The organism is Prosthecodimorpha staleyi, assembly GCF_018729455.1.
Classification (GTDB): Bacteria; Pseudomonadota; Alphaproteobacteria; order Rhizobiales; family Ancalomicrobiaceae; genus Prosthecodimorpha; species Prosthecodimorpha staleyi.
Genome location: NZ_JAHHZF010000004.1, coordinates 167,716 through 223,697, shown reverse-complemented (window position 1 = coordinate 223,697; position 55,982 = coordinate 167,716). Strand labels below are relative to the sequence as shown.

General features: G+C 69.8%; 56 protein-coding genes (2 of these 56 only partly in view). 21 read left to right on the top strand and 35 right to left on the bottom strand.

What is annotated here, in order from left to right:
* From KL771_RS09425 to KL771_RS09410, 4 genes are all read right to left on the bottom strand, one after another.
* Positions 1-821: the 5' portion of an ABC transporter substrate-binding protein gene (locus KL771_RS09425; RefSeq protein ID WP_261968284.1), read on the bottom strand. The gene continues 298 nt to the left of window position 1, outside the view; the window shows 821 of its 1,119 coding nt (coding positions 1-821); the start codon lies at positions 819-821; its stop codon lies beyond the left edge, outside the window.
* Between the two features lie 66 nt (positions 822-887).
* Positions 888-1,394, bottom strand: a complete 507-nt coding sequence (locus KL771_RS09420; RefSeq protein ID WP_261968283.1) for an L-2-amino-thiazoline-4-carboxylic acid hydrolase — start codon at positions 1,392-1,394, stop codon at positions 888-890.
* A gap of 61 nt (positions 1,395-1,455) precedes the next feature.
* The gene (locus tag KL771_RS09415; RefSeq protein WP_261968282.1) at positions 1,456-2,757 is read right to left on the bottom strand and encodes an NAD(P)/FAD-dependent oxidoreductase; all 1,302 of its coding nucleotides are present in this window, start codon (positions 2,755-2,757) and stop codon (positions 1,456-1,458) included.
* Between the two features lie 56 nt (positions 2,758-2,813).
* Positions 2,814-3,536: an aspartate/glutamate racemase family protein gene (locus KL771_RS09410; RefSeq protein WP_390866572.1), complete on the bottom strand. Its 723-nt coding sequence runs from the start codon at positions 3,534-3,536 to the stop codon at positions 2,814-2,816.
* Between the two features lie 173 nt (positions 3,537-3,709).
* Here KL771_RS09410 and KL771_RS09405 point away from each other — a divergent pair, with 173 nt between their 5' ends.
* Positions 3,710-4,168 carry an Lrp/AsnC family transcriptional regulator gene (locus KL771_RS09405; RefSeq protein ID WP_261968538.1) on the top strand — a complete coding sequence of 153 codons (459 nt, stop codon included), beginning with the start codon at positions 3,710-3,712 and terminating at the stop codon, positions 4,166-4,168.
* A gap of 48 nt (positions 4,169-4,216) precedes the next feature.
* Here KL771_RS09405 and KL771_RS09400 read toward each other — a convergent pair whose 3' ends face one another.
* From KL771_RS09400 to KL771_RS09370, 8 genes are all read right to left on the bottom strand, one after another.
* The gene (locus tag KL771_RS09400; protein WP_261968537.1) at positions 4,217-4,903 is read right to left on the bottom strand and encodes a response regulator; all 687 of its coding nucleotides are present in this window, start codon (positions 4,901-4,903) and stop codon (positions 4,217-4,219) included.
* Positions 4,903-7,611, bottom strand: coding sequence for a sensor histidine kinase (locus KL771_RS09395; protein ID WP_261968281.1), 2,709 nt, complete (start codon positions 7,609-7,611; stop codon positions 4,903-4,905). Before KL771_RS09395 ends, KL771_RS09400 begins: the two co-directional genes overlap by 1 nt.
* A gap of 14 nt (positions 7,612-7,625) precedes the next feature.
* Positions 7,626-8,192, bottom strand: coding sequence for a potassium-transporting ATPase subunit KdpC (gene kdpC, locus KL771_RS09390; RefSeq protein ID WP_261968536.1), 567 nt, complete (start codon positions 8,190-8,192; stop codon positions 7,626-7,628).
* Between the two features lie 89 nt (positions 8,193-8,281).
* On the bottom strand, positions 8,282-10,333 hold the full coding sequence (gene kdpB / locus KL771_RS09385) for a potassium-transporting ATPase subunit KdpB (protein WP_261968280.1): 2,052 nt from the start codon (positions 10,331-10,333) through the stop codon (positions 8,282-8,284).
* A gap of 10 nt (positions 10,334-10,343) precedes the next feature.
* Complete coding sequence (kdpA, locus tag KL771_RS09380; RefSeq protein WP_261968279.1) at positions 10,344-12,053, bottom strand: potassium-transporting ATPase subunit KdpA; 1,710 nt, start codon at positions 12,051-12,053, stop codon at positions 10,344-10,346.
* A gap of 64 nt (positions 12,054-12,117) precedes the next feature.
* Positions 12,118-12,204, bottom strand: a complete 87-nt coding sequence (gene kdpF, locus KL771_RS28360) for a K(+)-transporting ATPase subunit F (protein WP_390866580.1) — start codon at positions 12,202-12,204, stop codon at positions 12,118-12,120.
* A 293-nt stretch (positions 12,205-12,497) separates the two neighbouring features.
* Positions 12,498-12,950: an acyl-CoA thioesterase gene (locus KL771_RS09375; protein WP_261968278.1), complete on the bottom strand. Its 453-nt coding sequence runs from the start codon at positions 12,948-12,950 to the stop codon at positions 12,498-12,500.
* Positions 12,947-14,098: an iron-containing alcohol dehydrogenase gene (locus KL771_RS09370; RefSeq protein ID WP_261968277.1), complete on the bottom strand. Its 1,152-nt coding sequence runs from the start codon at positions 14,096-14,098 to the stop codon at positions 12,947-12,949. Before KL771_RS09370 ends, KL771_RS09375 begins: the two co-directional genes overlap by 4 nt.
* A gap of 384 nt (positions 14,099-14,482) precedes the next feature.
* Here KL771_RS09370 and KL771_RS09365 point away from each other — a divergent pair, with 384 nt between their 5' ends.
* From KL771_RS09365 to KL771_RS09310, 12 genes are all read left to right on the top strand, one after another.
* Positions 14,483-14,839, top strand: a complete 357-nt coding sequence (locus tag KL771_RS09365) for a hypothetical protein (protein WP_261968276.1) — start codon at positions 14,483-14,485, stop codon at positions 14,837-14,839.
* Between the two features lie 49 nt (positions 14,840-14,888).
* Positions 14,889-15,512, top strand: coding sequence for an RNA polymerase sigma factor (locus tag KL771_RS09360; RefSeq protein WP_261968275.1), 624 nt, complete (start codon positions 14,889-14,891; stop codon positions 15,510-15,512).
* A 137-nt stretch (positions 15,513-15,649) separates the two neighbouring features.
* A complete protein-coding gene (locus KL771_RS09355) occupies positions 15,650-16,483 on the top strand; it encodes a flagellin (protein WP_261968274.1) in 834 nt (277 codons plus the stop codon).
* A gap of 129 nt (positions 16,484-16,612) precedes the next feature.
* On the top strand, positions 16,613-18,313 hold the full coding sequence (fliD, locus tag KL771_RS09350; RefSeq protein WP_261968273.1) for a flagellar filament capping protein FliD: 1,701 nt from the start codon (positions 16,613-16,615) through the stop codon (positions 18,311-18,313).
* 37 nt (positions 18,314-18,350) lie between these two features.
* Positions 18,351-18,734 (top strand): flagellar export chaperone FliS, encoded by a 384-nt coding sequence (locus KL771_RS09345; RefSeq protein ID WP_261968272.1) that lies wholly within the window; start codon positions 18,351-18,353, stop codon positions 18,732-18,734.
* 161 nt (positions 18,735-18,895) lie between these two features.
* The gene (locus tag KL771_RS09340) at positions 18,896-19,141 is read left to right on the top strand and encodes a hypothetical protein (protein WP_261968271.1); all 246 of its coding nucleotides are present in this window, start codon (positions 18,896-18,898) and stop codon (positions 19,139-19,141) included.
* A gap of 308 nt (positions 19,142-19,449) precedes the next feature.
* Positions 19,450-19,755, top strand: a complete 306-nt coding sequence (locus tag KL771_RS09335) for a flagellar hook capping FlgD N-terminal domain-containing protein (RefSeq protein WP_261968270.1) — start codon at positions 19,450-19,452, stop codon at positions 19,753-19,755.
* Between the two features lie 11 nt (positions 19,756-19,766).
* Positions 19,767-21,038, top strand: coding sequence for a flagellar hook protein FlgE (gene flgE, locus KL771_RS09330; RefSeq protein WP_261968269.1), 1,272 nt, complete (start codon positions 19,767-19,769; stop codon positions 21,036-21,038).
* A gap of 2 nt (positions 21,039-21,040) precedes the next feature.
* Positions 21,041-21,328 carry a hypothetical protein gene (locus KL771_RS09325; RefSeq protein WP_261968268.1) on the top strand — a complete coding sequence of 96 codons (288 nt, stop codon included), beginning with the start codon at positions 21,041-21,043 and terminating at the stop codon, positions 21,326-21,328.
* A gap of 29 nt (positions 21,329-21,357) precedes the next feature.
* Positions 21,358-21,822 (top strand): hypothetical protein, encoded by a 465-nt coding sequence (locus KL771_RS09320; RefSeq protein WP_261968267.1) that lies wholly within the window; start codon positions 21,358-21,360, stop codon positions 21,820-21,822.
* 80 nt (positions 21,823-21,902) lie between these two features.
* Entirely contained in the window at positions 21,903-23,636 is a 1,734-nt protein-coding gene (gene flgK, locus KL771_RS09315) for a flagellar hook-associated protein FlgK (RefSeq protein WP_261968266.1), read from the top strand.
* A gap of 12 nt (positions 23,637-23,648) precedes the next feature.
* On the top strand, positions 23,649-24,563 hold the full coding sequence (locus KL771_RS09310) for a flagellin (protein WP_261968265.1): 915 nt from the start codon (positions 23,649-23,651) through the stop codon (positions 24,561-24,563).
* A 60-nt stretch (positions 24,564-24,623) separates the two neighbouring features.
* Here the strand turns inward: KL771_RS09310 and KL771_RS09305 are convergent, their stop codons facing one another.
* Positions 24,624-24,821, bottom strand: coding sequence for a hypothetical protein (locus tag KL771_RS09305; protein WP_261968264.1), 198 nt, complete (start codon positions 24,819-24,821; stop codon positions 24,624-24,626).
* A 478-nt stretch (positions 24,822-25,299) separates the two neighbouring features.
* Between KL771_RS09305 and htpG the strand changes: the two genes are divergently transcribed.
* Entirely contained in the window at positions 25,300-27,231 is a 1,932-nt protein-coding gene (gene htpG / locus KL771_RS09300; RefSeq protein WP_261968263.1) for a molecular chaperone HtpG, read from the top strand.
* Positions 27,232-27,342: 111 nt separating this feature from the next.
* Here htpG and KL771_RS09295 read toward each other — a convergent pair whose 3' ends face one another.
* On the bottom strand, positions 27,343-28,251 hold the full coding sequence (locus KL771_RS09295) for a methylated-DNA--[protein]-cysteine S-methyltransferase (protein ID WP_261968262.1): 909 nt from the start codon (positions 28,249-28,251) through the stop codon (positions 27,343-27,345).
* A 99-nt stretch (positions 28,252-28,350) separates the two neighbouring features.
* The gene (locus KL771_RS09290; RefSeq protein ID WP_261968261.1) at positions 28,351-28,878 is read right to left on the bottom strand and encodes a DUF2244 domain-containing protein; all 528 of its coding nucleotides are present in this window, start codon (positions 28,876-28,878) and stop codon (positions 28,351-28,353) included.
* A gap of 22 nt (positions 28,879-28,900) precedes the next feature.
* Here KL771_RS09290 and nth point away from each other — a divergent pair, with 22 nt between their 5' ends.
* Positions 28,901-29,794 carry an endonuclease III gene (nth, locus tag KL771_RS09285; protein ID WP_390866571.1) on the top strand — a complete coding sequence of 298 codons (894 nt, stop codon included), beginning with the start codon at positions 28,901-28,903 and terminating at the stop codon, positions 29,792-29,794.
* Positions 29,795-29,816: 22 nt separating this feature from the next.
* On the opposite strand, the gene KL771_RS09280 is transcribed toward nth, so the two are convergent.
* Positions 29,817-30,533 carry a sulfate transporter family protein gene (locus KL771_RS09280; protein ID WP_261968259.1) on the bottom strand — a complete coding sequence of 239 codons (717 nt, stop codon included), beginning with the start codon at positions 30,531-30,533 and terminating at the stop codon, positions 29,817-29,819.
* Positions 30,534-30,837: 304 nt separating this feature from the next.
* Here KL771_RS09280 and KL771_RS09275 point away from each other — a divergent pair, with 304 nt between their 5' ends.
* Positions 30,838-31,842, top strand: coding sequence for an adenosine kinase (locus KL771_RS09275; protein WP_261968258.1), 1,005 nt, complete (start codon positions 30,838-30,840; stop codon positions 31,840-31,842).
* 7 nt (positions 31,843-31,849) lie between these two features.
* Here the strand turns inward: KL771_RS09275 and KL771_RS09270 are convergent, their stop codons facing one another.
* From KL771_RS09270 to KL771_RS09180, 19 genes are all read right to left on the bottom strand, one after another.
* The gene (locus KL771_RS09270) at positions 31,850-32,665 is read right to left on the bottom strand and encodes a carbohydrate ABC transporter permease (RefSeq protein ID WP_261968257.1); all 816 of its coding nucleotides are present in this window, start codon (positions 32,663-32,665) and stop codon (positions 31,850-31,852) included.
* A gap of 17 nt (positions 32,666-32,682) precedes the next feature.
* Positions 32,683-33,576 carry a carbohydrate ABC transporter permease gene (locus KL771_RS09265; RefSeq protein WP_261968256.1) on the bottom strand — a complete coding sequence of 298 codons (894 nt, stop codon included), beginning with the start codon at positions 33,574-33,576 and terminating at the stop codon, positions 32,683-32,685.
* A 178-nt stretch (positions 33,577-33,754) separates the two neighbouring features.
* Positions 33,755-35,041, bottom strand: a complete 1,287-nt coding sequence (locus tag KL771_RS09260; protein WP_390866570.1) for an ABC transporter substrate-binding protein — start codon at positions 35,039-35,041, stop codon at positions 33,755-33,757.
* A gap of 12 nt (positions 35,042-35,053) precedes the next feature.
* On the bottom strand, positions 35,054-36,127 hold the full coding sequence (locus tag KL771_RS09255) for an ABC transporter ATP-binding protein (protein ID WP_261968534.1): 1,074 nt from the start codon (positions 36,125-36,127) through the stop codon (positions 35,054-35,056).
* A 340-nt stretch (positions 36,128-36,467) separates the two neighbouring features.
* Positions 36,468-36,797, bottom strand: coding sequence for a hypothetical protein (locus KL771_RS09250; RefSeq protein ID WP_261968255.1), 330 nt, complete (start codon positions 36,795-36,797; stop codon positions 36,468-36,470).
* A 173-nt stretch (positions 36,798-36,970) separates the two neighbouring features.
* Entirely contained in the window at positions 36,971-37,468 is a 498-nt protein-coding gene (locus KL771_RS09245; RefSeq protein ID WP_261968254.1) for a hypothetical protein, read from the bottom strand.
* Between the two features lie 245 nt (positions 37,469-37,713).
* Positions 37,714-39,408, bottom strand: coding sequence for a caspase family protein (locus tag KL771_RS09240; RefSeq protein WP_261968253.1), 1,695 nt, complete (start codon positions 39,406-39,408; stop codon positions 37,714-37,716).
* A gap of 72 nt (positions 39,409-39,480) precedes the next feature.
* Positions 39,481-40,413 (bottom strand): OmpA family protein, encoded by a 933-nt coding sequence (locus KL771_RS09235; protein ID WP_261968252.1) that lies wholly within the window; start codon positions 40,411-40,413, stop codon positions 39,481-39,483.
* Positions 40,414-40,846: 433 nt separating this feature from the next.
* Entirely contained in the window at positions 40,847-41,608 is a 762-nt protein-coding gene (locus KL771_RS09230) for an SDR family NAD(P)-dependent oxidoreductase (protein ID WP_261968251.1), read from the bottom strand.
* Complete coding sequence (locus KL771_RS09225; protein WP_261968250.1) at positions 41,605-42,408, bottom strand: FadR/GntR family transcriptional regulator; 804 nt, start codon at positions 42,406-42,408, stop codon at positions 41,605-41,607. The genes KL771_RS09230 and KL771_RS09225 overlap by 4 nt, the downstream gene beginning before the upstream one ends.
* A 38-nt stretch (positions 42,409-42,446) precedes the next feature.
* On the bottom strand, positions 42,447-43,079 hold the full coding sequence (locus KL771_RS09220; RefSeq protein WP_261968249.1) for a 2-dehydro-3-deoxy-6-phosphogalactonate aldolase: 633 nt from the start codon (positions 43,077-43,079) through the stop codon (positions 42,447-42,449).
* Positions 43,076-44,008 (bottom strand): 2-dehydro-3-deoxygalactonokinase, encoded by a 933-nt coding sequence (locus KL771_RS09215; RefSeq protein WP_261968248.1) that lies wholly within the window; start codon positions 44,006-44,008, stop codon positions 43,076-43,078. The genes KL771_RS09220 and KL771_RS09215 overlap by 4 nt, the downstream gene beginning before the upstream one ends.
* 54 nt (positions 44,009-44,062) lie before the next feature.
* Positions 44,063-44,995, bottom strand: a complete 933-nt coding sequence (locus tag KL771_RS09210; protein ID WP_261968247.1) for a ribokinase — start codon at positions 44,993-44,995, stop codon at positions 44,063-44,065.
* Between the two features lie 103 nt (positions 44,996-45,098).
* The gene (locus KL771_RS09205) at positions 45,099-45,947 is read right to left on the bottom strand and encodes a PulJ/GspJ family protein (protein ID WP_261968246.1); all 849 of its coding nucleotides are present in this window, start codon (positions 45,945-45,947) and stop codon (positions 45,099-45,101) included.
* On the bottom strand, positions 45,913-46,485 hold the full coding sequence (locus KL771_RS09200) for a type II secretion system protein (RefSeq protein ID WP_261968245.1): 573 nt from the start codon (positions 46,483-46,485) through the stop codon (positions 45,913-45,915). Before KL771_RS09200 ends, KL771_RS09205 begins: the two co-directional genes overlap by 35 nt.
* Complete coding sequence (locus KL771_RS09195; RefSeq protein WP_261968244.1) at positions 46,475-46,972, bottom strand: GspH/FimT family pseudopilin; 498 nt, start codon at positions 46,970-46,972, stop codon at positions 46,475-46,477. The genes KL771_RS09200 and KL771_RS09195 overlap by 11 nt, the downstream gene beginning before the upstream one ends.
* Positions 46,941-47,456 carry a type II secretion system major pseudopilin GspG gene (gspG, locus tag KL771_RS09190; RefSeq protein ID WP_261968243.1) on the bottom strand — a complete coding sequence of 172 codons (516 nt, stop codon included), beginning with the start codon at positions 47,454-47,456 and terminating at the stop codon, positions 46,941-46,943. The genes KL771_RS09195 and gspG overlap by 32 nt, the downstream gene beginning before the upstream one ends.
* Before the next feature lie 3 nt (positions 47,457-47,459).
* Positions 47,460-48,656, bottom strand: coding sequence for a type II secretion system F family protein (locus KL771_RS09185; RefSeq protein WP_261968242.1), 1,197 nt, complete (start codon positions 48,654-48,656; stop codon positions 47,460-47,462).
* 17 nt (positions 48,657-48,673) lie between these two features.
* A complete protein-coding gene (locus KL771_RS09180; RefSeq protein ID WP_261968241.1) occupies positions 48,674-50,344 on the bottom strand; it encodes a GspE/PulE family protein in 1,671 nt (556 codons plus the stop codon).
* 362 nt (positions 50,345-50,706) lie between these two features.
* Here KL771_RS09180 and gspD point away from each other — a divergent pair, with 362 nt between their 5' ends.
* From gspD to gspM, 5 genes are all read left to right on the top strand, one after another.
* Positions 50,707-53,031, top strand: coding sequence for a type II secretion system secretin GspD (gspD, locus tag KL771_RS09175; RefSeq protein ID WP_261968240.1), 2,325 nt, complete (start codon positions 50,707-50,709; stop codon positions 53,029-53,031).
* A gap of 32 nt (positions 53,032-53,063) precedes the next feature.
* Positions 53,064-53,684: a prepilin peptidase gene (locus tag KL771_RS09170; RefSeq protein WP_261968239.1), complete on the top strand. Its 621-nt coding sequence runs from the start codon at positions 53,064-53,066 to the stop codon at positions 53,682-53,684.
* A complete protein-coding gene (locus tag KL771_RS09165; protein WP_261968238.1) occupies positions 53,681-54,598 on the top strand; it encodes a type II secretion system minor pseudopilin in 918 nt (305 codons plus the stop codon). Before KL771_RS09170 ends, KL771_RS09165 begins: the two co-directional genes overlap by 4 nt.
* Positions 54,599-54,692: 94 nt before the next feature.
* A complete protein-coding gene (locus KL771_RS09160) occupies positions 54,693-55,748 on the top strand; it encodes a PilN domain-containing protein (protein ID WP_261968237.1) in 1,056 nt (351 codons plus the stop codon).
* A protein-coding gene (gene gspM / locus KL771_RS09155; protein ID WP_261968236.1) for a type II secretion system protein GspM crosses the window boundary here: on the top strand, positions 55,745-55,982 show its 5' end (the start). The gene runs 338 nt beyond the window's last position; the window shows 238 of its 576 coding nt (coding positions 1-238); its start codon is at positions 55,745-55,747; its stop codon lies off the right edge, out of view. Before KL771_RS09160 ends, gspM begins: the two co-directional genes overlap by 4 nt.

Below are 55,982 nucleotides of genomic sequence, written 5' to 3'. Positions count from 1 at the left end.
AAGTTGGTGGTCAGCGACAGGCCTTCGGCATCGGCGCCAGCGAGTTCGATCACCTTCTGGTTATGGGCGGCCGAGGTCGAAAAGACCGGGATCGCGATGCCGAGCTGCTTCATCTGCTTGAGGAAGTTAGCGGCGTCCTCGTAGAAGAAGCCGGTATAGATGGCGTCCGGCTTCTCGCGCTGGATCTTGGTCAGCAGCGATCGGAAGTCGGGCAGGCCGCGGTTGAAGTACTCGGTCAGAACCACCTTGCCGCCCTTGGCGGCAATCTCATCGGCGAAATACTTGGTGACGCTCTGGCCCCAATCGGTCTGCTCGGCGATCACCGCGACCTTCTTGTAGCCTTTGGCGACCATCCAGTCGGCGTTGTAGGGACCTTCGCCGGCCTGGGTGGTGATGTTGCGGAACTGCCATTCCGAAATCTTGGTATAGTCGGGGTGGGACGCGGTCTGGGAGAGCTGCGGCATGCCGGCCTCCTTGTAGACCTGCGCGGCGGCCATCGAGACGCCGGAGGTGAAGTCGCCGAGCACACCGACGATCTTCTCGTCGTCGACGAACTTGCGCGCGATGGTCACGCCTTCCTTGGCGTCCGAGCGGCTGTCCTCGAATACGATTTCGACCTTGGCGGGGATGCGGCCGGAGGCGTTGAAGCGGGCAAGCGCGATCTCGGCGGCGGTCTTGAAGTCCTGCCCGTACTGCGCGGTGTTGCCGGTCAGCGGCAGCTGATAGCCGAGCTTCACGGTTTCGGCGGCGGCGGCCGGGAACGCGAAGGCGGTGGGCGCGGCGAGGGCCAGGGCGACGAGGTGTCTGCGGGTCAGCGTCATGGGCTCCAGTCTCCGTTCAGGCCCGGGGGGCCGATGGGGTGTCTCGTGGCGGATCGACGGGTCCGGTCAGGCGGCCGTGCCGGGTTCGACGACGAGCTTGCAGCAGCCTTCCTGGCCGGGCTTCCAGGTTTCTCCTTTGAAGACGAAACCGGCGGCCTTGAACAGCCCGCCGTCGATGGCGCCGCCGGCCTTGCACAGAAGTTCCAATTCCTCGCCGGACCGTCCCATGGCGACCCAGGCTTCCTTCAGCGGGCAGCGGTGGAACTGGATCTCCAGTCGCTCGTCGTCGCAACGCAGGACTTCCGGCTGGAAGATCACCTCGCCGGCCGGAATGCCGCCGAGAAAGCGGTCCTTGAGGCCGGTCAGGTCTGCGGGACCCAGGTCGGCGAATTTCGCCCCCATCGTCACGCCCATCCGGCGCGTCGCCTCCGAGACGATCTCCACGGCCCGGTCGGTGCCGAAGGTCTCGCGCAACACGTCGAACATGTTGGCATAGGCGGCTGCCCGCATGGCGAAGGCGCCCTGCAACCACTCGATCGGCACCATGCGGCCGCTCGGACCCGTCTCTGACATGCTTGGCTCCTGTGCTCGGTCTCGTTCGACCTGATCGTGGTGAGGGGGAAGATGCGGCCCGTCACGCCGGTTCGCGCGCATCCTTCAAGCGGTACCATGCCAGCATGGCCGGGGCGACGATCCGGGCAACCGCATGGAACGGGTAGGGGCGCACCGGCGTGATCGGAACGGGCAGTTCGGCCTGCGGCACGCCGCCGAGCGCATCGGCGAAGACGCGTCCGAGCGCCGTCGACAGCGCGACGCCGCGGCCGTTGCAGGCGACCCAGGTCCACAAGCCTTCGGCCGGATTGTGAAAGCGCGGCATGCGGTCGTCGGTCATGCCGATGCGGCCGTTCCAGACGAACTCGAAGCGCGGCACGCCCATCTGCGGGAACATCCGGGCGAAGCGGTCGCCGACGAGGCGGCGCAGCCGGTCGGCGCCGTTCAGCGGCACGATCAGGGCGCCGCCGGTGACGAGCCGACCGCGCGCGTCCCAGCGGAAGAAGCGGAGATCGCCGTGGGTGTCGGACAGGGCCTGCCGGCCGGGCAGCACGCTGGCGCGCACCGCCTCGGCCTGCGGCTCGGTCGCCATCTGCCAGGACAGCACCGGGACCAGCGAGCGCGCGAGCGCCGGGGCGAGGGCGGGGCGGAAGGCGTCCGTATAGCCATTCGAGGCGACGAGGACCTGATCGGCGACGACCCGTCCGGCGCCGGTCGACACGACCCAGCCGGCCGGCGTCCGCTCCAGGCTGTCGACCGGGCTCGCCTCGTGGATGACCACTCCGGCCGCCTCGGCGGCGGCGGCGAGGCCGCGGGCGAAGGCGAGCGGGTTGATGTGCCCACCCGAGCTGTTCAGCATGCCGCCATGCCAGGCGCGCGAGCCGACCAGGCGGGCGGTTTCGTCGGCATCGAGCAGGCGGACCGGCGCGCCGCGACGGCCCCAGGCCTCGACCCGGGCGGCCGAAAGGCGCACCCGGCCGGGCGAATGGGCCGGCTGGAACCAGCCGTTCTGCACGGCCTCGCAATCGATGCCCTTGCGGCGGACCAGATCGAACAGGCCGGCGGCGCTGTCGGAGACGAGCTGGGCGAAGCGCTCCCCGGTCTCGCCGAAGAGCCGCGCCATGGCGTCCGGTTCGGCGCCGGTCATGGTCGGGATGACCTGCCCGTTGTTGCGCCCCGAGGCGCCCCAGCCGACCACTGCGGCCTCGAGCACCACCACCTTGCGGCCGCGTTCGGCCAGCGCCAGGGCCGCCGAGAGCCCGGTGAAGCCGGCGCCTACGATCGCCACATCGGCCCGGACCTCGCCGGTGAGCGGCGCGGCGGGGACGCGCGGCGGCGTCACCGAGGCCCAGAGGGAGGGCGGCAGGGGCGGCGGCAGGCTCATGGATCGAGGGCTCCTGGGATGGGGCTCCGGCCAGCGGACGGCGACATGCCGCCGGCTCAGGCGGCGACGGCATCCACTTGCAGCGAACCGTCGGAAAAGTCGACTGCTGCGCGGGCATGCAATTTTGTCGAATCGAATACAGGCAGATTCGAATCCGTTTGGTGGATCAACAGCCCGATTTCGGTGCAACCGAGGATGACGGCGTCGGCGCCCCGGGCGGCAGCGGCTTCGATCACTTCGACATAGCGCCGGCGCGAGGTCTCCTTCACGACCCCACAGCAGAGCTCGTCGAAAATGATGTCGTGGACGGATCCGCGATCGTCGGCGTCCGGAACGAGCGCCTCCAGGCCGAAGCGTGCGCGCAGCCGGTCGCGGTAGAAGGTCTGTTCCATCGTGTAGCGGGTGGCGAGCAGCAGCGGCCGCCTGATGCCGGCTGCGACGAGGTCCTGGCCGACCACGTCGACGATGTGGATCAGCGGCACCGGGATCGACCGGGCGACGCCGTCGGCGACGAGGTGCATGGTGTTGGTGCAGATCAGGATGCATCCGGCGCCGGCGCGGACCAGGCCGGAGGCCGCCTCGGCGAGCGCGGCCTCGGCCAGATCCCAGCGGCCGGCCTTCTGCAGGGCGACGATCGCCTCGAAGTCGACCGAACGCAGCAGCAGGTCGGCGGACGCCAGACCGCCGCGGCGGGTGCGGACCAACTCGTTGATTTCCCGATAGTAGGTGGCCGTGCTTTCCCAGCTCATGCCGCCGATCAGGCCGATGATTCGAGACACTGGAATTCTCCGTCGTGGAACCGTGTCGCTACGCTACGGCGCGGACCCGGCCGGCGTCCCTGCGCCGGCTGCACAAAGTCGCGGCAAAGGCGAGAGCAGTTTGCGTGAAAGCAGCAGCTTGCGAAATCGATTTGCGCGAGTTTAGTGAAGCTGTGCAAATGGAGAGCGCGATGCTGGATATTCGCGACCGTCGAATCCTGGAGGAGCTGCAGGAGGACGCCACCGTCGCGGTGGCCGATCTCGCCGACACGGTCGGCCTGTCGGTCTCCGCCTGCTGGCGCCGCATCAAGGCGCTGGAGGATGCCGGCTTCATCACGCGGCGGGTGGCGCTGATCGACCGGCGCAAGAGCAACGTGCCGATGACGGTTTTCGTCGTCATCCGCACGTCGCGCCATTCGATGGAATGGCTGGATTCGTTCCGCAAGGTGATCGCCGACATCCCGGAAATCGTCGAGGCCTACCGGCTGACCGGCGACATCGACTACCTCCTGCGGCTGGTGGTGCCGAGCGTCGACGTCTACGACGCCGTCTACAAGAAGATGATCAGTCGGCTCGATTTCACCGACATCACCTCGTCGATATCGATGGAAGAACTGAAGTTCACGACGTCGATTCCGTTGAAATACACATGATGCGGGCTTCCGCTCGGCAGCCCGTGCTCGGCCCCGCGGGGCCGGCCGTCAATCGTCGAAGCGGTAGCCGATGCCGGGCTCGGTCGCGATCAGCGTCGGCCGGGCGGGATCGGGTTCGAGCTTCTGGCGCAATTGGCCGACGAGGACGCGCAGATACTGCGTGTCGTTCTCGTGCGCAGGCCCCCAGACGGCGGTGAGAAGCTGCCGGTGGGTCAGGACGCGGCCGGCATGGCGGGCCAGAATGTGCAGCAGGTCGTATTCCTTCGGCGTCAGGTGCAGGGCCTCGCCGGCCCGGGTCACGCGGTGGGCCCGCGTGTCGACGACCAGATCGCCGACCGAGATAACCTCGCTCTGGCCGTCCTGGCGGGCGGCGTGGCGCAGCGCGGTGCGCAGCCGCGCGAGCAGTTCGGAAATGCCGAACGGCTTGGAGACGTAGTCGTCGGCGCCGAGATCGAGCGCCGTGACCTTCTCGACCTCGCGGTCGCGTGCCGAAAGCACCACGATCGGGACCTGCGAGAAGGCGCGGACCTGACGAATCACGTCCTTGCCGTCGCAATCGGGCAGGCCGAGATCGAGCACCACCGCGTCCGGCGCCGCCATGGCGACGGCCTTGATGGCGCTCCGGCCGTCGAGGGCCTGGACGACCTCGAAGCCGGAGGCCTCGAGCGCCGGCTTCAGGAAGCGCTGGATCTGAGGTTCGTCGTCGACGACGAGGATGCGTGGGTCGGACCTCATCATGGGATGCCTTCAGGCGGCCCGCCGGCTTCGGGACATGGTGCGGACAGGGGCCAGGTGATCAGGATGCGGGTGCCGCGCGCGCCGGCGATCGGGCTTTCGGCGCGGATGGTGCCGCCCATCGCCTCGACGATCCCCTTGGCGATGGCGAGACCCAGTCCGGTCCCGGCGGCGCGGCCATCGCCGGCGGCGACCCGGTGGAACTTGGCGAAGACGCGGTCGAGCTGGTCCGGCGGAATGCCCGGCCCCCGGTCCTCGACGACCAGACGGATGCGGCCGTCGGCGACTTCGAGCCAGACCGTCGCCTCCGCATTCGGGCCGGCATACTTGTCGGCATTCTCCAGGATGTTGAAGAGCACCTGATCGACCAGAATCGGATTGCCGCGCACCGTCGCCGAGGGCGGCCAGGGCCGGGTCTTGACCGTCAGGCCGGGCAGCAGCAGCGCCGCGCGAGCGATCAGACCGGGCAGGACCTCGACGAGATCGACCTCGTCGGGCGTGATCTCCAGACCGCCGGCCTCCAGCTTGGTCATGTCGAGCAGGTTGGAGACGAAACGGGAGAGGCGCCGGGTCTCCTCCTCGATGGTCAGCAGCAGATCGCCGCGCGCCGTCTCGTCCATCCTGGGTCCGAGCGTCCGAACCGCGGTGATCGAGCCCAGGATGGCGGCCAGCGGCGTCTTGAGATCGTGGCTCAGCGAGGTCAGCAGGGCCGAGCGCAACCTTTCGCCTTCCGCCGATGCCGCGGCCCGGTTCATCTCGTCGACCAGCCGGATGCGTTCGATCGCGATCGCCGCCTGGTCGATCAGGGCATCGACCAGCCGCTCGTTCTCCCCGGTCAACGCCCGGGCCGGATTGGCCGGCTCGAAGCCGATCGTTCCCGTCGTCCCGCGTGCGGTCCGCATCGGGCGGAACTGCAGCCGGGCATTGGGCAGCGTGCCGGTGCGCCAGCCGGCAGGCTCTTCGTGGTTCAGCGCCCAATAGGCCGCGGTCCATTCCGCCGGCCCCATCTCGTCGTCGGGCGGGGCGGCACCGCTCAGGACCAGGTCGGAGCCCTCGGCGAGAAAGATCAGGCATCGGCCGCCGACCGAGGCGGCGATCTGCGAGGCGACCGCCCAGAGCAGGTCGTCCAGTTTCGCGGTACCCGAAAGCTTGCGGGCGAACTCGTATTGCGAGCGGATCGCGGCCGCCCGCAAACGGATCAGTTCGGACTGATCGCGCAGGCGTCCAGCCATGCCGCCGATGGCGATCGCCACCAGAAGAAATACCACCAGCGCCAGAAGTTCGTGCGGCTTGGCGACCGTGAAGGTGTAGACCGGCTCGATGAAGAAGAAATTGTAGGCCGCGAAGGACAGCGCCGAGGCGAGAACCGCGCTTGCCGTACCGAAGCGCAGCGCACACAGCACCACGGCGGCGAGGAAGATCATCGACAGATTGGGCAGCTCGACATAACGCACCAGTCCGGAGCCGATGGCGAGCGCCGCCGCCACCGCCAGGACCGCCGCCCCGGCGCCCGACAGCGAGAGCGCCGGCAGCCGGAGCCGCGGCATCCCGGCCGGCGCCGGGCGTACGGCATCGTCCTCGCCGACGACATGGACCGACAGGGCGCCCGCCCGCTCCAGCACGGCCTCGGTCAGGGATCGGCCGCGCAGCCGGGCCCAGCGCCCGCTCCGGGACCGCCCCAGGAAGATCTGCGTCGCATTCTCCGCCCGCGCGATGCGCAGGATCCCGGTGACGATATCGCGGCCCGAGGGGCGCAGGACCGTCGCGCCCAGCCGTTCGGCCAATCGAAGGGCCTCTTCGATCCGTTCGGTGGCTGCCGTGTCGGGGGTCAGGTCGGGGCGTTCGACATGGACGGCGAGCCAGTCGGCGTTGAGCCCGCTGGCGAAGCGGCTGGCTGCCCGGATCGCCGTCACGGAGCGGGCATCGCCGCCGACGCAGACGAGGATGCGCTCGGCGGTCGGCCAGGGCCCCTCGATCGCGTTCTGGCGCAGATAGTCGACCATCTGGTCGTCGACCCGCGCCGCCGTCCGGCGCAAGGCCAGTTCGCGCAGAGCCGTCAGGTTGCCGGGCTTGAAATAGTGGTCGATTGCGCGGCGGGCGTTGTCGGCCAGATAGACCTTGCCGTCCTTCAGCCGCTGGATCAGCTCGGACGGCGTGATGTCGACCAGCACGACCTCGTCGGCCCGGTCGAGCACCGTGTCGGGCACGGTCTCGCGCACCGTCACGCCGGTGATGCGCGAGACCACGTCGGACAGGCTCTCCAGATGCTGGATGTTGAGCGCGGTCCAGACGTCGATGCCGGCGCGCAGGAGTTCGTCGATATCCTGGTAGCGTTTCGGGTGGCGGCTGCCGGGGGCGTTGCTGTGGGCGAGTTCGTCGACGACCAGCACGGCCGGCCGGCGGGCCAGGGCGGCGTCGATGTCGAATTCCTGCAGCCGGTGGCCGCGATGGAAGAACGGCCGGCGCGGCAGGATCTCGAGCCCCACCGTCAGCGCCTCGGTGTCGGCCCGGCCATGGGTCTCGGCGAGACCGACCACGACGTCGGTGCCGGCCTGCCCTGCCTGCCGCGCGGCCGACAGCATCGCATAGGTCTTGCCGACGCCGGGCGCGGCGCCGAGCCAGACCTTCAGCCGGCCGCGGCGCTCGCTGTCGGCGAGCGCCAGCAGTGCGTCCGGGGACGGCCGCCGATCCGGATTGGTCTCGCCCATGCGCGCCGCCTCCGTCAGGAAAGCCGGTCGAGCGCGCGGTTGAGCATCAGGACATTGACCCTGCGCTCGCCGAACAGACCCAGCTCCCGGCCCTCGATCATCGTGTCGACCAATGTTCTCAGCCGCGCGGGGTCCAGCTTGCGCGCCGCTGCGACCCGGTCGACCTGGGCATAGGCGAAGTCCGGGCTGACATGCGGGTCGAGGCCGCTCGCCGACGCGGTCACGGCGTCGGCCGGTACCGGTGTCGCCGCCCCGGCGGTCTTGAGCGCGCCGACATCGCCGCGGACGCGGTCGATCAGCTTCGCCGAGGTCGGGCCGAGATTGGAGCCCGACGAGGCGGCGGCGTCGTAGCCGTCCGTCCCGGCGGCCGAGGGGCGGCCGTGGAAGTAGCGTTCGGAGGCGAAGGCCTGGCCGATCAGGCGCGAGCCGATCACGGTCCCGTCCCGCCGCTCCAGGCTGCCATTGGCCCGGTCGGGCGCGACCATCTGGGCGAGGCCTGTGACGGCGAGCGGGTAGGCGAGCCCGGTCAGTGCGGTGAACAGCAGCGTCAGCACGATGGCCGGACGGATCTGAGCCGCCAGGGACGATGGTCCGGGCGCCGCCGCGACGGCGGCGGGGGTGCGGGTGGCGAGGATTTGACTGAGACGTTTGTTGCGCATGAGCGGGTTCCTCACGACAGGGCCAGGGCGGTGACGGCGAGATCGACGGCCTTGATCCCGACGAAGGGCAGAACGAGGCCGCCGAGGCCGTAGATGACGAGGTTGCGCCGGAGCAGCGCCGCGGCACCGACCGCTCGGTAGGGCACGCCCTTCAGGGCGAGCGGGATCAGTGCGACGATGATCAGCGCGTTGAAGATGATCGCCGACAGGATCGCGCTTTCCGGCGTGGCCAGGCCCATCACGTTGAGGGCGCCGAGTTCGGGATAGGTGGCCACGAACAGGGCCGGGATGATGGCGAAATACTTGGCCACGTCGTTGGCGATCGAGAAGGTGGTGAGCGAACCGCGGGTCATCAGCAGCTGCTTGCCGATCTCGACGATCTCGATGAGCTTGGTCGGATTGCTGTCCAGATCGACCATGTTGCCGGCCTCGCGGGCGGCCTGCGTGCCGGTCTGCATGGCGACGCCGACATCGGCCTGGGCGAGCGCCGGCGCGTCGTTGGTGCCGTCGCCGCACATCGCGATCAGCCGACCCCGTTCCTGTTCGGCGCGGATATAGGCGAGCTTGTCCTGCGGGGTGGCCTCGGCGATGAAGTCGTCGACGCCGGCCTCCGAGGCGATCGCCGCCGCGGTGACCGGATTGTCGCCCGTCACCATGACGGTGCGGATGCCCATCGCACGCAGGGCCGCGAAGCGCTCCTTGATGTCCGGCTTGATCACGTCCTTCAGGTGGATGACGCCGATCAGGCGGCCGTTCTCCGTCACGCCGAGCGGCGTGCCGCCCGACCGCGCGATGCGCTCGACGGCCTGGCGGAACTGCGGCGGCGTGCGTTCGAGCGGCAGGTCGATGGCGCGCAGGATCGCGTCGACCGCGCCCTTGCGGATCAGCCGCCCGTCCAGGTCTACGCCCGAGATGCGGGTCTGCGCCGTGAAGGCCACGAAGCTGCCGCGCGTCTCGTCCGGTTCCTTCAGGCCGTGGTCGGCCTTGGCCAACGCCACGATCGAGCGGCCTTCCGGGGTTTCGTCGGCGAGCGAGGCCAGGAAGGCGGCCTCGGCGACTGACCGCACGGTCGCGCCCGACACCGCGACGAACTCGGTCGCCATGCGGTTGCCGTAGGTGATGGTGCCGGTCTTGTCGAGCAGCAGCGTGCCGACATCGCCGGCCGCCTCCACGGCCCGGCCCGAGGTCGCCACCACGTTGAACCGGATCAGCCGGTCCATGCCGGCGATGCCGATCGCCGAGAGCAGGCCGCCGATCGTGGTCGGGATCAGCGTCACCAGGAGCGCGGCGAGCACGGTCACCGACAGGATCGTGCCCGAATAGGCGGCGAGGCCCCACAGGCTGACGACCGCGATCAGGAACACGAGCGTCAGTCCCGACAGCAGGATCGACAGGGCCAGTTCGTTCGGGGTCTTCTGGCGGCTGGCGCCTTCGACGAGCGCGATCATGCGGTCGAGGAAGGTCGAGCCGGGCGCGGCGGTGACGCGGACCTTGATCCAGTCGCTGAGCACCGTGGTGCCGCCGGTGACGGCCGAGCGGTCGCCGCCGGCCTCGCGGATGACGGGGGCGCTTTCGCCCGTGATCGCGCTTTCGTTGACCGAGGCGACGCCCTCGACGATCTCGCCGTCGGCCGGGATCACGTCGCCGGCCTCGACCAGCACGATGTCGCCGACGTCGAGGTCGTCGGAGCCGACGCCCTCGTAGACCCGGTCGGGGGTGTCGGGGAAGAGCAGCCGCTTGGCGACCGTCTCGCGGCGCATGGCGCGCAGCGAATCCGCCTGCGCCTTGCCGCGCCCCTCCGCGACCGCCTCGGCGAAATTCGCGAACAGCACCGTGAACCAGAGCCAGAGCGCGATCTGTGCCGTGAACAGGAGATGGCCCGATCCCGTCGCGGCTTCGCGGGCCGCCACGAGGGTGACCAGAAGCGCGACGACGGCAGTGACGAACATCACCGGATTGCGCGCGAGCTTGCGCGGATCGAGCTTCAGGACCGCTTCGAGGCTCGCCTGAGCGAGGATCTTGCCGTCGAACAGGCCGGGTTCGGCCGTGACTTGCTTGGACATGGGAACACCGTCAGAAGGTCTTGCCGGCGAGCATCAGGAAATGCTCGACAATCGGACCGAGGGCGAGAGCGGGGAAGAACTGGAGGCCGCCGAGGATCAGGATCACGCCGACCAGCAGGCCGACGAAAAGCGGGCCGTCGGTCGGGAAGGTGCCGGCGGTGGCGGGGGCCCGGGTCTTGGCGACGAGCGATCCGGCCATGGCCAGGACCGGGATCACGTAGGCGAAGCGGCCGGCCAGCATGGCGATGCCGAGCGTGGTGTTGAACCAGGCCGTGTTGGCGTTGAGCCCGGCGAAGGCCGAGCCGTTGTTGCCGGCCGCCGACGAATAGGCGTAGAGGATCTCGGTCAGGCCGTGCGGGCCGGCATTGGCGAGGCTCGCCAGGGCGTCCGGCAGCAGCGCGGCCGTCGCGGAGAAGCCCAGGATGGCGAGCGGCAGGATCAGCACCGCCAGCATGGCGAGCTTGATCTCGCGCGCCTCGATGCGCTTGCCGAGATATTCCGGCGTGCGCCCGACCATCAGGCCGGCGACGAAGACCGCCAGGACGGCGAAGACCAGCATGCCGTAGAGCCCGGAACCGACGCCGCCCGGCAGCACCTCGCCGAGCTCGATCAGGAACAGCGGGACCAGCCCGCCGACCGGCGTCAGCGAGGCATGCATCGCGTTGACGGCGCCGCAGGAGAGCCCGGTCGTGGCCGCCACGAACAGGGCCGTCAGCGCCTGGCCGAAGCGGACCTCCTTGCCCTCCATGTTGCCCTGGAGCGGGTCGACACCGAGCGCGGTCAGGAGCGGATTGCCGGCGCTTTCGGCCGCATAGACGATGGCGACGCCGGCGACGAGCAGGATCGCCATGGCGGCGATCAGGGCCCGGGCCTGGCGCGGGGCGGCGATCATCCGCCCGAACATCACCACGGTCGCCGCCGAGACCAGCAGCATCGCGGCGATCGACAGGACATTGGCGAGCGCGGACGGGCTTTCGAAGGGATGGGCGGAGTTGGCGTTGAGGAAGCCGCCGCCATTGGTGCCGAGCTGCTTGATCGCCTCTTGGCCGGCGATCGGGCCGAGCGCGATGGTCTGTTTGGCACCTTCGAGCGTGGTCGCCTCGACGCTCCCCGTCAGGGTCTGCGGAATGCCGGTCAGCACGAAGGCGAGCGCGAGCAGGATCGACAGCGGCAGCAGCACGTAGAGCACCGTCCGGGTCAGATCGACCCAGAAATTGCCCAGCGTCTGCGCGCCTGAGCGGGCGAAGGCGCGGGTGACGGCCGCCGCCAGGGCGATGCCGGCGGCGGCGGAGACGAAGTTCTGCACCGTCAGGCCGGCCATCTGGACGAGGTGGCCCATGGTGCTCTCGCCGCCATAGGCCTGCCAGTTGGTGTTGGTGACGAAGCTGACCGCGGTGTTGAAGGCGAGATCCGGCGGCACCGCCGGGAAGCCCTGCGGGTTCAGCGGCAGCACGGCCTGCAGCCGCATCAGCGCGTAGAGCGCGGCAAATCCGGCTGCGCTGAAGGCCAGCATGGCGAGCGCATAGCCGAGCCATCGCTGCTCGCGCGCCGGATCGATGCCGGCGAGCCGGTAGAAGGCGGCTTCGACGGGCGCCAGCAGCGCGGACAGCGGATGGCGCTCGCCGGCGAGCACGCGGGCCATGTAGAGCCCGAGCGGCACTGCCGCCGCGCCGACGAGAATGAGTGTGACTGCGATCTGCAGCCAGCCATTGGCGGACATGGGGGGACTCCTCGGCCGCCCGCGATCGCTGTCGATCGCGCCAGCCGGCAAGGCGGTTCGGCGATCAGAACCGTTCGGGATGGATGAGGGCGAAGACCAGATAGCCGCCGAGCAGGACGGCGACCGCGAGGGCGAGGACGGGCTCTGTCATGGCCGCGCCTCACAGCCTGTCGCAGGCATGCGCATAGGCCGCCAGCAGCGCGAAGCTGCCGAGACCGATGGCGAGAAAGACGAGATCGAGCATGGTGGGTTCCTCAGTTCGAGGACCTCACCGTGCCGCCGACGGGCGTAAGGTTTCGATCGGGAATAGGGGGCTCCCGCATAAGGAGAGCGTAAGGCCACCGGCAGGGAGAGACCGCGCCCGGCCGCGGCCGGGCGACGGGCCCGCCGCGCACCGCCGATCGCCGGGGCTGCGGCACCGCATCCGGCCGGCCCGCTGTCCGGTCAGGCGGTCGGCGCGGCGTCCGCGATCAGAGCCGCAAGCGCCGCCCGCACGGGATCGGGGATCGGGACCGGCCGCTGCGTGGCGCGGTCGACATAGACGTGGACGAAATGGCCCTCGGCGGCGCTGTCCTCGGCGTCGGCGCGGAACAGGCCGATCTCGTAGCGGACCGACGAGCGGCCGAGATGGGCGACCCGGAGGCCGGCGACGACCGGCTCCGGGAAGGCGAGCGAAGCGCGGTAGCGGCATTGGGTCTCGACCACCAGGCCGATGACCGGGCTCGCCTTGGGGTCGAGCAGGCCGGCTTCGATCAGGTGACCGTTCACGACCGTGTCGAAGAACGAATAGTAGACCACGTTGTTGACGTGGCCGTAGACGTCGTTGTCCATCCAGCGCGTCGAGATGGTCCGGAAATACCGGAATTCGGCGCGACGCAGGGGCGCGGCACCGCTCACAGCGACTCTCCGTAGAGGCGCGTGGCATCAGCGAGCGTGACCTCGCGCGGGTTGTTGATCAGGAGCCGGGTCTGTTTCATCGCGTCCTCGGCCAGCGCCGGCACGTCGGCTGCCGTGATGCCGACCTCCGACAGGCGCACCGGCAGGCCGAGTTCGCCGCCGAGGCGGCCGAGCCGGTCGACCAGGGCGGCGGCGCGCCCGGCCTCGGATCCGCCGACCTCCGGCACCACGATCCCGGCCAGTTCCGCATAGAGCGCCTCGGCGGCGGTCATGTTGAAGCGCAGCACGGCCGGCAGGACGAGCGCGTTGGAGAGGCCGTGGGGCACGTGGAACCGGGCGCCGACCGGATAGGCGAGGGCATGCACGGCGGCGACCGGCGCATTGGCGAAGGCCATCCCGGCCAGCATCGAGCCGAGCAGCATGGCCTGCCGGGCGTCCCGGTTCGACCCGTTGCGGCAGGCCTCGGCGATGTTGCCGGCGAGCAGCCGCAGCGCCTCGCGCGCCAGGCAGTCGGAGACCGGGTTCTTCAGGCGCTTGCTGGTGAAGGCCTCGATGGCATGCACCATGGCGTCGATGCCGGTCGCCGCGGTGACGGGTGCCGGCAGGCCGAGCGTCAGGTCGGCATCGAGCACGGCCACATCGGGGATCAGCACCGGGGCGACGACGCCCTTCTTCTCGCCGGCGCCGGTGGTGACGATCGAGATCGGCGTGACCTCCGATCCGGTGCCGGCCGTGGTCGGCGCCAGCACCAGGGGCAGGCGCGGCCCGCGCGCCAGGCCGACGCCGTAGATGTCGGCCAGTGCCTGATGCCCGGGCACCAGCAGCGCAACCAGCTTGGCGACATCCATCGAGCTGCCGCCGCCGACCGACACGACCGCATCCGCCCCGGCCGCGCGCGCCGCGTCGACGGCCTTGAGCACCAGCGCCTCCGGCGGATCGGCGACCACGTCGGTATACAGCGTCACCGCGACCCCGGCCTCGCGGCAGCCCTTCAGGGCCGGCTCCAGCAATCCCGCCGCCTCGATGCCGCGATCGGTCACCAGGAAGGCATGGCGCGCACCGAGTTCCGCCACCAGGGCGCCGATCCGGCCGGACGCGCCGGGTTCGACGACGACATGGCGGGTGGTCTGGAAGGCGAACGGGATCATCGTCGATATCCTCGCGGGGTGGGGCGAACGGCCTCGTCCGACCGGCCGTCCCGGTCGCCGACAAGGCGATACCGCCCGGGGCCGGCGCGTCAATGGGGCATGCGGCGGAAAACGCGGAACGGCGGACGGGCGGCCGTCGGGTCCAGGCCCGAGAGAAATGTGCGGATACAAAATTCATGGTTCCGGTCAACCGTTTCGGAACGTTTCGGGATTGCGCGGGAAAGGCCGATGCGGGCCTCCTCGGAGGGGCAGCCGAATCACAGGCTATGGCGCGCCGACGCTCGGCAAGGACTGCCGACCCCGGCATGGGGCCGGGACAGTCTGGTGGCCGCGAGGAGCGCCAGGCGCCGAAGTCGCCGAGCCGTATCGGGACCGGAGTATCGGATGATCGTCGTAGAGAGACAGGGGCCCGCGGGCGCCGCCGTGAATCGCCGGACCTCGGATGCCCGAAATGGGCGACTATACCCAAATCATGAGGGATCGAAATACGGATATGGCTCCACAAGATCAATTGAAAATCTGTATTCTCGCCATTATGTATTGGTTTATTCTTGCCGAATTCAGGCAGGCAAAAATTACCTAGACAAACGACCTGAAAATCAAAATATAGGAAATTATTACCGGGTTCAAATATTTGAAAAATACTTGGAATTCCGCGCCTGGTTTGCCGGTTCCCGCCGTTCAACAGATGAGACCGCGTGGCTGCTTCCGGGAGCGGCGCATGACGGCGGCGGAGGGTGAAATGGCGGCAGTCGCTCCGGGGGGCCGGCAGACGCAGGACAGGTTGGGGGTGGACGACGGAGAACCGGGCGCCCACCCGGCGCCGGCGCTACGCCGGGGCTGCAGGGACGAGGACGACGACGAGGCGCTGCTCCGTCGCATCGCCGTTGAGGATCAGGCCGCGTTCCGCCTCCTGGTCGAGCGGCATATCGACCGCGCCTATGCGCTCGCCCTGCGTATCCTGCAGAATGCGGCCGACGCCGACGATGTCGTGCAGGACTGCTTCCTGAAGGTCTGGACCCACGGCGCCCGCTGGGAGGAGGGGCGCGCGAAATTCTCGACCTGGCTGCACCGCGTGGTCGCCAACCGCTGCATCGACCTGCGCCGCAGCCCGCGCATGGCGGAGATCGGCGAGGCCCCCGAGCCGGTCGACGAGCAGACCGACACGCTCGGCGACTTGCAGCGCGCCCAGGTTTCGACCCTGCTCGACGGCGCGCTGACGCGGCTGCCCGATCAGCAGCGCATCGCGATCGTGCTCTCCTACCACGAAAATATGAGCAATGCCGACATTGCCGAGATGATGGAGACCACCGTGATGGCGGTCGAATCGCTTCTGAAGCGCGGGCGGCAGCAGTTGCGCAAGGCTCTGAAAGGCGCGGAGGCCGACATCCGGCTCTCCTTTACTATTGATTAACGATAAATCTTCGCAGACCAACGAATACAGCGCCTGCCGGATGCGGTGCGGCCCGTTCAAGGACTGTACGCGGACGTGATCCGCGCCGGCCCCGCCCGAGAGGTGGTCGGCCGTTCTCTTCCCGGCAGGAGCACGAAATGCCCGTCATCGCTACCAATACCGCCGCCAATTCCGCCGTCCGCTACCTGAACATCAATGCCTCCGAGCAGAGCAAGTCGCTCTCCAAGCTGGCTTCGGGCTCGCGCATCACCCAGGCCTCGGACGACGCTGCCGGCCTCGCCATCGCGACGCGCATCTCCTCCGACGTGACCACCTTGCAGCAGGCCGCCACCAACGCCTCGCACGGCGTCTCCATCCTGCAGACCGCCGACGGCGGCGCCTCGAACATTTCCGACATCCTGCAGCGCCTGAAGGCGCTGGCCACCGAGGCTGCCTCCGGCACCGTCGGTGACACCGAGCGCAGCTACATCAACGAGGAATTCGCGCAGCTGCTCGACGAAATCGACACCATCGCGTCGGGCACCCGCTACAACGGCGTCTCGCTGCTCGACGACACCGACACCGACAACGAATTCGACACCGGCACCGATGTGATCGTCGGCTCGGACACCACCGATACGATCACCATCACGATCGACAGCCTGACCTCGGCCGATCTCGGCGTCGACACGCTCGATGTCAGCACCCAGGCCGGCGCGGCCACGGCGCTCGACACGATCACCGACGCCATCGACACGGTCTCGGCCGCCCGCGCCAAGATCGGCGCGCAGGAAAGCCGCTTCGAGTTCACGTCGGCCTCGATCGCCTCCAGCGTCGAAAACCTGTCCGCCGCCAATTCCGCGATCTCGGATGTCGACATCGCGTCCGAAGAGGCCAAGCTCGCCTCCGCCCAGGTGATGGTGCAGGCCGCGGTCTCGGCGGCCTCGTCGGCCAACCAGCTGACCCAGAACCTGCTCAAGCTGCTGCAGTGACGGTCCGCGGCGCACCGGTCCGCCGCCGGTGCGCCGCGCCCACGTCGTCAAAGAGTGAGCGGTTCGGATCCACCCGACGAATGGTCGCCATTCGTCTCGATCGAACCACGGGGGCGGTGAGGACGCGCGATGACCACGGTATCGAGCACGTCGACGACATCGACGGCGACGACCAGCACCAAGTCCAGCTATGCCTCGACCGATCCGACCGACATCGATTGGGACGGCCTGATCGAAGAGGCGGTCAATGCCAAGCTGGCCCGGGCCGACTCGATCGAAACCAAGCTGACCGCAGCAGAGACCAAGCGGGCGGCCTATGAGGAGGCGCAGAGCCTGCTGTCTGCCCTGGCGACGGCCGCCGAGGCCCTGCGCGCGCCGAGCGGTACCCTTGCGGCCGACGACGACGTTTTCCGCAACCGCACCGCCTATCTGACCGCGGTCGGCGATGTGACGGCCTCTTCGGTCGTCTCGGTGACGGCGGATACCGATGCGGATGTCGGAACCTACGAGCTCAAGGTGACGCAGATCGCCAAGGCGCACCGGGTCTCCAGCGCGGACCAGACCTCCAGTTCCGAGGCCCTCGCCCTGGCCGGCACGATCACGCTCGGCACCGCCGGCACCGGCTCGGCGACGATCGATATCACCGCGGACATGGATCTCGACGCGATCGCCCAGGCGGTCAACGCGGTCACAGACGACACCGGCGTCAAGGCCACGGTGATGAAGGTGTCCGACACGGCCTATCGGCTGGTTCTGTCCTCGACCGAGACCGGCCAGACCATCGAGGCGACCGACGGCGGCGGCGTGCTCGAAAGTCTCGGCGTGATCGATGCCGACGGTGCCTTCGCGGACGAGCTGCAGGCCGCCCAGAATGCCGTCTTCTCGATCGACGGGGTCGAGATGACGCGCTCGACCAACGACATCGACGACGCGCTCGACGGCGTCACCCTGCATCTCTACGCCGTCACATCGACCGACGAGACCAGCTCCAACGCGGTCACACTGGAGATCGCCACCGATCTATCGGCCGTCGAGGAGGCGGTCAGCGCCTTCGTCGACGCCTACAACGCCTATCGCGACTTCGCGCTGTTGCAGCAGACGGCGGCGTCCGACGGCACGGCCTCTTCCGATGCCGTCCTGTTCGGCGACAGTACCCTGCGCAGCATCAACAATGCGCTCGCCTCGGCGCTGACCTTCAGCATCGACGATACTTCGCTGACGACGCTCGGCATCACCTTCGACGACGACAACAAGCTCGTGCTCGACACCGACACGCTCGAATCGGCCCTGCTCGACGATCTCGACAGTCTCGAAGCCCTGTTCTCCTACCAGTTCACCGCCTCCTCCTCCGATCTCCAGCTCCTGCGCCGCGGCACCGAGGCGCCGGACAGCTTCACGATCGACATCACGGTCGACGCGGACGGCACGCTGACGGGGGCTTCGGTCGGCGGCGACGACAGCCTGTTCACCGTCTCCGGCTCGCGCATCGTCGGGGCGACCGGGACGATCTACGAGGGACTGGTCCTGGTCTTCACCGGCACGGAATCCGCCTCGATCGACATCACCACGTCGCGCGGCCTGGCCGAGCGCATCTACACCGCGGCCGATGGCGCGTCGGATTCGAGCGACGGCACCCTGGCCGGCCTGATCGACAATCTTTCGACCAAGGAATCCGACTACCAGAGCCAGATCGACGACATCCAAACCCGGGCCGAGGCCTACCGGACCATCATCACCGCCCGCTACGCCCGCATCCAGGCCTCCATCTCGGTCGCCGAATCGACCCTCTCCTACCTCAAGGCGCTGCTGGCGCAGTCGACCGATTCGTAACGCCGCCCCTCCATCCCCCCGACGAGGTTTTCCCGCCATGTATCCGAGAGTGGCGAATGCCGCCTATCGCCAGGCCAATGCCGCCGTCGCGCCCACCGTGGCGCTCGTGCGCGTCTACGACGAATTGATCGTGGCCATGACCCAGGCCGTGCGCGCCATGGAGGAAGGCAAGCACGAGACCTGCTTCGCGCGGATCCAGCGGGTCACCACGATTCTGCGCGGGCTCGACTGCGCGCTCGACTTCGAGCGCGGCGGCGATATCGCGGAGCGGCTGCACAAGGTCTACAACAGCTATATCCTGCAACTGCACATTTCCTATGCCAGACCGGATCGCATCGACCGGTATCGCCGGCTGATGGACGGCATGCGGTCGCTGCGCGAGGCCTGGGTCCAGGTGGCGCTCGAGATGCGCGGCGGCTGATCCGGGCCGCTTCCGGTATGGAAACATTTCGCCGGATTCAGCAATGATGGGAGACATTCCGAAACGACGTGTTACACTTGTTCATATTCGCTTCCGGGAAAGATTTGCGGGCGCCCAGAGCCCGTCGCCCGAAGCGGCAGGGCCGCAAGAGGCGGGGCGCCATGGACGTTCGCCGGTTCGAAGAGCTTCTGGATCTCCGGGGCGACGATCTCGCCGCCTGGCCGCTCGACGAGCGGACGGAGGCGCTCGAACTGGTGCTGACCTCTCCGGCCGCAAGCGCCTGCCTCGACGAGGCGAGGCGCCTGCGCGCAGCCTTCGCCGAGCCGGTTCCGCCGGCCCCGACGGGTCTGTCCGACCGCATCTTCGCGAAGGCCTTCGCCCTGCCGCGCCGCCACGCCGCCCGGTAGGAACGGCCGTCCCGACCCGCCCGATCGCGGCCCCTCCCGATCGAATCCCTCTCGATCGAATCCCTCGCATTTTGACCACGAGCGCCGCTGTCCGGCGATCATTCGTCGTGCGGTCGCCGTGCACGACAATCATTCATTAACTATTGCCCGCCTGCCGACAGCATCGATTCTTCGGAATGAAGTTCATCGCTGAATTCCAGCGCCTGATTTCCCGAGCCGGTCCGTTTCATCAAGACAAGGCCCCATCCGGCCGCCGACCCAGGTCGCTGCCAGGGGCATGTCCCGATGTTCCTGCATGGAGTTGTTCCATGAGCTCGATCAGCTCGCTGTCGTCGCTGCTTTCGACGTCTTCTTCCGCCTCGACGTCCTCGACGTCTTCGACATCGAGCTCGTCCACGTCGACGACGACCGCCGATTTCCTGAGCCTGCTGGCGACCGAACTGCAGAACCAGGATCCGACCGATCCGACCGACGCCTCGGAACTGATGTCGCAGATGATGTCCTTCGCCAGCTTCGCCCAGCAGACGGAGATGAATTCGAGCCTGCTCAGCCTGCAGGAAAGCGTCTCGTCGATCGCCGAAAGCCTGTCATCCGCCACCGCTTCGGCCGCCTGAGGGAGCCCGCCATGAGCCTCTCCGGTGCGATCAATTCGGCCGTTTCGGCGTTGCGCGCCCAATCCCAGGCGCTCGCGGTAACATCCGACAACATCGCCAATGCCGAGACCTACGGCTACAAGACCAGCTATTCTCTGTTCGAGTCGCTGGTCACATCGTCCGGGTCGACGGTCACGGGCAGCTATTCGGCCGGCGGGGTCCAGGCGGCGACGCGGTCGAACGTGACCAGTTCCGGCCTGCTCGAATCGACCTCGAACAGCACCGATCTGGCCATCGACGGCCAGGGCTTCTTCGTCGTTTCGGCCGGCGACGGCACCGACACGCTCTACTACACCCGCAACGGCGCCTTCACGGTGAATACCGAGGGCGAGCTGACCAACAACGGCTACACGCTGCTCGGCTGGCCGACCGATGCCGACGGCAACGTGACCGGCGGTACCAATACCGAGAACCTGACCCCGATCGACATCGACAGCATCGCTTCGTCGGCTTCGGCGACAACGGAAGCCTCGGTCGTCGCCAACCTGCCGGCCAATGCCGAGATCGGCGACACCTTCACGTCGACCATGGATCTCTACGACTCGCTCGGCACGCCGGCCCAGTCGACGATGACCTGGACCAAGACCGCCGAGAATACCTGGACGCTGTCCTTCTCCGATCCGACCGCCTCCGGCGACACCACCACCACGGTCGGCACCGTCTCGTCGAGCGCCATCACGGTCACGTTCAACGGCGACGGCACGCTGGCCTCGACCGATCCGTCGCCGGCGACGCTGACGATCGCCGGCTGGACCTCGGGCGCCGTCGACAGTTCGATCAGCCTCGATCTCGGCACCGCCGGCTCGGCCAACGGCCTCAGCCAATATACCTCGTCCGCCTCGACCCTGACGGTGTCGCCGACCATCTCGCAGGACGGCAAGGCCTACGGCACCCTGTCGAGCATCGCGGTCGCCGACGACGGCACCGTCAACGCGACCTATTCCAACGGCCAGACAAAATCGATCTTCAAGATTCCGGTCGCCACCTTCACCAACGCCAACGGGCTCGAGGCTCTGAGCGGCGCGGTCTATCGGGTCACCGACGAATCCGGCGCCTCGACCCTGCATCTGGCCGGCGCGGATGGGGCCGGCACCATCCAGGGCTCGACGCTGGAGGCCTCGACCACCGATACCAACGAGCAGTTCTCCAACATGATCGCCGCCCAGCAGGCCTATTCGGCCGCCTCCAAGGTGATGTCGACGGCGAACGACATGTTCCAGACGCTGCTGCAGGTGGTGAGCTGACCATGGCGGCGCAGCCGGACGACGTTCGGGCCGACCTGCTGATCGATCGGATCGAGCGCCTGACCGGCATGGTCGGCGAACGGTTCGTGCGCAAGGCCGGTCCGCGCCGGTTGGACCCCGACGAACGCCGCGCCGCCCTGGTGGCGCTGGCCGAACTCAATGACGCGCTTGCCGCGCTGGAGCCGCTGCGCCGGCGGATCGGCCGCCGGATTGAAGGCGCCAGCGCCTCGAACCAGGCCTCGCTCGCCTATCTGCGCACCGCCCGCGCGCTGGCGGCCGGCCGCCGCTGACCCTCCGCTCGAACGACGAGACATCCGCCATGTCCGATCCTTCTCAGACCACCGGCGACGAAACGGCGCCGCCCGTCCTCTCGACCGCGCGCATGATCGAGGCGGTCGACCGGCTGATCGAGGTGATCAGCGCCGAGAACCAGGCGCTGGCCGGCGGCCTGCCGGTGGCCGCCGCCGCCGAGATCCCGCTCAAGCTGACGCTGACCGCCGATCTCGGCCGGGCCATGCGCCACATGTCCGGCACCGGCCAGCTGCGCACCGAGCGCGATGCGCCCGAACGCGCCCTGCTGATGGAACGCGCGCAACGGCTGGAGGCGGTCGTGGCCGAGAACATGGCGCGCCTGGACGGGGCCATCCGGGCGACCCGGCACCGGGTCGACGCGGTCATGGCCGCCCTGCGCGATCATGTCGCCCGCGACCGCGTCTACGGCAAGGACGCGCGCTCGACCGCGCTCCGCACCGGCTCGGCGGTCGGGCGCGGCTTCACCATCTAGCCCGGCGGTCCGATGCCGGCCGAGCGCCGGCACGACGCGGCCGGTTCCGATCCGACGGCAAGGCCCTGGAGGGCAGCAGCATGGTCATCTCGGTCGCGAGCAGGATCGCCTATTCGGGGCTGACGGCGGCCCAGGTCAAGATCAACGTCACCGCCGCCAATATCGCCAATGCCGACACAGAGGGCTATTCGGTCAAGACGGCGACGCAATCCTCCCTGGTCGCCGAGGGCATCGCCGTCGGCGTCTCGGTCACGGGCGTGTCCTCCAAGGTCGACCGGATTCTGCTGCGTTCGCTGATGACGGCGAAGAGCGACCTCGGCGCGGCCGAGACGACCGCCGACTATGCCGATCGGCTGCAGAGCCTGATGGGCAGCGTCTCGTCCGACGACGACAGCGGATCCTCGATCGCCGCTGCGGTCACGGCGCTGGAAAGCGCAGCCTCGGCGCTCGCCACCGACCCGTCCGACGCCACCGCTGCGGCCGAATTCGTGCTGGCGGCCGATGCCATGGCGACCCAACTGCGCTCCCTGTCCGCCTCCGTCCAGAGCCTGCGCGGCGATGCGGATGCCGACATCGCCGCGACGGTGTCCGAAACCAACGATGCCCTACACACCATCGACGAACTCAACGTCGCCATCGTCGCGGCACGCGCGCGCGGCGAATCCTCCGCCGATCTGGAGGACAAGCGCAATGCCGCCCTCGCCACAGTCGCCGGAGCCCTGGCGGTCACCTTCACGGTCGCCGACACCGGCGCCATGACGGTCGCCACCACCGGCGGCCAGACCCTGGTCGGCGCCAGCGTGCACGAACTGGGCTTCTCGGCCGTCGCGGCCATGACCGCCGACACGGTCACGTCCGCGATCACGGTCGACGGCCGCACGCTCGATCCGGGCTCCGGCACACTCGAAGCCCTGCTGACTCTGCGCGACGAGACCCTGCCGGCGACCCAGGACGCTCTCGACGCCCTGGCCGGTGCCCTGATCGACACCCTCAACGCGGTCACCGCGACCGGGACGGCGGTGCCGGCCCCGGACAGTCTGACCGGTACCGCGGCGGTTGCGGCGACCGATGCGCTCGACGGGTCGGGAACCTTGCATGTCGCGGTGCTCGATGCGGACGGCGCGGTGGTCAGCACGAGCGACCTCGACCTTTCCGCCTATGCGACCGTCGGCGATCTGGTCGATGCCCTCAACGGCATCGACGGCATCTCGGCCTCGATCGATGCGGACGGCCATCTCGCGATCGCGACCACGGCCGCCGACACCGGCGTGGCGCTCGGCGGCGATGCCGTCGTCGGCGGCGACGCGGCGTCCGTCGCGGCGGCCTTCGGCTTCAACGACCTCCTGACCGGCACCGGTGCCGCCGACATCGCCGTCCGCGCCACGCTTCTGGACGATTCCGGCGGGCTCGCGCTCGGCAGCCTCGACGACGGCGCGACCACGGTCGGGTCGATCGCGCTGGCGTCGGGGTCGCAGACCGTCGCACAGGCGCTGGCCGAGGCTTTGGGCGCGTCCCTGAACTTTTCGGCGGCCGGCCGGTTGTCGGCGCGCAGCACCGATCTTGCCGGCTATGCGGCGGCGATCGTCTCGGATGTCGCCTCGGTCGCGGCGCGGGCCGACACCGCCCTGACCACGGCGGAGACCGTCGAGAGCAATCTGTCGGCGTCCCTCAGTTCCGCGACCGGGGTCAATGTCGACGAGGAGACGGCCCGGCTGTCGCAATACCAGAACCTTTATTCCGCCGCGGCCAGCGTCATGGAGGTCGCCAACGAGATGTTCTCGACCCTGCTCGACATGGTGTCGAGCGCCACCTGATCGTGAACCGTCATGGCCATGCGCGTCGCAACCTTCTCCGGCACGTCCGATCTCGTCCAGGCCGCCATGCGCGTCCAGGCCGAGCAGGCCGACGCCACGCTCCAGCAGGCATCCGGCAAGGTCGCCACGGACTATGGCGGCTATGGTGCCGGAGCCGGGCGGATCATCGCGCTGGAGACCTATATCGACCGCACGACCATCTACGAGAAGGCCGCGACCGCGGCGCGCAGCCAGGTCGAGGCGGCGGCCAGCGCGGTCGGATCGATGGCCGATCTGCTCAACCAGTTCACCTCCGCACTGACGTCGATCGATTCGTCGCTGAGCGACGGCGCGACGCTGCAGGAGACGGCGGCCTCGATCCTCGACCAGATGACCGCCCTGATGAACACGAAATACCAGGGCCGCTATCTGTTCGCCGGTTCGGCCACCGACCTGGCGCCGGTGGTCCAGGACGCGATCGCACCGCAGACCACGCCGACCAGCGCCGATACCAGCTACTATGCCGGCACCGACGAGACCGCGTCGGTGCGCGTCTCGGCCGAGGAGGTGATCCGTTACGGCGTGACCGCCGACGATGCCGGCTTCGAGACGACGCTGCGCGCTCTCAGCCTGATCGCCGGCGCCGATTTGAGCGGTGGCGGCTACGACTCGGCGACCCTGACCGAGGCGCGAAGCCTGGTCGACACGGCGGTGAGCGGCCTCGCCACGGCCCAGGCCCGGCTCGGCCTCTCCTCCGCGGCGCTCGAAAGCGCCGTCACGGCGCGCCAGGACGACCGGACCTATGCGGAGACGGAGCTGTCGGGCAAGACGGATGTGGATGTCGCCGCCGTGGCGGCGCGCCTCTCCAGCTACCAGACCCAGTTGGAGGCCGCCTATGCGGCGATCGGCAAGATCCAGAGCCTTCGGCTCAGCGATTTCCTGAAGTGATCGCGGCCGATCCTGCCCGGAGCGGCACGATCGCGCGAACGCCGTCGTCCCGGCTGGGCGTCAGGCCGGCGCGTTCTTGCCCGCCGCCGTGCGACGCATGGCCAAGGCGAGAAGATCGAGATCGACGGCGAAATGCTCGACCAGACTTCGGCACATGTGGGTCCGATCGTCGGTGACACGGCTCATCTGCTCGAGGGCGTATTGGATGTCCCGGGCGCTATCGAGAACCGGTCGGGCGCGATGCGATTCGACGGCCATGTCGATCTCTCCGACTGCATGGGCGAATGCTTGCGCGGTATGGTTAATGAAACTCTAACAATTCGAACTTCGTTAATATTGCGGGTGCGAATCTTTTCGGAAATTTCGTCTTGCGACGCCTGATTGAAGAAAGCGCAACCGTTCCGATGCCCCGGGATGGTGCCCGGACCGGGCCGGGATGCTTGCCGGGCACGGCGCGGCGACGGCTGCCGGCGCCCCGAACCGGCCGGTGTCGCCTTGCGGCACGGCGCATGCGAACCAGCTTGAATTCGGCCCGCCGTCGGACGATATCAGCGGCTCCGGCGCGGCACCGGGGCTTCGGCCCCGCGTCCGGGCCGCATTCCCTTCGCGTGGGCCGGCCCGGACGAGCCGATGCGGCATCGTTCGGGCGGTCCCGTTCCCATCGTCGACGCAAGCCCGCCGCCGGAGCTCCCGCTCCGCCCGGCCCTTGCCCCAGGCCACGGATCGCCGAGACGCCATGAGCAGCACCGATACGATCGAGCAACCTGCCGAATCCCATGCCTTCCAGGCCGAGGTGGCGCGCCTTCTCCACCTGATGGTCCACTCGGTCTATTCGAACCGCGACATCTTCCTGCGCGAACTGATCTCCAATGCCGCCGACGCCTGCGAGAAGCTGCGCTGGCTGGCGGTGTCCGATCCTGCGCTGAACGCGGACGGCGCGCCGCTGGAAATCGTCATCGAGGCCGATCCGGCCGGCCGGCGGCTGACCGTCTCCGACAACGGCGTCGGCATGACCCGTCAGGAGCTGGTCGACAATCTCGGCACCATCGCGCGCTCCGGCACGCGCGCGTTCCTCGAACAGGCGAACGCCGCCAAGGACGCCGCGGCCGGCCAGGACGGCGGCGCAAAGGACGGCTCGCGTCTGATCGGCCAGTTCGGCGTCGGCTTCTATTCGGCCTTCATGGTCGCGGCCCGCGTCGTCGTGACCAGCCGCCGGGCCGGATCCAACGAGGCCTGGCGCTGGATCTCGGACGGGCAAGGTACGTTCGAGGTCGCCCCGGCCGACCTTGCCGATGCACCCGCGCGCGGCACCCGGATCGTGCTCGAACTGACCGAGGACGCCAAGGACTATGCCGAGGAGACGACGGTCGAGCGGGTCGTGAAGACCTATTCGGCGCATGTGCCCGTACCGATCCGCTTCGCCAAGGCCGGCGAGGCGGCCTCCCGGGAACTGACCGACGGCTCGGCCCTGTGGGCAAAGGCGAAGTCGGAGGTGACCAAGGAGGAATATGCCGAGTTCTACGGCAACGTCTCCGGCCAGTGGGACGAGCCTGCGCTGACCATCCACTACCGCGCCGAGGGCCGCACCGAATATTCGGTGCTCCTGTTCGTGCCGTCGATGAAGCCGTTCGACCTGTTCGATCCGGCGCGCAAGGGCCGCGTCAAGCTCTATGTCCGGCGCATCTTCATCTCCGACGAAGTCGAGATCCTGCCGGCCTGGGCGCGCTTCGTGCGCGGCGTCATCGACAGCGAGGACCTGCCGCTCAACCTGTCACGCGAATTGCTGCAGTCGAACCCGCTGCTGGAGACCATCCGCAAGGGCGTGACCGGCCGCATTCTCACCGAACTCGGCAAGCTCGCCACGTCGGATGCCGAGGCCTATCTGCGCATCTGGGAGGCGTTCGGCCCGGTCATCAAGGAGGGTCTCTACGAGGATCCCGACCGGCGCGACGATCTCTTCAAGATCATCCGCTTCAAGTCGACCAAGTCGGGCGACGGCTGGCGCTCGCTCGCCGACTATGTCGCGGACCTGAAGGAGAACCAGACGCGCATCCACTATGTGCTCGCCGACAGCCCCGAGCGGGCCGCCGCCAGCCCGCATCTGGAAGGCTTCCGCGCCCGCGATGTCGAGGTGCTGCTGCTGACCGACCCGGTCGATGCCTTCTGGGTGCGCACCGCGCTCGGCTATGACGGCAAGCCGTTCCAGTCGGTGACGCAGGGTGCGGCCGATCTCGACGCCATCCCGCTCGCCGAAGGGGCGCCGAAGCCGGATGCGGCGGCGGCGGGTGCCGCCGAGGTCGCCGCCGTCGTCGCCTTCGTCAAGGAGACGCTCGGCGACCGGGTCGCCGACGTGCGCAGTTCGACCCGTCTCGCCGAAAGCCCGGCCTGCCTCGTCGCGCCCGATTTCGGACCCGACAAGGAATTCGAGAAGCTCATGTCGCGCAGCCAGGGCCGCAGCGACTTCACCAAGCCGATCCTGGAACTCAATCCGCAGCACCCGCTGGTCGCCGCCATGGCGCGCCATCTGGCCGACACCGATCGGACGCTGGTCGAGGATGCCGGCTTCCTGCTGTTCGGCCAGGCCCGCATCCTGGACGGCGAGGCCCCGGACGATCCGGCCGATTTCGGCCGCCGTCTGGTTCATGTCATGCAGAAGCTGATGGTCTGACGCGGGTCCCGCATATCCTCGCCGAGGCGGCCCGTCCCAGGCCGGCCGCCTCGCGACCGAAAGCCGGCCGCCTCCGACGGCGTGCCGTCGGTCGGGCGCGCGCTACCAAGCCTATCCGGCGACCTGTCCGGCCTCCCAGCCGAGGATGGCGCGCTTGCGGGTCAGGCCCCAGTGGTAGCCGCACAGGTCGCCGGAGCGGCCGAGCACGCGGTGGCAGGGGACGACGAAGCTGAGCGGATTGCGGCCGACGGCGGTGCCGACCGCGCGGTTGGCCTTCGGGTTGCCGACATGGGCGGCGATGTCCGAATAGGTGGTGGCGCGGCCCATCGGGATGCGCAGCAGCGTGCGCCAGACGCGGATTTCGAAATCCGTGCCGATCATCACCACCTTCAGCGGCCGGTCGGCACGCCATTCGGCCGGATCGAACACGCGCGCCACGTAAGGGGCGGTGGCGGCGGCATCCTCGACATAGTCGGCCTGCGGCCAGCGCCGGGTCATGTCGGCGAGGGCCTCGGCCTCGCCGCCCGGTTCCGCGAAGCCGAGCCCGGCCAGGCCGCGATCGGTCGCCACCGCCAGCGCCGTGCCGAAGGGCGAGGGATGCAGGCCCCAGCGCATGGTCAGCCCGCGCCCGCGCGCCCGGTAGTCGCCCGGCGTCATCGCCTCGTGGGTGACGAACAGATCGTGCAGCCGCCCGGGCCCCGAAAGGCCGACCTCGTAGGTGGTGTCGAGCACGCTGGCGGCATCTTTCAGAAGCGCGCGCGCCGCATCGAGCGTGATCGCCTGCAGGAAGGCCTTCGGGGTCAGCCCGGCCCAGCGGACCAGGAGCCGCTGCAACTGGACCGGGGTCAGGCGCAGCTTGGCGGCGATCGCCTCGACGCTCGGCTGCTCGCGCCAGCGCTCGCTCATCAGTTCGATGGCGGCCTTGACCAGCCGATAGTCGCCGGCCGGATCGGCATCGAGATCGGTGCCGGCCGCGCCGACGGGCTGAGGCTCGAGATTGGCGAAGAGATCGAGGGTCATGGGCGGATCGCAGCGTCTTACGGGATTGGCTGCCGCGACCCTAGCCCGACCGGTCCCGTCCCGACACCCGATTTCGGACGGCCGGTTCGCGACGGGCCGTCATTCCGCGGCCCGCGCCGCGAGAAGATCGCCCGGTCGGCCCGATCTCGCCGCGGCGAGCGCCCGCCGGAAGGCCTCGGCGAAGGAGGTGCGGTCGTCCGGATTGAGAAAGCCGCCGATCGCCAGGCTGCGGCCATGCGAGCGCAGCGCGATGCGGGTGACGCCTTCGTCCTCGACCTCCTCGACATCGAGCCGAACCCAGAGCGGATTGAAACGGTATTCGGACACCGGGCCATGCGCAGCGATCCGGCGGACCACCACCTCGTGCGGCGAGACCGAGACCTCCTCGCGTGCCCGCGCCGCGCGATAGTTCAAGCGAAAGGCGAACCAGACGAGGCCGGCGTCGAGCCCGAGGAAGCCGCTCACCGGCCAGGCGCCGATCCGATAGAACAGGAGGCCGACCGCGAAGGATACGAGGGCCACCGCACCCATCAGGATCAGAAAGCCGCGCGGACCGAGCGACCTGTGCGGCAGAAGCACGGCTGAAAAGAAGGGCGTTTCGGCAAGGGCTGCGTTGCTGTCCGTCATGCCGCGAGAGTATAGATCCGAAATGGCCGCCGATCAGCAGAAGCCCAGGGAAAAATCCGTGAAAAGCCGTAGCCCAGCGGCAAAGCCGGCTGGCACGCGTCCTGCGGGGAAGGCGCCGTCGGCCGCCCAGCCGGCCGGCGCGACGACCCGGGCGGCGCCGATGCGGCCGAAGCCGGCGGCGCGGAAGGCTCCGGCCGGAAAGCCGGTGGGATCCTATACGGCCGACGAAATCCGCACCATCTTTGAGCGCTTTCGCGCCGTGGCGCCGGAGCCGAAGGGCGAACTCGATCACGTCAACCCGTTCACGCTGCTGGTCGCGGTGGTCTTGTCCGCCCAGGCGACCGATGTCGGGGTCAACAAGGCGACGCGCGAACTATTCCGGCTCGCCGATACGCCGGCCAAGATGGTCGCGCTCGGCGAGGACCGCGTGCGCGACCTGATCAAGACGATCGGCCTCTTCCGCAACAAGGCCAAGAACACGATCCTGCTGTCGCAGGCCCTGCTCGACCGCTTCGGCGGCGAGGTTCCGGCCGACCGCGACGCGCTGGTCAGCCTGCCGGGGGTCGGCCGCAAGACCGCCAATGTGGTGCTGAACGGCGCCTTCGGGCAGCCGACGCTGGCGGTCGACACCCATATCCTGCGGCTCGGCAACCGGCTCCGTCTGGCGCCGGGCAAGACCCCCGACGAGGTCGAAGCCGCGCTTCTGAAGGTGATCCCGGACGAATTCCTGCGCCACGCGCATCACTGGCTGATCCTGCACGGGCGCTATGTCTGCAAGGCCCGCAAGCCGGATTGCGCGCAATGCGTGATCGCCGATCTGTGCCGGAGCGACGAGAAGACCAATGCCGTGCCGCTGCCGCTCGAGATCGCCCGGGCCGGCTACCCGCGCGGCGCCGAGCCGGCGCCGGAGGCCTGACCGAACGCTCGGGTCCGATCGGTCAGTGCGGCGCAGGGAGGGTGCGCGCGCCCGTCAGCCGCTTGACCAGATGCACCATCAGGGCGATGCCGAACAGCGGCGTGATCAGGTTGAGCAGCGGCACGGCGAGCAGGCCGGCCATGGCGAGCCCGCCCATGAAGACGCTGCCGGCATGGCGTGCGCGCAGCTGCTCGGCCGCCGACGGCGGCATCAGGCGGCCGGCGGCGAGCTGGAAATATTCGCGGCCGAGCAGGTAGCCGTTGCCGACGAAGAAGGCGATCAGGTTGATCCCCGGCACCAGCAGGAGCAGGAAGGCGATCAGGTTCACGACGATCACCAGCGCGGTGAATTTCACGGTCGCTCCGATCGATTCCCTGAGCGGCACCGGCAGGCCGGGCGGATCGGCCGGATAGTGCGTGTGCTCGACCGTCGCGGCCACGTCGTCGAGGAAGAAGCCGGCCACGATCGCCGAGACCGGTGCGACCAGATAGGCGAGGCCGATGAAGATCAGCAAGCCGGAGACAAAGCCCGAAACCGTCGTGAAGGCATCGACATACCAGGGATAGTCGAGCGGATGGGTCGTGGCGAACCAGGCCGCCAGCGCCGCCACGGCGCGTGTGCCGGCCGCCCAGACCGCGGCCAGGACCAGCACCGAGATGGCGAGCGAGCGGATCAGAACCGAGCGGAAGGGCGGCGTGAAGACGTCCGAGAAGGCCCGCAGGGCGGCGACGATGGGCATCGGGGGCGGATCTCCGGACCGGTTGGTGGCCTGCCCGACATAAGTCCGGGGCCATCAGGCGGCAAGCCCGACAGGCGTGTCGGCCCGGCCCGGTTGCCGGGCCAGCCAGGTCCGGTCGGCGGCCCGGCCTGGTCGTGAGGCCCCGGATCCGGTCCGGCCGCGGCTCGGTTGCCGCAACGGGGCTTTTCCGTTAGAGGAGGGCACCCTTTCCGGCCGCCGCCCGGGCCGCCGCCCGTCCCTCCGGCCCGTCTCCCGATCCGCCCCGGCCGGTGCCGGACAAGCCCCTCTACCGAAAGACCTTTCCATGACGGATACGCGCTTCGACGTTCTCGGCATCGGCAACGCCATCGTGGACGTGATCGCGCAGGCGGACGACGACTTTCTGGTCCGCGAGGGGCTGGCCAAGGGCTCGATGCGGCTGATCGATGCCGCCGAGGCGGTGCGCCTCTACGACCATATGGGCCCGGCCCGGGTCATTTCCGGCGGCTGCGCCGGCAACACCGCCACCGGCGTCGCCTCCTTCGGCGGCCGGGCGGCCTTCATCGGCAAGGTGGCCGAGGACGAACTCGGCGGGCTGTTCCGGCACGACATCCGCGCGGTCGGCGTCCATTTCGACACGCCGGCGCTGGCGACCGGCGCCGCCCCGACCGCCCGCTCGATGATCCTGGTCACGCCGGACGGCGAGCGGACCATGAACACCTATCTGGGCGCCTGCTCGCATCTGACGCCCGACGACATCGATCCGGAGATCGTGCGCGCCGCCGGCATCACCTATCTGGAAGGCTATCTGTGGGATCCGCCGGCCGCCAAGGAGGCCTTCCGGGTCGCCGCGCACATCGCCCACGAGGCCGGCCGCCAGGTCGCGCTGACCCTGTCGGATTCCTTCTGCGTCGATCGCTTCCGCGCCGAGTTCCTGGAGCTGATCCGCTCCGGCACGGTCGATCTGGTCTTCGCCAACGCGGCCGAGGTGCATGCGCTCTACCAGACGGCCGATTTCGACACCGCGCTGGCGGCGCTGCGCGAGGATGCCCGCATGGCGGCCGTCACCCTGTCGGAGGCCGGCTCGCTGGTCGTCACCTCCGCCGCGACGGTGGCGGTGCCGGCCCATCCGGTCGAGACGGTCTTCGACACGACCGGCGCCGGCGATCTCTACGCCGCCGGCTTCATGTTCGGCCTCGCGCGCGGCTACGAACCGGCGATGTGCGCCGAATTCGGCGGCCTTGCTGCCGCCGAGATCATCGGCCATCTCGGCGCCCGCCCCGAGACCAGCCTCGCCGACCTCGCCCGCCAGAACGGCTTCTCGATCTGACGGGCCGTTACCGGATGCCGGCGCGCATGAAGGATTGGACGAACTGGCGCTGGAAGATCAGGAAGGCGATCAGCAGCGGGCCGGAGGTGATCAGCGTCGCGGCGGTGATGACCGACCAGTCGATGCCCTGATCGACCGAGGAGAAGACCGACAGGCCGACCGTCAGCGGGCGGGTCTCGACCGAATTGGTGATGATCAGCGGCCAGAGGAAGTTGTTCCAGTGGTAGCTGACCTGGACCAGCCCGTAGGCCAGGTAGATCGGCCGGGCGGCAGGCACATAGACCCGCCAGAGCACGCCGAGCGAGCCGCAGCCCTCGATGCGCGCCGCCTCGTCCAGTTCCTTCGGCACGGTCAGGAAGGTCTGGCGCAGCAGGAAGATGCCGAAGGCAGAGGTCAGATAGGGCAGCGCGATGCCCCAGATGGTGTCGACCGCCCCGATCAGCCGCATGGTCCGGTAGTTCACGACCGCCAGGATGTCGGGCGTGATCATCAACTGGAGCAGGACCAGGCCGAAGACCAGATCGCGGCCGCGGAAGCGGTAGCGCGCGAAGGCATAGGCGGCGAGCGTGCAAAGGATGCATTGCGCGCCGACGATCAGCGCCACGATCAGCACGGTGTTGAGGAAGTAGCGCGGGAAGGGCGCGGCCGCCCAGGCGCGGGCGAAATTCTCCAGCGTCATCGGCGCCAGGAGATCGAAGCGGGTCGCGTATTCGGCCGCGTGGAAGGCGGTCCAGGCGGCGTAGAGCAGCGGCGCCAGCCAGGCGAGACCGAGCGCCCAGGCGCCCGCGCTGGCGAGACGGTCGCGGGTGGCGTGACGGCGCATCGAGGTCCGGCTCCCGCTCATTGATAGTGCACCCGCCGGCCGGCGGCGACGAACTGGACCAGCGCCATCAGCGACAGGATGGCGAGCAGCACGATGGTCAGGGCGGTGGCATAGCCCTGGTCCCAGAACTTGAAGCCGACCTGATAGAGATGGAACAGCAGCACGTTGGTGGCATTGTCCGGCCCGCCGCCGGTCAGGATGAAGATGTGGTCGACCATCCGGAAGGCGTTGATCACGGCATTGACCAGGATGAACAGCGTCACCGGCATCAGGAGCGGCCAGGTGATGCGCCGGAACACGGTCAGGTCCGAGGCGCCCTCGATGGCCGCGGCCTCCTTGAGGTCCGGCGAGATGGTCTGCAGGGCGGCGAGATAGAAGATCATGAAGAAGCCCGCCTCCTTCCAGACCGTCACCACCATGACGGCCGGCAGGGCGGTCGCCTGCGAGCCCAGCCAGTTGGTGGCGCCGAAGCCGAACAGGCCGGCGATCTGGTCGAGCAGGCCGTAATGCGGCGTATAGAAGAACAGCCAGATATTGGCGACGGCGATCATCGGCAGCACGGTCGGGGTGAAATAGGCCATGCGCAGCAGGCCGCGCCCGGCGATCCGCCCGTTGACGAACAGCGCCATCGCGAGCGCCAGGGCGATCGAGAGCGGGATCGTGCCGAGCGCATAGACGAGGTTGTTGATCAGCGCCTTCCAGAAGATCGGGTCGGCCGCCATGTCCTCGTAGTTGGCGAGGCCGACGAAACGCGACGGACGGGCGCCCTTCGGCGTCGAATGGAAACTGTCGATCGCGGTGCGGACGATCGGGATATGGGTGAAGGTCGCGAACAGGGCGATCGACGGCAGCAGCAGCAGCCAGGGTTCGGCGCGCGCGGCGAGCGATCGGTTCGGGGACGGGATGGACACCGGTGTCGAGGCTCCGAAGGCGGCCGGATGCGGAACGTCCCGGGCCGCGGCCGGGACCGGAAGGCGGTGAGACCGGCATCGCCGGGCCGCACCGGAGCGGGTTCGATGCCGGAACCGAGGCCCCGGCATCGCGTCTCGGGGGACCGTGACCGCCGTCAGGCGCTCACGGCCGGATCGATCACTTATAGGCCTTCAGGATGCGGTCGGCCTCGGCCTGGGCGTCCTTCATGGCCTGCGCGGCGGTCTTGGTGCCGGTCAGCGCGGCCTGCAGATTGTCGTTGAGCGCCTTGGCGACGCGCTGATTGTCGTGGGTCGAGAGTTCGGCCACGGCATGTTCGAGCTGGTCGCGGGCGACGCCGGCGGCCGGGAAGCCGGCCAGATAGTCCTTCATCGCCTTGGTCTCGAAGGCAGCCGGGGAGACCGCCACATAGCCGGTGGCGATCGACCACTGGGCGGCGCGCTCGGGCTTGGTCATCCAGTCGGCGAAGAGCGCGGCGGCCTTCTGCTGTTCGGCCGAGGCCGCCTTGAAGACGTAGAAATTGCCGCCGCCGGTCGGCGAGCCGCGCTTCTTCTTGGCCGGCAGCATGGCGACGCCGAAGTCAAACTTGGCGTTGGTCCGGACGTTGGTCAGGTTGCCGGTGGTCGTCCACATCATGGCGACCTTCTTCTCGAAGAAGTCCTTCGGCGTGGTGCCCCATTCGACGATGCCCGGCGGATGGACCTTGTCCTTCTGGGCGAGATCCATCCAGTATTGCAGCGCCTCGACGACGTCCGGCTTGTCGTAGGCGACCTGCGTGCCGGCCTCGTTGGCGAGGATGGCACCGTTCGGCGTGGTCAGACCCTGGAACAGCCAGTAGGGGAAGCCGGAGGAGGGGATCGACACGCCCCACTGGGTGACGGCGCCGGCGGCGTCGCGCTTGGTCAGCTTGGCCGCCATGGCGCGCATCTCGTCCCAGCTCTGCGGCGCCTTCTCGGGGTCGAGGCCGGCCTCCTTGAAGGCCTCCTTGTTCCAGTAGAGCACGATGGTCGAGCGCTGGAACGGGATGCCCCAGGTCTTGCCGCCGGTCTGGCTGTTGGCCATGAAGCCCGGATAGAAGCTCTTGAACCAGGTCGCGGCCTTGTCCTTCGACACGAGGTCGTCGAACGGGACAATCGCGTCCTCGTCGATCAGGGTGAACATGTCGGTCGACAGCGCGACCGCCACCGACGGCGCGTCGCCGCCCTTCACGGCGGTCAGGATCTTGGCGATCGTGTCCTGGTAGGAGCCGGAATAGACCGCCTTCACCTTGATGCCCGGATTGTCCTTCTCGAAATCGGCGACCATGCCGTCGACGATCTTGGTCACCGGGCCGCCGACCGCGACCGGATAGTAGAAGGTCAGCGTGGTGTCGGCGGCCGCCGGGCCGGCGAAGCCGAGCAGCAGGGCCGCGGTGGCGGCCAGCGTGGTGCGTCGGGACATCCTCATGTCGGTCTCTCCTCAGGGGCTCGTTGGTTCCGGGATTGCGGCGGCCGAAGCCGGCATGCCGGCCGGGGCCGGTCTGCCGATCGGCGGGGACTCGATCCGGCGCCCGCTGGCGCCGTCGAAATGGTGCTCGTGAGCCGGCTCCCAGGCGAGGCCGGTGCGCTCTCCGACGCGCACGCCGGCGCGCCCCGGCAGCCTGACCGCGACGGTCTCGCCGGGCGTGCGGGCAAGGCCCACGATGGTGTCGGCGCCGAGATACTCGATGCTGGCCACGGTCGCGTCGCGGGCGTCGCCGGTCGGCGGGCCGAGGCGCATATGCTCGGCACGCACGCCGAGGATCGGATCGGAGGCGCCGCCGAAGCGCATCAGGTTCATGGCCGGCGCGCCGATGAAGCGGGCCGCGAAGGTGGTGGCGGGCCGCTCGTAGAGCTCGGCGGGGGTGCCGGCCTGTTCGATCCGGCCGTCCTTCATCAGGATGACCTTGTCGGCCATGGTCATGGCCTCGATCTGGTCATGGGTCACATAGATCATCGACAGGCCGAGGCGCTGCTGCAGGGCGCGGATCTCGACCCGCATCTCGCCGCGCAGCTTGGCGTCGAGATTGGACAGCGGTTCGTCCATCAGGCAGACCGGCTGCTCGGCGATGATCGCCCGGGCGAGCGCGACGCGCTGGCGCTGGCCGCCGGACATCTGGGCGGGCTTGCGCTTCAGATAGTCGGTGAGCCCGACCAGCGCGGCGACCTTGCCGAGCCGCTCGCGGCGTTCGGCCTTCGCGACGCCGCGCACCTCCAACCCGAAGGTGATGTTGTCGGCGACCGACAGATGCGGGAACAGCGCGTAGGACTGGAACACCATCGAGATGCGCCGGTCCTTCGGCGCCAGATGGGTGACCTCGCGGTCGGCGATCCGGATCGTGCCGCCGTCGGGATCTTCCAGGCCGGCGATCAGGCGCAGGGTCGTCGACTTGCCGCAGCCCGACGGGCCGAGCAGCACGCAGAGTTCGCCGGCCTCGACCCGGAACGAAATCCCGGCGACGGCCTTGCGTCCCTCATAGACCTTGGTGAGTTCCTGAACTTCGATACGCGACACGCGTCCCCGCCCCCCGGCATTGCGGACCATCGCGCGAGCCTGCGACAGTCCGATGACGGCCGTCACGACCTATCCGGCGCGAAGCCAGCGGCTGCGCACCCGAGCGTCGGTCGATGACGGCACTTCTCCCAGTCCGGATGCCGGCTCGGCGGCTTCCGGGGGTCGGAGACTAGCGCCTGTTGCCGGCAAGGGAAATCCGCTTCGTTGGATAACCATGCAGGAAGGCCGCGTCTCCCGGGTGGGAGATCGCGGCCCTGGTGGTCAAAGATGAAGTGGTCCGTCCGGAGATGGCAGCCGGTAGGGGCGGCCTGCGTGGCGGCCTTCGGCCGGCGTAGCCGGTTCAGCGGCACTTCATGGTGCGGCGCAGGATCGGGCGGCCGTAATAGTCGTAGCCGGCGATGACCTTGCGGGTGACGCAGAAGAGGTCGTCGCGGCCGTCGTCGTAGATCACCCGGCCGGTATTGCCGTTGACGATCAGCAGGCGGTCCTCGCCGGACTGGGCCGCCGGGGCGGTCAGGTCGTTCGGCGTGCCGGAGGATTCGGCGCGCGCCGCGGAGGCGCCGGCGACGGTGGCGAGCAGGGCGAGGGCGGCGAGGGCACGGAACGTCATGGCGGGCTCCTGGATCGGGTTCTGGCGGTCGAAGGTCTCGGCCGCCTCGGGTGAAACCACCTTGCGCCGTGCTCCTGGCTGCCGATAGGCCTCCGCCTGCCAATCGGATGGGAGGGCTCCAGCCTCCGCCGCACGGAGCGAAAGCCGAGGGCGGGCTTGCGCGGCCGACGTGAAAACGGCCGCCCCGGGCGGGACGGCCGTGTTCCAGGATCAGATGACTTCCGGCCGACGGATTACTTCGCCGGCGTCGTCGGGCTGCCGGCGCCGACCTTCTTGAGCAGTTGGAACAGGTCGTTGGCGGCTTCCGGCGAGGCGCGGTCGAGCGGCACCAGGTCCGGATTGCTGGACGGGTCGAGGCGCGGCGGCGCCAGGCTCATGTCGCGGGCGCTCGGGGGCGGTGCGGGCAGGGCCGTGCGGCTCTCCGGCATGCCCTTGTAGAGCCCGTCCAGGGTGCGGCGGACCAGCCACGGATCGGTCGCGACCGCGTCGCGCAGGAGGCTGTTGCGCGCGATGATTGACTGGTCGTAGGGCGTGAAGGCGGGCTGCTCTGGTGCGATCGCGAGCTGGGCCGAGGCCGGCGTCGTGGCCAGCCCGATCGTCAGGGCCATGGTGGCCGGCGCCATGCCGCTGGAGACGAGCATCAGGCCGGTCAGCAGAGTGGCGCCGCCGGGCGCCGAGCGGGGCCGCGTGGCGGCGCGGGGCGTTTCGGGATCGCTGGGACGATGGGCCATGGCCGTGGTTCCGTCTGTTGGCCGGGGCCGCAGGGCGTCCCGGAACATGAGAGCAAGCGTTGGTATCCGGGACCTGCAGCCGCTTCGGACGGACCGTCCGCCGGGCCGGCAAGCCCTCTTCGAAACTCATGATCGGCCTTCCCCGGTCCTTCCGCCAGGGGACGGACACCGCGGCCGCCTCCAATCGGCTGGGAGGCGCCCCGGTCGGTGGGTGGTGGCGGCGTGATCGGCCGCCACCCAGCCGGCTATTGCTGGACCGTGAACAGGCTCTGGGTCGAGATGGTCATGTCCTCGGTCAGGCTCTTGCGGATCGCCGCGACCGCGTCGAGCGCGAGCCGTTCGCCGTCGAGCGCCTTGATCGTTCCGATCAGCCCGGTCAGCGGCTTGTCGGAGGTGATCAGCACCATCATGTCGGCGCCGTAGGGGCGCTGCACGTCCATGTTGGCGAGCGTGTTCGGACCCGGCGGCAGCTGGATCCGGTCCTTGCCGATGATCGGATAGAGGAACTGGACGGTGCCGTCGAAGCTGATGTTGAAGAGCAGGTAGTGCTTGCTGCCGCCGGGCGGCAGCGTGGCCTCGACCTCGACCGTCTCGCCGGACTTGTAGGTCCGGTCCGAGGAGGCGCCGGCCGCGCCGGCCTTCTTGTCGAGCAGGCGCATCTCGATCGACCGGCCGCGGCCGATCTCCAAGAGTTCGCGACGGGCGATCTCGCGCTCGGCGATGGCCGGCAGATCGGTCGCCGGCGCATCGTAGGAGAGGGCGTCGCCGGTGGCGGTGACGACCCGGCCGTTGCGGCCGCCGGGGCCGGGCACGAAGACCAGGTCGGACTCGGACTTGTCGCGTGCCGGCGTGATGTCGAGATCGCCGGTCCGGCCGCGCGACGGGGCGATCGGCGCGCCGCCCTCGACGAAGATGCGGACGGCGCGGTTGGCGGTCTGCGGCCGGACCGCCTCGGCGCCGCCGAGATCGGCGGCCAGCCGGATCACCGTCTTGCCGCGCACCTCCGGAGCCTGATCGCTCGGCTGCAATTCGGGCGTCTGCTTGGATTCGGTCGCCTGGCGGACGAAAGGCTTGATGTATTGGAAGATCTCTTCCCGCGTCACGTCCCCGTCGCGGTTGGTGTCCGCCGCGCCCTCCAGGATGCGCGCGAAGGCATAGGACAGGGCGCCGCGATAGGTCGAGGCCCCGGCCGGGAGGCGCACTTCCGGAGCCTTGGTGTTGCGGTCGACGGCGGCCAGGAAGGTCAACGACGGCAGCATCTTCAGATGGTCGAATTCCGGCGGCAGGCCCGGATAGAGGAAGGACAGCGGGTCCTCGCCGGCGGCATGGCTCGGATAGGGCGGCGAGGCGCGGTAGGTCGGCTCCGGGGCACCGGCCACGACCTGACGGGTCAGGCCGCCGCCATGGCAGGTATCGGCCACGAACACGGCGCGGGCGCCCTTCTGCTCCAGCTTCAGGAGGCGCGCCTGGAACTCGCGTCCGAGGATGCGCTCGCCGGCCTCTTTGCGCTTGTTCGCCGGGATGCGGCCCTCGAAATTGGGCTGGAAGAAATCGCGCAGCAGGAAAACCTCGTACTTGTCGCCCTGCTTGGCGTCCTTCGGCCGCTCGGCCCCCCAGACCTCGGAATTGCCGTGGCCGGCGATCGAGAAGATGACCAAGTCGTCCTTCTGCGCACGGTCGACCATGGCGTCGAGGGCGCCGAGCACCTGATCCCGGGTCGCCTCGTTGGAGAGGATCACGCGCAGGTCGGATACGCCGTGCTTGCGCAGCACCGCGGCGATGTCCCGGGCGTCGTTCTCCGCGCCGTTCAGGCGGCGGATGTTGGTATAGCCGTCGATGCCGACCACGACCGCCCGGGTTGCGGCAGCGGCGGGTTCGGCGAGCCCGACGAGGCCGGCGAGCACCGAGGATCCGAGGAGGGTCAGAAGGGTCTTGGACACGGGAGGCCTCGCGGCGCTGGGGCTATGGTTCGGATGGCACGGCCGGGGCGCTGTTCGCCTCCGGCGCGCCGGTCATTCCCAGATCAACTCGACGCGGCGGTTGAGCTGGTCGATCTCGTCCTGGCGGTAGCTGCTGCCGTCGGACAGATCGAGCGGCTTGCGCTTGCCCATCGGGACCACCGCATACTGGGCATCGCCGATGCGTGACTGGACGTAGCGGGCGACCGCCTCGGCGCGCCGCTTGGAGAGGTCCATGTTGTAGGCGTCGGTGCCCTTCTGGTCGGTATGGCCGACCACCTTGATCGTGCTCGGTTGGGCGTTCTTGATGACGCCGATCAGCTCCTGGATGGCGTCCTGGCCGACCTGGGTGAATTCGGCGCTGTCGAACTTGAAGGTGATTGGCGGGATCTTGACCGCCTGGATGCCGCGCGTATTGAAGGCATCCGAATAGGCGCCGCCCGGCTGGCCGCGATGGTTGGTGGTCGCCACGACGAGCGTGCCGGCGCCCTGGTTGGCGGCCAGCAGGCGCGCCTCGTTGGCGCGCTTGACCAGCAGCCGGCCGCGCTCCATCAGCTGATCGTTGCCGCGCGCGATCGGATCGAGCAGGTCGATCGCCTTCTGGTAGGAGGCCGCGGCGGCCTTGAACTCGCGCGCCTCGAGCTGATCGTCGGCGAGCCGCCAATAGGCGTCCCACACCCCGCCCTTCTCGGCGGCGAGCTGCAGCAGGCGGCGTTCCTCCGCCGGATTGGCCGGCTTCGGCCCCATCGCGTCGACCTTGCGCAGCACGGCGCCGGCGAAGGCGGCGCGCGACTTGTCGGAAGTGTCCTTCGGGCAGGCGTCGTAGATCGGCGTCAGCAGGCTCTCGGCGGTCTCGGGCGTCGGCGACCTGAGGACGCCGCCGAGTTGGCCGAGCAGGTCGCGGCAGTCGGCGGCCTGCGCCGGGGTGACCTGCGGCAGGGTCAGCGCGGCCAGGGTCAGGCAGAGGACGGCGCTTCGCTTGAACATGGGGTCCCCCCTCGCGGAAATCGGTCTCGTCTCGGATCCATTCGGCGCCAGGCGATCGACGACCCTGTCGCCCGGCCCTGTTGTCGAGGCGATTAAGGCAGAGCCGGCGGGGCTGGTCCAGCGGCCGAGCGTCCCCGCGGCCCGCAAATGGATTGGAACCGTTCTGCCGCCATCATGGCGCGCGTCGGTTCACGCCACGGTGACGGATCGGCGAGCCGGGCCCAAAAAGCCCGTGATCGCGCGGATGGCCTGTTCGCATGCGGCTGCCCCCGGGCCTCCGGCACGGTGCCCGCCGGCGCGCGCCGCTCGCGGATCGCGTTTCCGGGGGCATCGGATGCCGGCCGCCGGCCGTGGCGGTCGGGCGGCGCAGAGGACTTCCGGCCCTGCCGGCGGCCTGGGCGGTCCGACCCGGGCGGTCCGACTCGGCGGCGGGTCAGACCCAGCCGCCGTCGACCACATAATGCTGGTTGGTGCAGCCGGAGGCCTCGTCGGAGGCGAGGAAGACGGTGAACTTGGCGATGTCGGCCGGCACCATGCGCCGCTTCAGGCACTGGCGCTGCATCAGTTCGGCCTCGCCCTCCGGCGTCAGCCACTTCTCGATCTGGCGCTCGGTCATGATCCAGCCCGGCGCGATCGCGTTGACGCGGATGTTGTATTGTCCGTAGTCGCGGGCGAGCGACCGGGTCAGGCCGATCACGGCCGACTTGCAGGCCGTATAGGCGGCCATGCCGCCCTGACCGATCATCCAACTGACCGAGCCGAAATTGATGATCGCCCCGCCCTGGGCCGCCTGCATGTCCGGCAGGACCGCCTGGGCGGCGAAGAACTGGTGCTTCAGGTTGACGGCGATGCGCTCGTCCCAGAACTCTTCCGTTACGGTCGGCGTCGGGTGCCGTTCGTCGTGGGCGGCGTTGTTGACCAGCACGTCGATCGGCCCGAGGGCGTTGCGGATCGCCTGGATGGCGGTCTTCAAGGCGCGGATGTCGCGCAGGTCGAGCGGCCGGTAGAGCACCGTCGCCCCGCCCGCGGTCAGGTCTGCGGCCAGTTTCTCGGACGGCCCTTCGGCGATGTCGACGAAGGCCACGCGGCACTTCTGGCGCGCGAACTGGCGCACGATTTCGGCACCGATCCCCGAGCCTCCGCCCGTCACCAGCACCGTCTTGCCTTCGAGATCGGGATAGATCGCACCGCTCATCGTCGCGTTTCCTCCACATTCTTTGCGGGGTCGGTTCGGGCCGGCCCCTTTCGGATCGCCTGGTGGGTCGCCGCCTGCGCCTGTTCGACCAGCGACAGCATGGCGGCACGGGCGCGCAGTCCATTGCGCGCCGCAACGGCTTCGTAGACTTCGCGATGATCGCCGAGCGGGTCGCTGGGCATCGCACCGACGCGCTGCTTGACCATGGTGGTCCAGCGGATGGTGGCGCCGATGCCGCTCGACAGCACCGTCAGGGGCTCGTTGCGGGCGGCGGCCAGCAGTGCATGGTGGAATTCGAGGTCGGCGGCCAGGCTGGTCGCGGTGGATAGATTGTCGGCGCTCATCCGCTCCAGCGCGACCAGCATGGCCTGCAGATCGGCCTCCGTGCGCCGCTCGGCCGCCAGCGCCGCGGCTTGCGGTTCGACGATGCGGCGCAGTTCGAACAGCGAGTCCAGAAAGGTCACGCTCGGCCCGGCCTCGAAATGCCAGGCCAGCACGTCCGGGTCGATCAGGTTCCAGCGCGCGCGCTCGGTGATGCGGGTGCCGGTCTTGGGCCGGCTCTCGACCATGCCCTTGGCGGCCAGAATGCGCACGGCCTCGCGATAGGCGGTGCGCGAGACGGCCAGTTTCTGGCTGAACACATCCTCGTTCGGCAGCACGTCGCCGGGCTTGTACTGTCCGCCGACGATGGCCACCGCAAGGTCATGGGCGATCGACCCATGCAGGCGACGGCGATCGTTGGGACCGACGGGAGCCAGATCCAGACCCGTTGGATCGACGGTCCGACGTCGCGCGTTCATGTCCTTCGCCCCCGCTCGGCCCTGCTGGCCGCGTTCCATCAATTCCGAATTTCGCCATCCCGACAAGCCGACACAAAGTCCACGGCGCGCCGGGCGGTCGCCTCGGCGTCCTGGCCCGGCCGATAGAGTGCGGAGCCGAGCCCGAAGCCGTCGGCGCCGGCGGCCCGGTAGGGCGCCATGCTGGCGACATCGATGCCGCCGACCGGAATCAGCCGGGCGCTGCGGGGAAGCACCGCCCGCCAGGCCTTGACCACGGCCGGCGGCAGGGCCTCGGCCGGGAACATCTTGACCGCATCGGCACCGGCGGCGAGCGCCGCGAAGGCCTCGCTCGGCGTCGCGGCGCCGGGCAGCGAGACGAGGCCGGCGGCCTTGGCGGCGCGGATGACGCCCGTGTCGGTGTTGGGCGAGACGATCAGCCGCGCGCCCGTTGCCGCGACCGCCGCGACCTCGGCGACGGTCAGCACCGTGCCGGCGCCGAACAGGGCGCGCCCGCCGAAGCGGGCCTCAAGCGCGCCGATCGTGACCAGCGGATCGGGCGAGTTCAGCGGCACCTCGATCAACCGGAAGCCGGCCTCGATCAGGCCGCCGACGATCGGCTCGGCCTCGTCGGGCCGGATGCCGCGCAGGATGGCGACCAGCGGCAGCGCCGCGAAGGCCTCGTCGAAGGTCATGCGGCGGCTCCGGGCAGAAGGTCGAGGACGCGGGCCAGCGCGACGAGGCCGTCGACGGCCGCATGGGTCGGTCCGGCGTGCAGGTCGAGGCCGATCAGGGTGGCGGCCGTGCGGTAGAGATCGACCAGGCGGGCGTCGCCGACCGCGACATGCGGCAGCGCCGGCTCGGCATGGGCGAGCGCCCCGGAGAATTCGGCCCCGATCAGCAGGCCCGACAGGTAGGAGGCGACCGCCTCGGGTGCCAGCCGGCCGGTCAGCGGCAGGGTGCGGGCGGTGAACAGCGCGTGGCTGAGCGCCGGCGTCGCATAGCCGCGCAGCACCCCGGCTGCGAAGCCGTCGGCATGGTGGGCGTCGCCCTCCGCCAGCCGGCCGAGGATCGTGTGGCCCTTCAGCGCAGCATAGAGTTCGCCGGTCATGAAGGTGCGGAAGCCGGTGATGCGGCCGGCGCGGACGGTGACCCATTTCGAGTGGGTGCCGGGCAGCACTACCTCGGCGTCGGGCAGGCTGCGGCAGGTGCCGAGCACCTGCACCTCCTCGCCGCGCATCACGTCGGGCACGTCATGGGCGTCGACATGGATCAGCCCGGGTACGAACAGGAGCGGGTGGCCGTCGAGCGTCTGGCGCAGGATGCCGGCGGCGAGCGAGATCGGATCGGCCGGCGTCGGCGCGTAGGGGACTTCGACCCAGCCGTTGCGGCTGCCGATCATGCCCGACAGCAGCACCGGCAGGCCGGGCGTCGCGGACAGCCAGGCGCCCGCCTGGCGGCGCAGCGTGCCGGCGAAATCGCCGCCCTCGACCTTCAGGATGCCGTCCGGCCCGGCAACTTCCGACAGGACGCTGCCGTCGCTGCCGATCAGGGCGGCGCGGAAGGACGAGGTACCCCAGTCGACCGCCACGAAGGCGGGACCGGAGGATGCGGAACGGGTCATGATCCGGGCGGCTCCCTGCTTTTTGTCCGAGGATAGCCTGCCGAAACGCCGCCGTCACGTCGTCTCGACGGCTCCCGCAGTCGCCCGGCCGGCCAGGAAGGCCCGCACGTCTTCCGCCCGGGGCATGGACGGCGCGGCGCCGGGCTTCTGCACCGACAGGGCGGCGGCGGCGTTGGCGGTCTCGAGCGCTTCGGCGAGGTCGGCGCCCGCCGACAGCCCGGCCGCCAGCGTGCCGACGAAGCAATCGCCGGCGCCGGTGGTATCGACCGGGACGACCCGGTGGCCGCCAAGTTCGATGGTCGCCTCTGCCGTGACCGCGACCAACCCCGCCGCGCCGAGGGTGACCACCACGGTCGACGGGCCGGCGGCAAGCAACGACCGGGCGCAGGTCCGGGCGTCGCCGCCGTCCGCGCCGATCCAGCCGGCGATCAGGTCGAGTTCGGTCTCGTTGACGATCAGGATGTCGGTCAGCGGCAGGAGATCGCGCACCGCGGGCGCGGCCGGCGCGGCATTGAGCAGGGTCTCGGCGCCGGCGGCCCGGGCGGCCGCAAAGGCCTCGGCGATCGCGGCTTTCGGGACTTCGAGCTGGGCGACGAGCCGGTCGCCGGACCCGACCAGTCCCGCTGCAGCGGTGCCGTCGACGGCCGCATTGGCGCCGGCCACGACCACGATGCAGTTCTCGCCCTGCGCCACCGTGATCAGCGCCGTGCCGGTCGAGACGCCGGCAACCGTCGCCACGGACGTGGTGTCGATGCCCTCGACGGCCATGCCGGCGACCAGGTCCGCCCCGAAGGCATCGGCCCCGACGGCCCCGACGAAGGCGACCTTCGCGCCCATGCGCGCCGCCGCGATCGCCTGGTTGGCGCCCTTGCCGCCCGAGAAGGTGCGGAAGGCCTCGCCCGCGATGGTCTCGCCGGGGCCGGGGAAGCGCTCGGCGGTGACGACGAGGTCCATGTTGATGGACCCCAACACGATGATCCTGGGCATGCGGGTCGGGCTCCTGCGCGGTCGGGATGGCGCATCGGACGAGATTCGGGTCGTTGAGGCAAATCGGATACCGGCGGGTCCCGGCCGTCTCAAGCCGGGGATATCAGAGCGGCGGCGGCATCGGGCCGCCCGACGGCGGCGGCATGCCGGTCCCGGGCGGCGGCGGTTGCACATAGGGCGGGCGGGGACCGGGGCCGCCCCCGCCGCCGGATCCCTGTCCGGGCGTTCCGGCGCCGGAGGTCCCGTTGGCTGCATTGCCCTGGTTGGTGGTCGCCGCGGCGGCGGCGCCCGCAGGTCCGCCGCCGGGCCGGTTGGCCAGGATCGGTAGCGCGAGCGGGGCGGCCGGAACCGGCCGACGGCCGGTCGGCTCGACGACCAGTTCGACCAGGCGCGGCATCTCCTGCGGGTTCGACCAGTCGGCCGAACGGTCGCCGGAGCCGGAGACCTGGACGAAGCGGAAGCGGTAGGGGCCGGAGAGGATCGTGGTCGCGGTGCCGCCGCCGCCGGGCGCGTCGAAGCCGGCCGGCGTCCAGGGCGACGTGCGGCGGATGACGGCCTCGCCGTCGTCGGTCCGCTCCAGGGTGATGGTGACCGTCTCGAAGCGGCTCGCGGCGTTGGACGACAGCGACGGGCGGACGAACCGGATCTGCCGGTCGTCGCCGCGATAGGCGACGGTCGGCGATTTCGGGTCGCCGGTGACCAGTGGGATGGCGCGGGCGGTATCCTCGGATAGGCGCAGGCTCGCGCGCATCCAGAGATCGGCATCCTCCAGGGACCGCTGCCCGGTCATCCAGCGTCCGAGGACGCCGGTCAGGAAGGGCATGGCCGCCACGATGAGGCCGACGGTGAGGACAACGGCCGCCAGCACCTCGACCAGCGAGAAGCCGGCGCGGCCGTGCGTGGCGGGCGGACGCTGTCTAGCGCGCGCCGGGGACGAGCTTGACGGTCTCAAGGCGGATGCTCCGGCCCGAGGGGGCTTTGACGACGACGGTGACGCGCAGCGGGATCGGCGGTCCGGAATCGGCACGCCCGGTCTGCTGCCCGCGGCTGCCGGGCTCGCCCGGCCGGGTCCCTGCCGCGGCGCCCGTGCCGAGAGTCTCGCCGCCGCCGCCATTGCCGGCGCCGGGGGCGGGTGCCGTGCGGGTCGTCGGGCCGGCATCGAGCGGGATCGACGGGGCGGGCGAGGGGCGCGGCTCGAAGTCGACGATCTCGGTGCCGATCGCATAGTCGAAGCTGCCCTGGCGTGCCGTGCCGCGGACCGGGACGGCGCCCGGCACGGCACGCACCCCGGCGATCAGGCTCTGCGCAAGGATCGTCGCCCCGGCGATCTCGGCCGGCGCGCGCGCCGCCGACCAGGCGGTCGAGAAGGCGCGCGACAGCACGGCGACCATCATCCCGGCGACCACGATGGCGGCCAGCACCTCGATCAGCGTGAAGCCCGCCTGCGGCTTGCGCGACACCGGATCGAGGGCGCGGGCCTCAGGCGCCATCGACGATCGCCACGTTGCCGGTCGCCCAGTTGACCCGGACGCGGAAGCTGCGCGCACCCTTGGTGAAGCGGATCACGCCGCCGCAGCTGGTGCCGTCGGGGCGGAACAGGATGGCGATGCGGCTGCCGTCCGTGGCGCAGCTGTCGCCGGCCAGCACGGCGAGGTCGATGTCGCGCGGCAGCCGCAGGGTCTGCGGTCCGGCGATGAAATCGCGCCGGCGGGTGTCGAACACGGCGCTGGTCTCCCGGCCGGAGGCGATCGCGTCGGTACGGGCATTGCGCAAGAGCGCCGCCGATTCGACGGCGACGGCCATCAGTCCGCTCGGCCCGGTGCCGCGCGCCAGGGTGGCCAGCGCCAGGACCATGCCCAGCCCGAGGATCACCATGGCGGGGATGATCTCCATCAGCACGAAGCCGGCGCGGCGGTCGGCCGTGCGGCCGTTGCGCGGCTCGGCGTCAGCGCTGCCAGTTGTTGAGATCCGCGGCACTGTCGGTGCCTCCCTCGCGGCCGTCGGAGCCGAGCGACACGATCTCGTAGGGGCGCCCCTGGCCCGGCGAGCGATACAGATAGGCATTGTTCCAGGGATCGCGCGGCACGCCGTTGCCGCGCAGGTAGGGGCCGTTCCAGGTCGCGGCATTGTTCGGCCGGACCATCAGCGCGTTGAGGCCCTCCGCGGTGGTCGGATAGCGGCTCATGTCCAGGAAGAACAGATCGAGGGCGTTGGTGAAACTCTCGATCTGGATGCGCGCGGTCTTGGTCTTGGCGTCGGACAACTGGTTGAAGACGCGCGGTCCGACGAGGCCGACCAGGAGCCCGATGATCACCAGCACGACCAGCATCTCGACCAGCGTGAAGCCCGCGCGGAGACGGTCGAGCCGCCGCGTGTCGGGGCGCCGTAATGCCGGCGGACGTCCGTCGCCGGGACGGGCGACCGGACCGGAGGGCCGGGAGAGGAATGTGCGGGTCGCCATGGGTCAACTCACCAGTTGGTTCACGCTCATCAACGCCGACATGATCGTCACCATCAGGCCGCCGATCACCACCGCGATGACGATGATGGCGATCGGTCCGACCAGGGCGCCGACGCGGTCGAGTCGCTCCGTCAGCTTCTTCTCGTAGAGCGCCCCGGCCTCCGACGCCACTGTCGCCAGTTCGCCGGTCTCCTCGCCGATGCGCAGCATGCGGGCGGCGACATCGGGCAGAAGATCGACCCGGCCGAGCGCCTCGGAGAGCCGGCCGCCGCGGCGCACGTCGTCGCCGACCGCCGCCACCAGGGCTTCGCCGTCGACCCCGACCACGCTTTCCAGAACCTTCAGCGCCTCCACCAGCGGCACGCCCTGCGACAGGAGCGTGCCGAGATTGGTGGTGAACAGCGCCGTCCGGCGCAGCCGCCAGATGCCGGAAATCAGCGGCAGCCGCGTCGCGGAGCGCACGAAGCCGTCGCGGATCGCCTTGACGCGGGCGGCGAGCAGCCCGCCCGAAAGGACGGCGATCGCGGCCCCGCCGAGAAGATCGGAATTCTCCGCCATCCAGGCCGAGAGTGCGAGCACCGTGGCGACCATCGAGCCCGGGGTCTGGCCGCTGTCGCCGATCAGCCCGGCGAATTGCGGCACCACATGGGTCAGGAAGAAGACCAGCACGCCGGCCGCCGCCACCAGCAGGAAGGCCGGATAGCGCAGCGCGCCGGTCACCTTGTCGGCCAGGATGTGGCCGCGCTGGCGCTGGGCGACCACGACGGCGAGCACCCGGTCGAGATGGCCGGTCGCCTCGGCGACGCGCGCCATGGCGACGATCTCGGGCGGGAAGGTGCCGGGATGGCGCTGCAGCGCCTGGACGAAGCTCTGGCCGGCGAGGACATCGGCCCGCAGGGTGCGGACGATGTCGCGCAAGCCGCCCTTCAGATCCTCCGAAGCCAGCAGCAGGGCTTCGTCGATGGTCAGCCCGCTCTTCAGCATCAGCGAAAGCTCGCCCAGAAAGGCCGTCACCGCGCGCGGATCGGCCCGCCGGGCGAACAGGCCGGCGCCGGTCGCCGCACCGAGCCGCTTCGCCTCGACCAGGATCAGCCCGCGCCGGCCGAGTTCGGACGCGACGCCGTTCTCGTCGGCGGCCTCGGTCTCGCCGGAAAGCGAGCGGCCGTCCATCGACATGGCGGTATAGGCGAAGCGGGCCACGGGCATCTCCTCCGGGCTCAGCGCAGGGCCGCGACGCGGAACACTTCGTCCACCGATGTGGTCCCGTCGAGGCAGCGCGCGCGCCCGTCCTCGATCATCGTGGTCATACCGGCCGCCCGGGCCGTCGTCTCGATCGCCTGGTCGTCGGCGCCGCCGAGAATCAGGCGGCGGATCGGCTCGTTGACCTCGAGCACCTCGAAGATGGCGCGCCGGCCGCGATAGCCGGTGCCGCCGCAGCGCTCGCAGCCGACCGGCTCGTGCACCATCGTGCCGGGCTCCAGGCCGATCGCGGTGAAGCGCGGGTTGATGTCGAAATCGTGCGCCTCCAGGCGCCTGGGCCTCCGGCAGTCCGGGCAGAGCAGGCGGACGAGGCGCTGGCCGACCACCGCGCGCAGCGAGGAGGCGATCAGGAACGGCTCCACGCCCATGTCGATGAGCCGGGTGATGGCGGCTGCGGCGGTGTTGGTGTGCAGCGTGGTCATCACCATGTGGCCGGTCAGCGAGGCCTGGATGGCGATCTTGGCCGTCTCGGTGTCGCGCACTTCGCCGACCATGATCACGTCGGGGTCCTGACGCAGGAAGGCGCGCAGCGCGGAGGCGAAGGTCAGGCCCACGGCGGTGCGCACCTGCGACTGGCTGACGCCGGGGATCTCGTATTCGACCGGATCCTCCACGGTCAGGATCTTGCGGGTCTGGTCGTTGAGGATCGAGAGCGAGGCGGCGAGCGTGGTCGTCTTGCCGCTGCCGGTCGGGCCGGTCACCACGACGAGCCCGTAGGGCATTTCGATCTGCCGGCGCAGCGCCGTCTCGTCGCGGGTCCGGAGCCCGAGCTGGGAGAAGTCGACCAGCTTTCCGGACCGGTCGAGCAGGCGCAGGATGACGGCCTCGCCGGTGGTGGTCGGCATCACGGCAACGCGGATGTCGTAGTCGCGGCCGCGGATCTTGGCGCGGGTGCGCCCGTCCTGGGGCAGGCGGTGTTCGGCGATGTTGAGACTGGCCAGGATCTTGATGCGCGAGACGATGGCGCGGTGCGGCACCCGCGGTGCGACGATCGCCCGCATGACGCCATCGACGCGCACGCGAACCTGATAGTCGCGCCGGGTCGGCTCGATATGGATATCGGTCGCCCGCAGCGAGACGGCGCGATCGAAAATCTCCTCCACGGCCCGGACCACGGGCGCGCCGCTGGCGAGATCGCGCAGTTCGTCGACATTCTCGGCGCCGGTCACGGGACCGGGTTCGTCCTCGCCGGCGACCGTCGCCTCCTGCGCCTCGCCCGCCCGCTCCAGCGCGATCTCGATCTCGTCGAGGCCGGCGATCTCGATCGTGACCGCGCCGCCGAGCGTCATCGCCACCGCATCGACCACATCGCGCTGGGTCGGGTCGACGACTGCGAGACGCTGCGCACCGGAGCGCAGGCGGTAGGGATAGATCCCCGATTCGGTCAGGAAGACGCGCGAGAAGGGACCGAGCAGCGGCTCGCCGGCCAGCATGGTGTCGAGGTCCGACCGCGGCAGGCCGTGCAACTCGGCAACCAGGTCGGCGAAGCGGCCCGGCGCGATGCCGGCGGCCTCCATCAGCCTCCTGTAAGGCAGACTGGTGATTTCTGTCGAAGGACCGGCAAGGCCGATCAGCTGATCGTTGCGGATCAGGCCCTTCTCGACGAGTTGGGAAACCAGAGAGGTCATTGGTCCCGCGTCCGAACGGTGCGACCCGAGCGACCCGGCAGCGGTGCGCGATCGGTCGATAGGCTGATACGAAGAGGTTAACAAGGAAGCAATGTCCACAGGCGTTTCCACGGTACCATGTTCGGCGAACGTTCCTGTCGGGGCGCTGACGCCGGAGCCCCGTCCTGGTCGGAGTCCGGCCGTTTTCGTGCCGTATCCGGCCGGGCGCGCCGATTTCGGGCCGATCTGCCAGGCCGTCGGGTCTCGCGAGTCCGCCTGGTGATTCGGATCGGGGAAGCGGCGGAGTTCTCCGCGGGCACGGCATCGTGCTAGTGAATATCAGGTCGGCGGGTGATCCCGCGCTCAGTCTGGCGGCTCGATTGATGGAAGAGGTCCGGTCCCTGCGTGAAACAAGGCCCCATTCTGGGCGCGGTTTCGCGCGATCGCGGTCTTTCGGCGGGCTTCTGGCCGCCGCGGGCCTGGCGCTGACGGCCCTGCTCGGGGCCTGTGCGAACGATTCGGGGAGTCTTCAGGACGCCTTCACGGGCTTCGGCAGCACGGATCTGACCGCCCGCAAGAACGACATCGGCGGCAAATACGGCACCCGTTCGGGAAACCAGGATACCCGCGGCCGGATCTACGGCGGCGAGGGACGGCCGGAACGGACCGGCAGCGTGGACGGTGCGGGCGGCGTGCCGGAAGGGTCGATCACGCAGGAGGGCGACGGCTTTCTGCTCAATTTCGAGAATGTCGAGGTCGCGGCGCTGGCCAAGTCGATCCTTGGCGACATTCTGGGCGAGAACTACACCGTCGACAGCCGCGCCACCGGCACGGTCAGTCTGAACTCGGCGCGCGCCGTGCCGCGCGGCCGTCTGGTCAGCGTCATGGAGACCACGCTCAAGGCGGTCAATATCGCGGTGACACGCGAAGGCGGCGTGTACCGGATCACGCCCTCGTCCGAGGCGATCGGATCGGGCCGCTTCGACTATGCGGCCGCGGGCGAGGGCTACGGTACCTCGGTCATTCCGGCGAAATTCGTCTCCGCACAGACGCTGGCGCGGGTGCTGGAGAGCTTCGCCTCCAAGCCGGGCGCGCTCAAGGTCGACGCCGGGACCAATCTGGTGCTGATCCAGGGGACGGCGGCCGAGCGGCGCGCCGCTCTCGATGCCGCCACCCTGGTCGACACCGACTGGATGCGCGACCAGTCGGTCGGCATCTTCCCGCTGGCCAATTCGTCGCCCGAAACCGTGATCGGCGAGTTGAACCGCATCCTGGATGCCGGGGAGGGCGGCGTCGGCCAGGGGCAGGTGCAGCTGCAGCCGATGAGCCGTTTGAATGCCATCCTGGTCGTCTCGAAGCGGCGCGACGCGATCGATATCGTGCAGCGCTGGGTCAAGCGGCTCGATCGGATCGATCAGGCGGCGGCCGGCGTGAAGGTCTATCGGCTGAAATACGGCCAGGCCAAGAATCTTGCGGCTCTGCTCAACGACGCCTTCTCGGGCCGCGGGTCCGGGCAGGGCGGCTCCGGCGCCGACAAGGACAGTCTCGAGCCGGTCGGCGGCGGCCGCGGCGGCACGCTGACCCAGTCGTCGGGCAGCGGCGGCAGCAGCGGCGGGTCGTCGGGCGGCAATGCGGTCGGCGGCAGCCGGGTCGGTTCGGCCTTCGCGGCCTTCCCGAATTCATCCGGCAACGGTGCGTCCGGCGGGGCGGCGACCGGCATGGGCACGGCCGGCGGCGGCAGCGAACTCGGCGCCGGCAACGGAGCGGCGGGCTCCGGCGGTGGCGGCGGCAGCCACGGGTCCGGCGGTCCCGGCTCGACCGTCCGCGTCACGGCGGACATCCCCAACAACACCCTGCTGATCTATGCCTCCGCGGCGGACTACAAGCTGGTCGAACGCACCATCCGCGAACTCGATCGCCCGCCCGTGCAGGTCGCCATCGAGGCGACCATCGCCGAGGTCAAGCTGACAGACCAGCTCAACTACGGCGTCCAGTTCTACCTGAAGAGTTCCGATCTCGGCGCCGGCGGCAATCGCGGCTCCGTCGGCGTGGCGGATACGGCCAAGCTCGCGCGTACGCTGCCCGGCTTCAACCTGCTGCTCGGTCCGAAATCCGAGCCGCGCATGGTGCTGGATGCGCTGCAGACGCTGACCAACGTCAAGATCCTGTCCTCGCCCTCCCTGGTCGTGCTCGACAACCAGCCGGCCGTTCTGCAGGTCGGCGATCAGGTGCCGATCACGACCCGCACGGCGACCTCGGTCGACAGCACCACGGCGCCGATCGTTAACAATGTCGAGTTCCGCGACACCGGCATCATCCTGCGCGTGATGCCGCGCGTGAACGCCAACGGCGTCGTGACGCTCGATGTCGAGCAGGAAATCTCCAACGTCGTCAATAAGGATAGCCAGTCCCTCACGCCGACCATCGCGCAGCGCCGGGTGCGCAGCCAGATCGCGGTGTCGAGCGGCCAGACCGTGCTGCTCGCCGGCCTGATCACCGAGCGGCGCGAGAGCAACCGCGAGGGCCTGCCGGGCCTGGTCTCGGTCAAGTTCCTGAACGAGATCCTGGCCTCCAACACCAAGACGGCCGAGCGGACCGAACTGATCATCTTCATCAAGCCGCAGATCATCCGCGATCAGGCCGACGCGCAATCGGTCGCCGAGGAGTTCCGCGACCGGTTCTCGGCCATGCGCCAGCCGCTGCGCTGAGCGCGGCGGCCGAACCTACGGGAGGCGGCAGGATGGCGTTGCCCGATGGGACCGCCCTGGAGGTCGGCGAGGCAGAACCGCCGCTGCGCCTGCGGGCCACCGACGCCTTGGCGGCGGCGCTGGGGGTGCTCACCCTGGCGGTGCTGCTGCCCCCCATGGAGGCGTTGTTCGCGGGCCTGTTCTGGCTGCTGGTCGTCGTCGTGGTGCGGTCCGATCTCGACCGCTATCTGATCCCGGATCCGGCGAGCCTCGGCATTGCGGCGACCGGGCTCGCCCAGGCCTGGTGGATCGGGGGCGGGACCGGCGCGGCATGGGCCCTGGCCCAGGGCGCCGGGGCCGGGGCGGCGGTGCTTGCGGTGAGAATCGCCTATCGCTGGCTGCGCGGCCAGGAAGGCATCGGCTTCGGCGATGTGAAGCTCGCCGCGGCGCTCGGCCTGTGGCTCGATCCGTTCGCCCAGGCTCTGGCACTGCAACTGGCCGCCATGGCGGCGCTCGGCGTGGTGCTGGCCGCCCGTGCCCTCGGCGGAAGAGGCGATCCGGAGGCCGCGGGCGGGATGACCCTGGTCCCGTTCGGCGCCTTTATGGCACCGGCCGGTTTCGCCGTCCATGTCTGGTCCCTGGCGGTTCCGGACGGCTGGGGGGGCTGGCCGTGAAGGGGTTGCTTCAGACGGGACGGTTGGCCGCGGCGCTCCGGGCCGCAAGGGCAAGCCGCGGGGCCGTGCTGTTGATGGTGCTGATCTTCGGGGCCGCCGCCTCCAGTCTCGCCGTCACCGCGATGCGTTCGTCGTCGGCCGGCGTTCGGGCCGCGACGGTCTATCTCGACGAGGTCCGGGCCGAGGAGCTCGGCCGGGCGGCGGTCGACCTGATCGCGGCCCGCCTGGCGTCCGGAGAGCCCGGCGTCCGTCGGGCCGGCGCCTTCGCGGTCCCGTTCGCGGATGCGGTCGTCGAGGTCGCCTATATCGGCGAGACCGCCCGGATCGACCTCAACGCCGCCACGCCGGAACTGCTTGCCGCCCTGTTCCAGGTCGCCGGCGCCAGCCCGACCGAGGCGCGCCTCTATGCCGACCGCATCGTCGACTGGCGCGATCCGGACGATGCCAAGCGGCCGTCCGGAGCCGAGGCGGAGGACTATGCCCGCGCCGGGCTGCCGCCGCCGGGCAACCGCAACTTCGTGCATCTCGCCGAACTGGATCAGGTGCTCGGCCTGCCTGCCGGTATGCGCCAGGCGATCGCCGGCGCCGTGACGGTCGCCTCCGGCAAGGCCGGCGTCGATCCGACGATCGCCGGCCGCCTGGTCGTCAAGGCGCTGTCGGGCGGCGAGGAGCGCCGCGCCGATACCTTCATCGGCCGCCGCGGCGCCGGCTTCGAGCGGCGCGAGGACATCGTCGCCGCCTTTCCGTCTTCGAGCCGCGCCTTCATCGATCTCGATCCGGGCCGGGCCGTGCGCGCGACGATCCGGGTCCTTGTGCGCGGGCGCTTCGAGCGGCGCTTCGAGGCGGTGGTCGGGTCGGAAGGAGGCGGAATAGACGTGCAGGTGGTTTCCTGGCAATCCTATCCGGGGTCGTGAGGATGCGATCAACGTCCGGATCTGGAAGGCTTCGTCAAGACATTCGGGCGATGCTCCGCGGGGAGCGGCAGTCGTCGCCCGGTCGGGAACAGGCATGCTGAAATCGATCGACCGTTTCGCCCGCTGGTGGGTCGACGGCCTGGCCGACCTCATGGTCGCTGCCGGCCGCGGTCGTTCGGCCGGCCGCGCCGTGGCGATCCGACCCGAAGCCGGAACGGCCGGCGCCTGGACGGTCGAGGACGGCACCCGCCACGGCCGCATCACGGTCGGTGCCGACGGCCTGGCCTTCGAGCCGGTCGATCTGCCGGCCCGGCTGGAGGGAGCCGCCGTCGCGGTCGACATACCCGAGGCGTGGCTGTTCCGCCGGGCGCTGGAGCCGGTTGCCGCACAGAGCGCGCCCTATCTCGATGCCTTCGTGCGCCATCACGTCGAGCGCGTGACACCCTGGCGGGTTGGGGACACCTACTACGGTGTGGAGACCGAGCCGCTCGCCGAGGATCCGAGCCGCCTGTCCGTGCGGCTCGGCGTGGTGCCGCGCCCGCTGGTCGCCGGTCTCGTCGAAGGACTGCGCCGGCTGAACCCGCGCCGGCTCGATCTGAGCGCCGCCGGGGACGCCGGCCGTTTCGCCATCACGGTGGCGGCGGATGCGGATGGCGGCCGGGTCGTGCCGCGCCGCATCGCCGGGACCGCGCTGGCCGTTCTGGTGATCGCGGCCGTCGCCGGCGTGGTCGCTGCCTCCTGGACACAGGAATTGACCGAGCAGAGCGCCGCCGATCTCGATCGGGCGATTGCCGAGCGGCGCGATTTCCTGCGCACGGCGATGGAGCGGACCCGGCCCAAGAGCGATCCGGCCGAAGGCCTGCGCGCCCAGCGTTCGGCGACGCCGCCGATGGTGCTGCTGGTCGACCAGCTTGCCGCGGCCCTGCCGGATCAGGCGCATCTGACCGATCTGCGGATCGAGAAGGGCCTGATCCGGATGTCGGGCGTCGCCGAGGATGTCTCGGCCCTGATCCCCGCCCTGGAGGCCTCGCCGAGCTTCCGGTCGGTCGCCTTCTATGCGCCGTCGACCCGGTTGCCCTCCGGCAGCGGCGACCGCTTCTATATCGAAATGCGCATCGAGCCGGTCCGATCGGCGGAGGCGGTGCGATGATGGCGGCATCCGGGACCGGTGCGGGCAAATCGCGCCAGCGGCTGCTGGCCGGCGGCCTGTTCGTCGCCCTGGCGGCGGTGGCGGCGGGTTCGCTGCTCTGGGCCTGGCAAGTCTATGAGGTGCAGCAGGCCGAGATCTCCGCCAAGGCCGAACTGCTCGACAGTCTCAAGCGGCATACGCCGCAACGGCTCGGTCAGGCCCGGCCGGGCGACATCGACCGGCGCGATCCCTACC

Bases quoted from the DNA above. Each gene is read 5' to 3' on its own strand.
- KL771_RS09340 (WP_261968271.1), top strand. From the start codon at position 18,896: ATGGACGTTCGCCGGTTCGAAGAGCTTCTGGATCTCCGGGGCGACGAT.
- fliD (WP_261968273.1), top strand. From the start codon at position 16,613: ATGACCACGGTATCGAGCACGTCGACGACATCGACGGCGACGACCAGC.
- KL771_RS09170 (WP_261968239.1), top strand. From the start codon at position 53,064: ATGGCGTTGCCCGATGGGACCGCCCTGGAGGTCGGCGAGGCAGAACCG.
- KL771_RS09225 (WP_261968250.1), bottom strand. From the start codon at position 42,408: ATGAACGCGCGACGTCGGACCGTCGATCCAACGGGTCTGGATCTGGCT.
- KL771_RS09160 (WP_261968237.1), top strand. From the start codon at position 54,693: ATGCTGAAATCGATCGACCGTTTCGCCCGCTGGTGGGTCGACGGCCTG.
- KL771_RS09415 (WP_261968282.1), bottom strand. From the start codon at position 2,757: ATGAGCCTGCCGCCGCCCCTGCCGCCCTCCCTCTGGGCCTCGGTGACG.
- KL771_RS09305 (WP_261968264.1), bottom strand. From the start codon at position 24,821: ATGGCCGTCGAATCGCATCGCGCCCGACCGGTTCTCGATAGCGCCCGG.
- KL771_RS09260 (WP_390866570.1), bottom strand. From the start codon at position 35,041: ATGAGGATGTCCCGACGCACCACGCTGGCCGCCACCGCGGCCCTGCTG.
- flgK (WP_261968266.1), top strand. From the start codon at position 21,903: ATGGTCATCTCGGTCGCGAGCAGGATCGCCTATTCGGGGCTGACGGCG.
- KL771_RS09370 (WP_261968277.1), bottom strand. From the start codon at position 14,098: ATGATCCCGTTCGCCTTCCAGACCACCCGCCATGTCGTCGTCGAACCC.
- KL771_RS09320 (WP_261968267.1), top strand. From the start codon at position 21,358: ATGTCCGATCCTTCTCAGACCACCGGCGACGAAACGGCGCCGCCCGTC.
- KL771_RS09210 (WP_261968247.1), bottom strand. From the start codon at position 44,995: ATGCCCAGGATCATCGTGTTGGGGTCCATCAACATGGACCTCGTCGTC.
- KL771_RS09310 (WP_261968265.1), top strand. From the start codon at position 23,649: ATGGCCATGCGCGTCGCAACCTTCTCCGGCACGTCCGATCTCGTCCAG.
- KL771_RS09355 (WP_261968274.1), top strand. From the start codon at position 15,650: ATGCCCGTCATCGCTACCAATACCGCCGCCAATTCCGCCGTCCGCTAC.
- KL771_RS09335 (WP_261968270.1), top strand. From the start codon at position 19,450: ATGAGCTCGATCAGCTCGCTGTCGTCGCTGCTTTCGACGTCTTCTTCC.
- KL771_RS09215 (WP_261968248.1), bottom strand. From the start codon at position 44,008: ATGACCCGTTCCGCATCCTCCGGTCCCGCCTTCGTGGCGGTCGACTGG.
- KL771_RS09245 (WP_261968254.1), bottom strand. From the start codon at position 37,468: ATGGCCCATCGTCCCAGCGATCCCGAAACGCCCCGCGCCGCCACGCGG.
- KL771_RS09295 (WP_261968262.1), bottom strand. From the start codon at position 28,251: ATGACCCTCGATCTCTTCGCCAATCTCGAGCCTCAGCCCGTCGGCGCG.
- kdpF (WP_390866580.1), bottom strand. From the start codon at position 12,204: ATGACAGAGCCCGTCCTCGCCCTCGCGGTCGCCGTCCTGCTCGGCGGC.
- KL771_RS09420 (WP_261968283.1), bottom strand. From the start codon at position 1,394: ATGTCAGAGACGGGTCCGAGCGGCCGCATGGTGCCGATCGAGTGGTTG.
- kdpA (WP_261968279.1), bottom strand. From the start codon at position 12,053: ATGTCCGCCAATGGCTGGCTGCAGATCGCAGTCACACTCATTCTCGTC.
- KL771_RS09235 (WP_261968252.1), bottom strand. From the start codon at position 40,413: ATGTTCAAGCGAAGCGCCGTCCTCTGCCTGACCCTGGCCGCGCTGACC.
- KL771_RS09325 (WP_261968268.1), top strand. From the start codon at position 21,041: ATGGCGGCGCAGCCGGACGACGTTCGGGCCGACCTGCTGATCGATCGG.
- KL771_RS09230 (WP_261968251.1), bottom strand. From the start codon at position 41,608: ATGAGCGGTGCGATCTATCCCGATCTCGAAGGCAAGACGGTGCTGGTG.
- flgE (WP_261968269.1), top strand. From the start codon at position 19,767: ATGAGCCTCTCCGGTGCGATCAATTCGGCCGTTTCGGCGTTGCGCGCC.
- kdpB (WP_261968280.1), bottom strand. From the start codon at position 10,333: ATGTCCAAGCAAGTCACGGCCGAACCCGGCCTGTTCGACGGCAAGATC.
- gspG (WP_261968243.1), bottom strand. From the start codon at position 47,456: ATGGCGACCCGCACATTCCTCTCCCGGCCCTCCGGTCCGGTCGCCCGT.
- nth (WP_390866571.1), top strand. From the start codon at position 28,901: ATGGCCGCCGATCAGCAGAAGCCCAGGGAAAAATCCGTGAAAAGCCGT.
- KL771_RS09220 (WP_261968249.1), bottom strand. From the start codon at position 43,079: ATGACCTTCGACGAGGCCTTCGCGGCGCTGCCGCTGGTCGCCATCCTG.
- KL771_RS09200 (WP_261968245.1), bottom strand. From the start codon at position 46,485: ATGGCGCCTGAGGCCCGCGCCCTCGATCCGGTGTCGCGCAAGCCGCAG.
- KL771_RS09395 (WP_261968281.1), bottom strand. From the start codon at position 7,611: ATGGGCGAGACCAATCCGGATCGGCGGCCGTCCCCGGACGCACTGCTG.
- KL771_RS09365 (WP_261968276.1), top strand. From the start codon at position 14,483: ATGATCGTCGTAGAGAGACAGGGGCCCGCGGGCGCCGCCGTGAATCGC.
- htpG (WP_261968263.1), top strand. From the start codon at position 25,300: ATGAGCAGCACCGATACGATCGAGCAACCTGCCGAATCCCATGCCTTC.
- KL771_RS09275 (WP_261968258.1), top strand. From the start codon at position 30,838: ATGACGGATACGCGCTTCGACGTTCTCGGCATCGGCAACGCCATCGTG.
- KL771_RS09345 (WP_261968272.1), top strand. From the start codon at position 18,351: ATGTATCCGAGAGTGGCGAATGCCGCCTATCGCCAGGCCAATGCCGCC.
- gspD (WP_261968240.1), top strand. From the start codon at position 50,707: ATGGAAGAGGTCCGGTCCCTGCGTGAAACAAGGCCCCATTCTGGGCGC.
- KL771_RS09290 (WP_261968261.1), bottom strand. From the start codon at position 28,878: ATGACGGACAGCAACGCAGCCCTTGCCGAAACGCCCTTCTTTTCAGCC.
- KL771_RS09400 (WP_261968537.1), bottom strand. From the start codon at position 4,903: ATGAGGTCCGACCCACGCATCCTCGTCGTCGACGACGAACCTCAGATC.
- KL771_RS09270 (WP_261968257.1), bottom strand. From the start codon at position 32,665: ATGCGCCGTCACGCCACCCGCGACCGTCTCGCCAGCGCGGGCGCCTGG.
- KL771_RS09280 (WP_261968259.1), bottom strand. From the start codon at position 30,533: ATGCCCATCGTCGCCGCCCTGCGGGCCTTCTCGGACGTCTTCACGCCG.
- KL771_RS09180 (WP_261968241.1), bottom strand. From the start codon at position 50,344: ATGACCTCTCTGGTTTCCCAACTCGTCGAGAAGGGCCTGATCCGCAAC.